Source organism: Marinomonas gallaica, from assembly GCF_001639745.1.
In the GTDB taxonomy this organism is placed as follows: Bacteria; Pseudomonadota; Gammaproteobacteria; order Pseudomonadales; family Marinomonadaceae; genus Marinomonas; species Marinomonas gallaica.
In genome coordinates, this window is the sequence record NZ_LTAX01000018.1 from 1 (window position 1) to 57,671 (window position 57,671).

A 57,671-nucleotide genomic window follows, 5' to 3' on the forward strand; every position below is an offset into this window, starting at 1 on the left:
GTTTTGCCATTGGACACCTCTTTTAATATGGCTATGTTACCACCTAAAATGGTGTCCGGTTTCATTAGACCACTACACCATGTAGTTTTCTCTAGTCATGACATCTGGACGTTTATCAAAGACTTCGAAGACGATCTTGACCTCTTCGAGAGATAGGATACGAGTTCGAGACGATTCGGTTCCTCCAGCGTCCTTATCTTTAAAGGGGGTCGCGGGGTTGCTTACTATCAGGTCGAGCTTAAGGGCGTGATTAAATAGCTGCTTACAGTAGCTCAGCGCATCGTTAGCGATCGATGGGCGACCACTTCCATTAATAGCTCTGATGATTTGCAAAATATCTCTTGAATTAACCTTATCTACAGCTAGTTCGCCAATGTAAGGAGATATGTCTTTGTGATAGACGCGGTGTGGAATTTGAGGGTTTTTCAAATGACGCTCGCATTCCTTTAGCCAGTCCTGAGCAACATCATTCACTGTGTTGAATTGAGGTAGTTGGTTACGCTTTCTTTCAGCTAGAGGATCCGTTCCTTGTTTAATTTGTGCTCTTGTCTCAAGAGCTTTTAGTCTTGCTTCTGAAAGTGTAAGGCCTGTAGGAGGCTTACCATAACGCCCTAGAGTAATTTCCCTTCGTTTAGCGTTGATGCTGTATCGTAGAACCCAGAATGCGCTCTGTTGTTCCGTGATTCGAAAATAAAGACCAGTGTCGACTTTGTACTTGCCGACCTTGCCTGATTTTAGTGTTGCTTTTAGTTGTGCGTCATTCATAAGTGAAAAATAAAATGGTGACAGATAAGGTGCATCCTAGATTAGGTTGGATTTTTTGTCACCTTTTATGTCACCATTAAAATTAAATCTTATGCATATTTTTGAAAGCTTATGAAACGATAGTTTTTGTATATGTAATTGATTTTAATAGGTTTTGCAATAATTTGACTGCTTGTGAGATATTATTCTATATTCTGAATCTGAATAAGCATTAAAAATTGAAAATCATTAAAAATCAATTGCTTACATTGTCATTTAAACATTTTAATTTGAGTTACTTACAAATGTACTCACCCTTCAGATTTGCCTAAGATTAACGGAAATAATGTTAAAAATCCTTATTTCAAGGCTGGGATAGTTGGGATATTGGGAACTCTACAGGTATTCTATATCGTATTTCAATCAAGACCTATTGTATGAGGGAACGTATGTCAGGCTATATCAAAAGAATTCTCATGAAAGTCCCATGTACTAACAAGATGGTGGATATTAAAGTTTGCGGCAAAACGTTGATATTAACTGGTGGGAATGGGAGTGGTAAGACTCAATTATTACAAAGAATTCATGATAAATTAAAAGAATCTATTGTAGATCGTAACAATTTAGTATTGACCCAAATCGAGAGAGATCTGGAATCTAATAAGCGCATGCTTGAAAAAACAAGCCCAGCTCATCCTCATTACCCTATTTATCAAAAGCAGGTGGAGGATTTTACTAGTAGATTAAAAAATCTCCAAAATCCTTCATTAGAAATTAGCAACATTGAGAAATATGTTGTTGATTATCATGATCTAAAAGCTATTTTATGTAGTTTTGAGGCAATGAGAAAATCGGAAATTCTTAAACCGACGTCTGTTTCAAGTATGAGTAGTTTAAGATATCAAGAAAAGCAGACTTTTGAACAGAAAAAAACGCAATCTAATAGCTCGACATTGTTCGAACAATTTTTAGTTACTAGTAAAGCCAATCAAGCTTTCTCTGAATCAAAAAGAATTAATGATGATCCTGCTGAAGCTCATCGTATAGATAAATGGTTTACTAAATTAGAGTCTGATCTGAGAAGCCTATTTGAAGATCAGAAACTACAGTTAGTCTTTAAATCTGATTCCTTCACTTTTGAAATACAACAAGAACACAAAACCCCCTATACTTTCCAGACATTATCTTCTGGCTTTTCATCTATCATGGCGATTTACGCTGATTTGATTACTAAACTATCTTTACGGTCAATAGATCCTGAGGATTTAACTGGAGTAGTATTGATAGATGAAATAGATGCCCACCTGCATGTGTCATTACAGAAAAAAGTACTGCATTTTTTTACCCAGGCTTTTCCAAAGGTTCAATTCATTGTTACTACTCATTCTCCTTTCGTTGTCTCTTCTGTCAACGATGCAGTGATTTATGACTTGTCGAAGCTGGAACAAGTCGACGATCTATCTATGTACTCTTATGAAGCTGTTCTTGAAGGGTTGTTTGGTGTGTTGCCTATTTCTAGCTTACTTCAAAAAAATATTGAAACTTTAGCCAAGCTTTTAGAAAGGCCTAAATCTAACTTTCCAGAGATTGAGAGACTTTTAAACCAGTTACCATCTGATGAAGACTCTTTAGATCCTGAATCACTTTACTTTGTGAACTCAGCAAAATTAGCACTTAGCAAAGCGAAGAGGTAAAGCAATGTTCAATGTTGTAAGAAGTGAACCTGCTCCTGCTTCTTTAGCCGAGCAACGAAAGTATGATTCAGAAGACGTATGGATTGCTTTAAATAAGGTTTTTCATAAAAAATGTTATATCTGTGAAACTGTCAATCCTCTAGATATCAATGTGGAGCATTTCATACCTCATGAAGGTAGTGGCGAACTGAAATATAAGTGGAGTAACCTGTACTTTTCATGTGGTCGATGTAATAACATTAAGCTGGCCAAATATGACGATCTCTTAGATTGTTGTGATCCTGAATTGGACGTTGTTCGAGCAATTAAGCATTCACCTCCATTAACTCCATATGCAAAAAAACTCCAAATTGAGGCTTGTAGGGAAGATGAGAAGACTCAACTAACCGCAGAACTCTTAGATAGAGTATTCAATAGCGAGCATACCCCTAATAAAGCAGTTACAGCAGCTTTTTTAAGGCAAAAAGTCTTTAACCAATACAATCTGCTATTTACTCAACTTACGAAGTACTACGATCCTGTGGCTTTAGATGAGGAAAAAGCTTTAGCTGTTGAACGAATTAAACTTCTCTTGAAGCCATCTTCTCCATATAGCGCCTTCATAAGTTGGTGCGTTATTGAAGATGACGAACTTGGACCAATACTGCGTGACTTTATAGGGTTGGTCGAAGATGCTTAGTTGTAGCTTGTTCACGGTAGATATTGAGGTTAACTCGATGCTATAAAGTCGTACCTACTCGCAAGAGGTAGGGACGACTGAGCTAGCCCACGCAACAACTATGGCTCTATACAAATATCAGCGAGGGATAGCTTGGGGACTGACGTCCCCTATGGAAAATGAGGAGGAGTATCCCCCTCATTTTTCAGCTTTCTACAGTGCCACGCAACAACCCAAAGTGAGCGAATGTAACGGTTGCAGTAAAGAGGGCTAAGCAAGAAAAAAGAATGTGTTCTGATGGCCATTGGTACAAATATTCAACTACAGACATTTGCTTCTCCTGAGTGATGTGATCTTTTTAAGACTAGCAGAATAAGCTGATAAATGACCTGTAGAATTCTGCGTCATTAGACAGTATATTAAGACTACAAACTTCAAAATGGCTCTTAAGCCAGCAATATGAGTAACGCAATTCAAGAAGCTTTTCTTGATAGACAATCGACCGATGTTTGTTGGTTGTCCTCATGTCTTCAGCATGGCATTTCAAAACTATGCTACCCACTAGGGTCACAGTAGCTCGATATGCAGTTAACAAACTCTTTCGACTCGGCTTGATTCGCCTTGAACCTTAAGGCCTTTTGTCTCTGACAACTTGCTAAGCTGCGGCTTATTGAGTGGCTTTAAAACTTACCTGATTTGTTTCGGTTCTTGATCCTGGTGGCTTTCCAATTCTTACAAATCTGGAGATGTCATGAGTCAGTTAGGATTTCGTCTAAACGAAATGATTTATAAAACACACAGAGAGGGCAGTCACTCGACTAGGGCTTCTAGAAAACGCCTATTAAACCAAATGGCTGAGTCGCTCATCGAAGCAGGTTATAAGGTAAAAGACCCTTCTGGTCTAAAAGGTAAACATGTTGAGCATTTGATTAACGCATGGAAGGCCCAAGGCCTTGCCGAAAAGACGATTAAGAATAGATTGTCAGCCTTGCGTTGGTGGTCAACCAAAATCAATAAGCAAAATATCGTAGCGACAACAAACGATGCTTATGGCATCGCCAGAGTTCAAAGCTCCCCGCTAGGTAAATCTAGAGAGCTTGATCTTAACAAGCTCAATCAAGTGACCTGTCCTTTATTACGTTTTTCTCTTCGGCTTCAAAGTGAGTTTGGGCTTAGACGAGAAGAGGCGATTAAGTTTGCGTTGTCTTATGCTGATCAAGAAGACCGTATTCGTATCAAAGGCTCTTGGGCAAAAGGTGGCAAGCCAAGAGAAATACTAATTACAAAGGTATCCCAGAGAGCTCTCCTTAACGAAATTCGAGTGGTCACAACGAACAGCCTTATAAAGCCCACTGAAAGGTATGTTGATCAATTGAAACGATACGAACGACAGACTGCAAAAGTTGGGCTGAGCAAGAATCATGGCTTGAGACACCATTATGCTAGAGAGCGTTACCTAGAAATGACTGGGTGGAAATGCCCAGCTGATGGAGGGCCTTCAAGAAAATCCCTATCAGCTGAGCAACGTAGTGTAGATGAGAACGTTCGTATGATTGTGTCCAAAGAATTGGGGCATGAACGCCTGCAAATTACTTATACTTATCTAGGTTCTTAACGATTCGGCATGCCGAATCGGTTTGTTTTAGTCTGAGAGATACCCACCTATGAATTCGGCATGCCGAATTGAGCTAGTTTAAAAAGATTCGTATTTACCGAAATAATCATTATCTAGGCTGATGTTTTTACTGAAATCCCCCTTTATGGGGGATAAATCGCCAAAAATTAAATCGACGGAAATTCACCCCCCTTTAAATGCGACAAGCGCTTTAATTATTTAATATCCTATGAGTACCAGTGCGTTTCATGAGGTTTATATGTCTTTATTTTTAAAAGAAGATGGTGGTTATATCCACGATAAAAAAGAAGGGGAGTTACGGATTTGTGGCCCTATAAAAGTTATTGCGATAGTAAGTGACTCTGCTAGAGATCGAGGCTTTGGCCGTGTGATCGAGTGGGTAAACTTATATGGGAAAGTGTACCGCACAGTTTTGTTAATGGGGGAAACTGATGAACAAACATCCCAACGATTTAAAACCGAGTTAAAAGAAACTGGGTTTTATCTATTGCACCGAAAATGGGTATGGAATCATGTCATTGACTTCATTAACGAGAGCATTCCAAAGAAGCATGTTGTTGGAGCGAACTCAACGGGGTGGTTGGCTGGTCAGTTCGTGACAAATGAATGGTCAGCAGGGCATTCAAACGGTAGTGAAGCTATCTACATAGGTCGAAATGTAGCTTCGCTTTTAAAGCAAAAAGGATCAATGATCGACTGGCAGAAAGGTATAGGTTCTGCTTGTGTTGGAAATCCAATATTGGCCTTAAGTGTCTGCTCTGCTCTGGCTGCACCTCTAATCGGACACTCAGGATTAGAAAGCTTTGCAATTCATATTGTAGGGGAGTCTAAGACAGGCAAAACCACAGCAATGAACATTGCTACTAGCGTCTACTCCAATGAAGCGTATGCGGAAACTTGGAGCTCAACAGCGAATGGCTTAGAAGCTGTGGCAAGCAACCGAAACGATATGCTGCTATGTCTGGATGAATTCAAGCAGGCGCCCGCTCAGGATATGGATAGAGTGATCTATCACATTGCCAATGGAGCTTCTAAGTTACGCAGTAATAAAGATGGGTCTCTCGCAACTAGGGCTCGATGGAATACCGTTTTGTTGAGTACAGGAGAGCTTTCTTTAGAAGAAATGTTTAAAGAGGTTGGTAAAGAGGTCTCAGCAGGGCAAAAGGTTCGCTTTATTGAAATTCCAATTTTTGGGCAGTTTGGCGCCTTTGATAACCTTGGTGATTTTAAATCAGCAAAAGAGTTTGCTGAATATCTGAGAGAACAGTCTAGCAATCACTATGGGACGCTATTTAAAGCTTGGATTGACTACTTAGTGTCCGTGGATGGGCTTTCACTGATGATACGTGAAGAGATTAAAGCAATCCGTAAGCAGTGGGCGCCGCTAGCTAAAACAGATGAAAGCCAAGTGAATAATGTCATGGATAAGCTGGCATTACTTGCAGCTGCTGGTGAAATAGCTGCGAATGTAGGTCTTCTACCATGGTCTTTAGGTGATGCTCAACGGGCTATAGGTCAAGTCACTGAGATTTGGTTGGATGATCGAGATAGCTATGAGAATTCCGAGAACGCAGAATTAGTACAAAATATTTATCGGGCTATCCAAGAGATCGGCTCCAAGTTATGCGGGAATACGTCTAAAAATGGATTGCGCTTTGATATCGAGAGTGAGGAGCTGGTTTGGTTTGTACCACATCAAGAATTCAAGGCGCTAGTGACCCGCTCCTATAGTCGACAGCTACGGCAGGTTATAAACCTTATGCTCAAGCGTCATTGGGCTCATTCTAATGAGGCTCGAGGTACTTTCAAAATCAGAAATGATCGCTTTTATAAGATATATCCCCAGCGGTTTTGCCACGATACCGGCCAAAGCTATAACTTCACTAGGTTTTTCCAAAATTCTAAGCTGTTGAAAATAAATGAAAATCCCAGTATCCCACTTTCCCAAGTTAAAAATCAGTAATTTGAGGTTTTAGTATGTTGAGCGAAACACAGATGCAGGAGCTTAAACAATTGATCGTTGATCATGTATCTAAAGCTTCTCTCTGCCACAAAGAGTTTCTAACACTTGATGAGTGTTGTGAGTACACAGGCCTAAGTGCCAACTTTATACGTCAACAGGTAAAAGAAGGACTGCCTCGAAGAAAGCTTGGTCCTCATCGGGTGTTCTTTAAAAGAGCGGATGTTGATGCTTGGATTCTTAAGCAAGGGGAAGGTGACAAATGAGCGATATGACATTACAAGAGCGCAGGGCTCAAATCTTAAAAGTATATGGTGAAACTGAGCGATTTATCTGCGAAGCTGAACGTAAGAAGATTACGCAGATCAGTCGAACGACCTGGTGGCGATGGTCAAAAGTTGGTGCGGCTCCAGTGGCTTCAAAACTGTCTAGTGGAAAGTCTATGTGGCTTCTCTCTGATTTGCTCTTATGGATGAACTCAAACTAATTTAAAGGTAACACTTTGATAAAATACAGGATTAACCCTAACTTCCATGGAATGCATCGTTTTCTAAGCACAAAGGCTTATTATTTAGAGAAAAGTGAAATTGTAGGTGGAAGATTCTTAGAGTTCATGCAGAGTGAGTTTGGCTTAGATAGGAAAATTTTTAAAAAAAATAGTACTAGCTTAATTGATCTGGTGAGAGGTAGGCCTAGCTCTGCTTCATATTTTTTCAAAATAGAAAATGATGTTTTCGATGATTGGAAATTTCCAGACTCACCTCCTGTTTCAATAAATGATAGAAAATTCTTAGGGTTTTATGATGAGTCTGTTTATCTTAATGAAATAGTTCATCCGTTCTTGAATGAAGACTTAAAAAATAAAGATTGGATTTCAATGACTAATAAGGCTACACCAACACAAAGAATTTATTTTGATACGGAAATTTATTTAGAGTACTGGAGAGGCTTTATATTTTATGAATATCTTTCCGCAATTAGTGAAGTGTCGCTATTTAAGGAACAAGAAGTTTCTGTTTATAAAGAAATAGAAAGTAAATACCTATCGGATATAAACCTTATCGAAGCCTTCGATTTTCTTGGTAGGGTTTTAGATTTCTATGGGATTGATGATCATAGAAATTTTGATAGATTTAGTGAGGCAAAAGAAGCTTCTTTAAAAAGTTTAAAGAAGCTTCTTGAATTTTATAAAAGAAAGAAAGCAGATAAGGTAAATTGTCTTCGACATTATAATGGTTACTTTATGTTTCTTGGGAAAGGAATATATATTCTACATTCTTTAGCTTATTTTCTTGGAGCTGAAGAAATTGATTTAAAGGAATCGAATGCTTTATTGTATCCATATGGTCCTGACTTAGATACTGGTTTTTTTATTGAAAGAGCTAAGCATTATTCTGAATCATTATGGTATCCTCGTGATCTATCATATCTTGATGAAGTAGAAGGCTTTTGGACTTGGGTTAGATCATTCAGAAGATTGCATGAAGCGAAAGATCATAATGAAAACTTTAGTGTTTTAGATATAGATTTATTAGACTCTGTTATTGTTTATCTAGCTAGATTTGAGACAGTTTTTGTATCTTTTATTAAAAAATCTCTGGTCGATGATGGTTCTTTTAGAGTGAGTGGCGATGAATATAAAAGCCACAAGTATTATCTTAATGATTTCTGCAGGCCAACTCACAGAAAGTTTGATGATTTCTATAGAATAGTTGTAAGAGAATCTGATGATTCTAGTCTTGCTAGTTTCAGGGCATCTATTTTTAAAAATGTAGAGCAGCATAAAAAAAGTTTATGCGACTCTGATGATGAGGTTTTTATTGGCTCATACATATTCATTATGGAGTGTCGCAATAGAGTAGTACACTATACATCTTTAGATGGTTACCTAAGGAATGAAGAGGAGCTATCTTTTATAATAAAGGATAGCTTAGTTGTGCTTAACAAATTGTTGGAGAAATCTTGTCATAAAGGGTTTCTGAAAGACGAGTAAGTGCTCGTTTTCTCTCTTCAAAATATCTATTCCTATTATAGGTTTTGATTAGTTTACCTGGAGCGTGATTTAAACACGCTTCGGCCACTTCTTCTGTAACCCCAAGCTCTGAAAGCAGCGTCCTAAATGTGCGCCTTAAGTCGTGAACCGTGAAATGCTCCATTGCACCTAATTGGTTTTTGGGTTGGACTTTCTTTCCTTGAGCGATGCCAAACATAGAGTCGATTGCACGGTTAATTGTGTCCTTGCCCATGTGAGGCATTTTGCTCGCTCGACGGTTGGGAAACACATATTCGGAGCCGACTGCTCGGAATTTCAGCTCTGTTAACATTTCAATCGATATTGGTGGTAGAGCTATAGAAATAGCTCTTTTAAACTTTGCTCTCTCGGCTGGTAGTTTCCAAAGCGCATTCTCTAAATCAAACTCGGCCCACTTAGACTCCGTGAGTTCACTTTTACGCACCCCTAATAGCAGTAGAAGGCAGCAGGCCAAGTAATTGTCTCGCGAGAATCTAGGTGCATTGCTACGAAATACCCTAAAAGCATGCTCAATCTCATCAAGCGTTAAATATCGTTCTCTTGGAATTTCATGGCCACCTGCATCACTACTGGAGAATGCCGCCGCAGGATTCATCATGACGAGTCCAAGCTGTATCGCGTGGCGAAAAATCTGATTGGCAAGGTGTAATGACTTGTTGGTAATAGAAGGCCTATCTGTCTCCTTGATAGTTTGAATCATATCTCGTATGTGAACTGGAGTGATTCGATCAATTGGAATATGCCCCAATAGTGGAGCGATATTTTGTCTGTATATACGCTCAGGAATATGAGGATGCTTAAGGCTTTGCTTAAGTTTAGAGTCGTATAAATCCTGAAAGATCGTATTAAAAGAAGATGAGGGGGTAAGGGCTCCTGATACACCACTTGGAGTAGAGAGAGGATCTATCCCTTTCCTTACAACTCCGCGTAGGTTTTCAGCTTGCGCTCTTGCTTCAGCTAAGCTCAATTCACTGTCTTTGCCGAGTGTTAGCTCACGGCGTTTACCATAGAAGCTGTAGCGTAGTGACCAATAGGGCTCGCCACGCTTCGGGATTACAAAGCTTAACCCGCGACCATCAGATGTTTTGCTTGGCCCCAAGGCTTTTAATTCTTTAATTTTCTTAAGTGTTAACTGTGTCATAACCTGTCCAAATATACTCACCAGATTGGAGAGTATCAGGATGAATATGCTCACCACAATACTCACCAAAATGATGAGACGATTTGAAACGGATTGAATTAAATAAAAACAAAAGTTCTTATTTAACAGTTAGTTATATTCTATCTGGAGCGTGATTGAGTATGGTTTAACTCTACTCAATATTCTGAATCTGCTCGCGCATCTGCTCAATCAAGACCTTCAACTCAACAGCGCTATTTGTTGTTTCCACAACAATCGATTTAGACGATAGGGTGTTGGCTTCGCGATTAAGTTCTTGCATTAGGAAGTCTAGACGGCGGCCGATGGGGCCTTTTTCTTTGAGTTGACGGCGGACTTCTTTGGTGTGTGTGGCTAGGCGATCGACTTCTTCGGCGACGTCGGCTTTTTGTGCCAGCATGACGATTTCTGCTTCGACGCGCATTGGGTCGAGTTCCACTTTGGCGGCTTCCAGTTTGTCCAGTAAGTTCTGTTTCTGCGCGGCGATGATGATCGGTAGTTTGTCTTTGACGTCAGCGACGATGGCATCGATGGCGTCTAAGCGCTCAATAATGATGGCGTCTAGTTGTTCGCCTTCACGTTGACGTACTTGGATCATTTCGTCGACGGCTTTGTTGAATAGAGCGATGACGGCCTTTTTCATGTCGTCGGCATCAACACTGTCATCGCTTAAAATGCCTGGCCATTGCAGAATCTGCAAAGGTGATGGTGTTTTAATGCCATCGAACCAAGTACCTAGCTCGCTTACGGCATTGGCAAGGGCTTGAGCGTTTTCAGCATTGATCTTTAGACCTGTCGCGGCGGTATCTACGGCATGTAGGCGTAGTTGGCATTCCACTTTACCGCGGTTCAGTTTTTTACGTAGCACGTCGCGAAAGCTGAATTCCAATTCACGAAATTGTTCAGGAAGACGAAAGTGTGGCTCAAGGTAGCGTTGGTTTACCGAGCGTATTTCCCAGCTAATGGTGCCCCAATCGTATACGGCTTCTTGGCGCGAAAAGGCGGTCATGCTTGCAGTCATATCAATCCCTAGCAGCTAAATAAAAGTGGTTTGTAGTGTAACCCATGTGTGACTTTCACGTCAGGATAGGCAGGCATTTTGTTCAAGGTTCGTTATAATCACCCTTTTGAAACGAATGACAGAGAGACAACTATGCGTCCAAGTGGTAGAGCAGCCGATCAATTACGTCCTATGAAGTTTACGCGTAACTTTACCAAGCATGCGGAAGGCTCCGTGTTAGTTGAATGCGGCGATACCAAAGTGATTTGTACTGCGACGGTCGTAAAAGGCGTGCCACGTTTTCTCAAGGGCAAAGGCCAAGGTTGGATCACGGCCGAATACGGCATGTTGCCACGCTCCACGCACAATCGTGTCGATCGTGAAGCGGCACGTGGTAAGCAAAGTGGCCGTACGGTTGAGATTCAGCGTTTGATTGGTCGCTCGTTGCGTGCTGCGCTTGATCTTAAAAAATTAGGTGAGCACACCATTACCATCGACTGTGATGTGATTCAAGCGGACGGCGGCACACGTACGGCGTCCATTTCGGGTGGTTTTGTTGCATTGGCTGATGCCGTTAAGACTTTAGTCGACGCGAAGAAGGTCAAGGAAAACCCCATCGTGTCGCAGATTGGCGCGATCTCTGTGGGGGTTTATCAAGGCACGCCTGTGTTGGATTTGGATTACCCAGAAGATTCGAGTGCCGAAACCGATATGAACGTGATCATGAACGATAAGGGCGGCTTTATCGAGATTCAGGGCACGGCAGAAGGCGAAGCCTTTAGTGATGAGCACATGGTGGGCATGCTGGCTGTGGCTCGCAAAGGCATTACTGAAATCCTAGAAATGCAGCGTCAGGTATTGGCTGACGCCGCTGAGTAAACAGTGATGTGATCTGTAAAGGGGAGCCAATTGGCTCCCCTTTTTCATGCCGGACGTTTATTAGATGACGGAATTTGTTACTGCAATCGACGGCTTCTGGTTGTTATTTGAACAAATGGCTGTGTCATGATGCGAGCTGTTTAAAAAGGAGAATGCGGTATGAATAACAATAAAATCGTCGCGCTGCTATTGGCTACGGGCTTATCGAGTGCGGTTTATGCTGAATCAGTGGTGTCTGGAACATGGCAATTAGAAAACCCAGCTTCTGCTCAAGGGGTGATTGACGACGCGATCAATGACGTTGTGAAAGAGATGAATTTCTTTGTCCGCAGCATTGCCCGTTCACGCTTGGAAGACGAAGCGACAGTATGTCAGCAGTGGACATTAACAGAAAGCGCTGAGACGTTTGCTTTTCAATGTGCGCAGCAGCCGTCGTGGCAAGTGGCCGTGAGTGCCAGCCCTACGAACCTTAAAGGGGAAGATGGTCGCGATATTATCGCGCAATACAAAGCGACGGATACTAGCCGTCAAGCCACGCTGATCTCGGAACGAGGGGAGCGCCGTTATCGATGGGAGCGACAAGACGAACGCTTAATCTACCGTGCGACGATCGTGTCAGAGAAACTGCCTAAACCGTTACAGTGGACATTGGTGTACGAGAAAGTAGCCCCCTAAAAAAGCGAGCACGTAGCTCGCTTTGTCTTGGTGATCAGACGGTTACTTTTTTAACTTACAGGTGTTGATACCGAGTAAGGTATACAGTGGACAGAAGTTAAATACGCCGGTTGCTAGGGGAATCACACCAATGTAGCCCCACGCCCCGATGACACCTGTGAGCGCTAAAGCGATCAACAGAACCCCTACAACAATGCGTAAGATTTTATCTAGTCCGCCTACATTTGCTTTCATGATGATTCTCTCTTAAATGTCTCAATGAATAACATCAGTATAGAAAGCCATTTAATATTAGTAAAACCTAAAGTTAATAGGGTTGGACTTAGATCAAGAAACGCCCAAGATACTGTGTACCTTGGACGTTATTTTTCGCATCGCTTGCTATGCAGCGATTAACGGATGACGGCACCTGTTGGTGCGTAATCGGTGATCATGATAGGCGAGTAATCTTTGATGTAGCCCATGAGTACATCCGCGTCCACATAGCCTGAGTTCACGTAGTTCGCATGATCTGTGACTTTTGGATAGCCATCGCCACCTGTTGCCGTATAACTGTTCATGGCAATACGGTAGCTTTCGCCTTGTTCAAGTGGCTTGCCAGCGACTTTAATATCCGTTGCCTTACCGTCAACCAGTACCAGAGAGACGCCTTGGAATTGAGCAAACGCGCCAGATCCGGCTTCTTTGCTGGCCACAGCCGATAGGTAGTCGGTCAGCTCATCAGCGTTTAAATCTACGTACGATAATGCGTTGCCAAAAGGCTGCACTTGCAGAACCGATTTGTACGTAATGGTGCCCGCAGGAATGCTGTCACGAATACCGCCAGCGTTCATGACGGCAACATCGGCGTTTACTTTCTTCATCATGGCAGCGGCAATTAAATTGCCGAGGTTGGTTTCTTCTGAGCGAACGGTATTGCGATCCCCCATCAGCTTGCCATCGGTAAAGCCGATCTCTACGTTTAGCTTGTCTTGACCAATGTCTTGGTACGGTTGCAGCATCGCCAGCATGGTTGGATCTTGTTCGATCTCTTTGTCGATAAAGACGCGTTCACTGGTGCCGTCGTCTTTCTTCACTTTTTTCTTCAGGTTGACTGGGATTAACTCGTAGTCCGAGTACTTAATTTCGCCGTCCACGATGGTCATATCCAAACGACCTACGTATTTGCCCCATTCATGCGCCTGTAGAATCAGCGTGCCACTCTGTTCATCTGGCTCAAACAATGGGTTTTGTGAATGGCCGCCAACGATGACATCAATACCCGGTACGGTTCGGGCTAGAGTGACGTCGCCAGGTGCATTTCCACCGTGGTTGCCATTGTCGTAATGGCCCATGTGGGTGACAGCAACAATGAGATCGGCTTTGTCTTCCAATGCTGGAATGAGATCTTGTGCGACTTCGATAGGCGATTTGATGGTTAAGCCACCAAGGTATTCTGGATTACCAATTTTGATGGTGTCATCGGTGGTAAAGCCGACGACCGCCACGCGTAGGTCATCGACGGTGAAAATTTTGTAGGCATCAAACAGCGGTTTGCCGGTTTTATTGTCTATGATGTTGGCAGACAAGAACGGAAACCCCGCCCAATCATGTTGTTTTCTTAACACCTCAACAGGGTTGTCGAACTCATGGTTGCCCAGCGCCATCGCATCGTACTGCAGCATGTTCATGCCTTTGAAATCAGGCTCGGCATCTTGTAGGTCCGATTCAGGTACACCGGTATTGATGTCACCGCCAGACAACAGCAAGGTGTTGCCATCGTTGAGCATGACTTCTTCACGAATGTTATCGATCAGCGTCTTGCGAGCGGCCATACCGTACTCGCCATTGCTGTTTTCCCAGAAGCGGCCATGATGGTCATTGGTATGCAGTATGGTTAAGTGATATTCCTGACCGGCTTGCCACATCGGGGCTGTTGATGCAGGCTCGTTGTTCATCGTTGAACAGCCCGCTAGGGCAATAACAACGCCCGAAAGCGCAAATTGCGCGGCATAGCGTTTTGCGTTCATTTTGTTGTCCTTTCTTGTAATACCAGAGTTCATTCAGCGAAGCTAAGCTTCAAGGTTCCATGGTGAGACTAGCGCTCACTTATAAAATAATGTAACCCAACAAGATGACAACTGCGAGACGAAAGTGGATCTAATGGACAGGTTTTAACTAGCTAGTGTTTAACTAAGCTTGAGCTAATAAGTCAATTGACTATGGTCACATTGCTTAAGAAAATGAGCCCAGGTACAGTGATGATAAAAGTAAGTATACCGATCAGGCACCATAAAAAGATGAGCAATTTATACCACTTAGGCATTAATTTATGACAGTCTCTAATGCCCCTTTTAGTATCAAGTGAGGGAATCAGTGTTACCCAGCCAAAAATTCCTGTTCTAAGCAGTGATATAGGAAAACTACTCATAAGATCTATTTCATTGCTTTGAAAATAGGGTTCCTTGAAGTAGTTTTCTAATACTTTCTTAGGTGTTAAAAACGTTAATATTAGCCATAGGGGGGCAACCGTTAAAAAACCAAAAAATGCTGTAATAAATACACATGAAGCGAGAAAGTCGAATGTTTCCTGGGATAGCTCCATTTTTATAAAGCTCTTAACGAGTCAAAGCTTTTCAAGTTATCTGTAGATTTTGCTTTGAACCCGAGATTACAGACTGCTTCAGCTTTGGTAAGTGAGACAAAGTCTATAGGGTCACTAGAAAGGCTGTATATTTTTCTTGCGCTCTTTCCGGCGGCATAACTTCCGACAGCCGCTATGGTTCCTAAAATCAGCACACCACCCCAAAATAACGGATTAGCAATTAATACACCAGTCAACACTAGTCCGGAAACAACTCCGATAGAACTACCTACAGCTGTCTCGACAAATATTTCATTTTTTTCTTTCAGCGTTTCTGCCTGACACATATCATGCGCGCCTTTTACAACCCCGAAGCCAGTCAAAATTAAGCCACCTTTTGATGCTAGTTTAGCAAGCTCGTTTAGACGGCCAGCATATTTTAATATATCGGCATTTGCAGGTAAGGCTTTTGTTCGGTTAATGCGTATTGCTTGTTGAGTGGTTTGACCATTGAATACAGCCTTTTCGAAAACAGGGCCCACTTTTTGAGAGTAGCTTTTTAACACTTGTCTTCTTTTATAATCGTACTGGGATTTAGTTAGTTTTTTGTTCTGGTACTGAGTATAAAGTTTATCTACTTCCTTGATTAAGCCACTGTTTTGCTCTCCCGCGAGTCCTCCTAGTACATTGGCTGTTGCTGCTGCGCCAGTGGATAAAATGTCATAGTTTGACTGTAGCCAAGCTAATGTCCAAAACATGTCTCGTTCTTGAGGGTCGCTTGGAATGCTGCTAAGAAATTGCTGGGTTGCTGAATCGTTCGGTCGAAATGCCATCACTGAGCTGTTATTCATTGCTTTGCTTCTGAGCACCTCAAAATCTTGCTGCGCCGCATCTTCTTCTAGACACATGGATACTCCATAGCGCGGTGTCATAGGAAGTAAGCTGATAACTTGTCGAGGCTGGATCGAGTTAGGGTTGGTGATGTGTTTATTATTGAATAGAACTTGCAAAAGCGCATAGTCGTATTCTTTCGTGCCGTAGCGAATATCGTAGTAGCTGGTAATAATCTGACTGAGTGTGTCACCCGGTTTTACGTAATAAAAAACAGGCTCATAAGAGTTTTGATAAGCGGTCTTCTGGTAAAAGCGGCGTTCGAATTCTGCAGAATAGTCTTTGCTGTTATTGACGAGTGATTGCATCAATCAGATATCCTTATCTTGATAAACTTTATAATGCTCGAAACTCTAAGTGATCATTCCTTCAACAGAAAGCCTGTTTACGTAAAATTTTCGATGTCTGTACATTTATCTCGCTTTCCAGCGCGCAAAAAAAAGCCGGCCCTAGGGCCGGCAAACTTCCTCTTAAACAACGGTTAAAAGCTATCGATCGATACGTTCGCCAGTGTCTTTATCAAACGCGACGGCTTTGGAGGTATCAAGCATCATGGCGATGGTTTCACCGGCTTTAGTCGGGTAAACAGGATTACAGCGGCAGTTGACTTCGGCTTCTGAAATACGGGTTAACACCATGGTGTCGGCGCCCATTGGTTCGGTGACTTCGACATCAATGTCCGCGGTGACGACAAATTCAGCGCCTTCTTTGTGTGGCTGCGGCTCGGTAATCATTTCAGGGCGCAGTCCCAATAGAATCTCCTTGCCTAAGTAGGGTTTCAGGCTTTCTTGATCTGGGAAGGGGACAACGGTTGGCTTGCTGGCTTGCAGTTCCAATGCGAATGCACCGTTCTGCTCAACCACTTTCGCTGGGACGAAGTTCATTGCCGGAGAACCCATAAAACCTGCTACGAACAAGTTGGTTGGGTTGTCGTAGATTTCCTGTGGTGTGCCCAGTTGCTGTACTTCACCGTCTTTCATAACGGCGATGCGGTCGGCCAGTGTCATGGCTTCGATTTGGTCGTGGGTCACGTAGACGATGGTGGTGCCCAGTTTTTGGTGTAGCTTTTTGATTTCCGTACGCATTTCAACACGCAGCTTGGCATCAAGATTCGACAATGGCTCGTCGAAAAGGTACATCTTAGGGCGGCGAGCTAAGGCGCGACCCATGGCGACACGTTGACGCTGACCACCAGACAGCTGAGCGGGCTTACGTTTCAACAAGTGACCAATTTGCAACATATCTGCAACACGCTGTACTTCGGCTTCGCGCTCGTCTTTTGGCACTTTACGCATTTCTAAACCGAATGATATGTTTTGCGCGACGGTCATATTTGGATACAGTGCGTAAGACTGGAACACCATCGCGATGTCGCGGTCTTTCGGGCTTGAGTAAGTGACGTCGTTATTGTCGATTAAGATGCGTCCTTCAGACACGTCTTCAAGACCCGCAATCGAGTTCATTAACGTGGATTTACCACAACCTGATGGACCCACTAGGATCAGAAACTCACCGGCTTCGATGGAAATATTGATGCCTTTTAGAATTTCCGTTTGGCCGTAGCGTTTTTTAACATTTTCAATGACGAGATTTGCCATGTTGTTTCTCCAAATTCTGTAACGGGCCGGCGGATGTTGTCGCCGGCGCACGGTTCAACCTTACAAACTTAACCTTTAACCGCACCGGCTGTGAGGCCGCGTACGAAATACTTACCTGCTAACACGTAAACCAATAGGGTCGGTAGGGCGGCGATGATGGCGGCGGCCATGTCGACGTTGTATTCCTTACCACCGAAGCTGGTGTTAACGAGGTTGTTAAGGGCTACCGTCACAGGTTGTGTGTCGAAGCCAGAGAACGCCACGCCAAATAGGAAGTCGTTCCAAATTTGCGTGAACTGCCAAATAACCGTAACGACGATGATCGGCGTCGAAACCGGCAAGATAATACGGTAGAAGATGGTAAAGAAACCGGCACCGTCTAAGCGCGCCGCTTTGATCAATTCTCCCGGAATGGATTGATAGAAGTTACGGAAAAACAAAGTCGTAAACGCCACACCGTACACCACGTGTACCAGCACCAAGCCCGTTGTGGTGTTAGCAATGCCTAGCCAACCCAAAGTACGCGCCATTGGCAACAGGATCACTTGGAACGGAATAAAACACCCCACCAACAGTGCGGCAAAGAAAAAGTCACTGCCACGGAATTTCCAGTGGGAAATGACGTAACCATTGATCGCGCCCAGCAGTGTCGAAATCGCCACAGCAGGAATAACGATCTTGAACGAGTTCATAAAGTACGGTGCCATGCCTTCACACTGGCTACCCGTACACGCCCCGCTCCATGCTTTTGACCACGCGCTGAAGTCTATGGAACCTGGTAGTGACAACAAGGTGCCGCTGCGAATCTCTTCTACGTCTTTTAGGGACGTAAGCAGCATGACGATGAACGGTGCTAAGTACACGGCTGCCATCGCCAGTAGGCAAACATACAGCGCCACACGTAATACTTTGTCTAACCCAGAAGTCTGGCGTTTTGCTACATTACTCATGGCGCTCACCTCGTAGTTCTGAGTACAAGTAAGGGATCAGGATCGCCAAAACACAGCCCAACATGACCATTGCTGATGCCGCACCTAAACCGATCTGGCTACGGGTAAAGGCGTGGGCATACATGAAGTTTGCCGGTAGATCAGACGAGTAGCCTGGACCACCATTGGTCAACGCGGCGACTAAGTCGAAACTCTTGATGGCAATGTGTGACAGGATCACTAACGCACTGAAAAAGACGGGTTTTAGCGATGGTAAAATAATGCGTCGGTAAGTGGTAATAATGCCCGCGCCATCGAGTTGAGCGGCTTTGATCATTTCACCGTCCACACCACGCAGACCTGCTAAGAAAAGCGCCATGACGAAGCCAGATGCTTGCCATACGGCCGCAATGACCAAACAGTAAACGACCATGTCTGGGTCAGATAGCCAGTTGAAGCGGAAGTCTTCAAAGCCCAGTTCGATCATCATTTTCTCAATACCGTTGGTCGGGTTAAGCAACCACTTCCACGCGGTACCCGTTACGATGAATGAGATCGCCATTGGGTAAAGGTAAATGGTACGAATCGCGCCTTCTGCTCGAATCTTCTGATCTAGGAAGATCGCCAGCATGACGCCAAGAAACAAACAAATCAGGATAAACAAACCACCAAATACCCCAAGGTTAGTCAGAGCAACGATCCAGCGGTCATTCATAAATAAACGCTCGTATTGTTCTAGGCCAACGAATTTGTACGAAGGCAGCATACGAGAGTTTGTGAAAGAGAGTACGGCAGTCCATATCATGTAGCCATAGATACACACGACGGCTGCTACGACAGTCGGTGCCATGACTATTTTGGGCATCCAATCGGCCAAACTCAGGCGCGCAGGACGACCAGCTTGAGTCGCTCCAGACCCAGCATTGGCGGCGTTTTTGTTCATAATCGGGGCTTCTACTTTAGAGGAGAGAAGAGAGGCCAACCCTTGGGTTGGCCTCAGATTGTAACGCGTGTTACATGCTTGCCTTAATGGTACGAGCAAGGCGATCTACTGCTTCTTCAGCGGTCATAGATTCGCTGTTGTAGAAGTTAGTGACCACATCAAATACCGCACCTTGCACCATTGAGTTCACAGCCATGCCGTGTGCCATACTTGGTACGAGATCGCCCGTTGTTGAGCTGGCTAGGAAAGCATCCATTGAAGAGTGTGCACAGGTATCGAACTTGTCACGAGGCATGTTCAAACGTGCAGGGATAGAGCCTTTGTTTAGGTTAAAGGTTTCTTGGAACGTTGGCTCAAGCATTAGCTTAGCAAGATCTTGTTGAGCGCTTTGCGCCCCTTCATCATCCACTTGGAACATCGCTAGAGAGTCGATGTTAAACGTAAATTGGCCACTTGTGCCTGGCGCTGCATAACAGACGTAATCAATGCCAGCTTTTTTGCCTGCCGCTGTAAATTCGCCTTTGGCCCAGTCTCCCATGATTTGCATCGCTGCTTCACCGTTGATCACCATCGAGGTGGCAATGTTCCAGTCTCGGCCTGAGAAACCTTGGTCTACGTAGTCACGGGTCTTCTTGAACTTTTTGAACACATCAACCATTTCATCGCCACGCAATGTTGCATCGTCTAGACCGATAAAGGCTGCGCTGTAGAACTGTGAACCTTTGGACAGTGCAATGGCTTCGAATAGCGTCGCGTCTTGCCAAGCTTGACCACCGTGAGCAAGTGGCGTGAAGCCGGCTGCTTTGATTTTGTCTGCTGCTTCGAAGAACTGATCCCAAGTGGTTGGAATGCTAGCGCCCGCTTTTTTGAAGATCTCAGGGTTCGCCCACATCCAGTTTACACGGTGCACGTTAACCGGCGCTGCCACATAGTGACCGTCGTATTTCATCACATCGCTGACAACTTGAGGTAGGACAACATCCCATTGACCTTGTTCGGCAACAGCGTCAAGGTTTGTTAGGAAGCCAAGATCGCCCCATTCTTGAATAGTAGGGCCTTTGATTTGTGCCGCCGCAGGCGGATTGCCAGCGATCGCGCGAGATTTTAGAACGGTCATTGCAGATTCACCGCCGCCACCCGCAACAGCGAAGTCTTTCCAAGTGTGGCCTTCTTCAGTCATCAAGTCTTTTAGAACGTTGATCGAAGCGGCTTCACCACCGGATGTCCACCAATGCAGTACTTCTACTTCACCTGCGTGCGCTGTCGCTGCAGCAACAGAAATGGCAAGACTCGATAAACCTAATGCAATCTTTTTCATGGTCAGTAACCCTTGTTATTGTTATGGGACTTTGTAACTAACGTTTTTATCAATCTAGATCATCAGCATAAAAAATGCTCACTTAGACATAACAAATGTAGCAAACCTTATGCACGTAAGTAGTAAAGTAGAGCAACCAAATGTATCAAAGTCTTGCAAAGTGCTGTTTTGACAAGAGGGAAGTATTTGGTATGCAATAAATTTCTCTAATGCATGTCATGTTACTGTGCGCTAATAATCTTCAGCTATACTGAAATTTGATTTAGGTTTTACCTAATAGGGCAAGGAGGCAGTGTGAACACGCAAACCTATTTAGCGGTCGATGTTTTTTTTCTCGCCCTTTACGCATTAATGCTTGTTTTAATTTGGAAAATTTCCCGCAATAAAGCAGATCAAGAGAGGCCAAGCAGCCTATTTTGGTTATCGATTATGCTGATCATTTTGTCTGTCACGGATCTGGTGTTTGACCATTCACATTACCATCCTGAGTCCTTCTCTGGCATGGTGACCATGATTCTAAATGCTGCCTATGGCATCGGTGCGACGCTAGCGTTGTTGTATCTTTTATTTAATTGGCGCGAGCGTAATCGATCGAAATCCCTGCATTTAAACAATCAACGGCTGCAAGAAGAGATTGATCGTCGACGCAGTGTCGAAGCGGAATTACGTCGTTTGTCGGACTCTTTAGAGCATGAAGTCGCGCTGCGTACCAGTGAGCTGCAAGAAATTAAAGACAAGTTAGAGCTGGAAGTGCAGGCTACAGAACAAGCCAACAAACGCATGATGAGCATTTTTGAGTCGGCCCCCAATGGTATGTTGGTAGTGAATCGTGATGGCATCATTACTCAAGCGAACAGCATGGTCGCTTCCATTTTCCGTTGTCAGGTGCAAGAGTTAGTCGGACGGTCTGTCGATAGTTTAGTACCGAGTGAATTACGAGAGCGCCATGAAGTGGATCGCGATGGTTTTCAGGCTAAGCCCTCGAAACGCAAAATGGGTGCACGGCGTGATTTGTATGGCGCACGGTTAGATGGCTCGTATGTGCCGCTGGAAGTAGGCTTGCATCCTGTTGAACTGGATGGCAATACTGAAATTGTGGCGGCCATTGTTGATATTAGTGAGCGTAAAGCTTACGAAAAGCGCATACATGAACGTAATGAAGCATTGGAAGTATCGAACCGAGAGTTACAGGAGTTTGCTTTCATTGCGTCCCACGACTTGCGAGAACCACTGCGTAAAATTATTTCCTTTTCGATCCTGTTACAAGAAGGTGAGTATGGGAAATTCAACGAAGAAGGCCAAGTGTTCTCAGGTTATATTGTCAATGCGGCCCAACGCATGCGAGATTTATTAACGGATTTATTGGCGTACAGCCGTGTGACATCAAAGGCTAATCCGTTTAAGAGTGTTAGGCTGAACCCTTTATTAGAGGAAGTGCTGGAAGACTTGCAGCTGATCATCGAAGAAACTCAAGCCCAGATAAACATCGAATCGCTGCCCAGTGCCGAGGTGGATCAAGTACAAATGCGGCAATTGTTTCAGAACCTAATCAGTAACAGCTTGAAGTATCATCACCCGGATCGTGTGCCTGAAGTGTTTATTTCCGGACAGGAAAAAGAAGACAGCATTTATCTTGAATTGCGTGATAATGGGATTGGCTTTGATCCACAATTTTCGGAACAAGTATTTGATATTTTTAAGCGATTACATGATCGTCAGGACTATTCTGGTACAGGTATGGGGCTCGCCATTTGCCGCAAGATAGTGTTACGACACGGTGGAACAATTGTTGCCCAGTCGCAAGAGGGAGAAGGTACAACGATGTTGATTGAATTACCCAAACAGCAGGTGGATCAGCATGTCTCAAATTAACGCAAATCCGGTGCGCATCGTGATGCTCGATGATGACCCTGAAGATGCACTGCTGGTTTCAACGGCGATTAAGCGTCTTGAGTATGATGTGCCGTTTCAGCACATACAGACGAGCCAAGCGTTTACGTCTTACCTTTCTGAAGACTATATAACGCAGTCTTTGGAATCTGTTGTTATCTTATTATTAGATCTAAATATGCCGTGTAAGACCGGCTTAGAATGGCTGAAAGAGTTACGCTCCGAAGCGCAATATAAAGACCTTATTATTGTTGTTTTTTCCACATCGGGAATGACAGAAGAGCGAGTGAGAAGTTTGTCTTTAGGGGCTGATGAGCATCTTGGTAAACCAGACCGAGTACAAGATCTGACCCGTAAACTTGATATTTTGTGCCGACGCTATGTGTAGCAATCAACCTAGAAGGAGAAATCGTGGATAAGAAAAGCTTATCAGTTCTGGTAATCGAAGACGATCACGAAGATTTTATTCTCCTGCGTACCTATCTTGCGCGTGCTCATCGCTCTCACTTTGACTTGCATCACGTGGCAAGCTTTGCAGAGGCTGTGAAGACATTAGTCGAGCAGGAATTCGATGCCATATTGGCAGACTATTTTTTGGATGGTCATACGGCCATGGATTTGTTTAAACACGCTAAATTAATTGGTCTTGAGACGCCCATCATTGTGCTGACTGGAGGCGATGCTTCGGAGTTAGACGATGTACTGATGCAACTTGGGGCGTCGGATTTTATTCCCAAAGATGAACTGACAACGGCACTTCTAGAGCGCAGTGTGCGGCACTCAATTGAGCGTAAGAAAGCCGAGCAGCAAATCTCAATGCTGATTAAACGCGACCCTTTGACCGGTCTAGGGAACCGCTTGATATTTGAAGAGCATGCGGAGCTGGCCATAGCACGTGCGCGGCGCAATAAAACCCGATTAGCCGTGGCGTTTCTTGATCTGGACCGTTTTAAAAACGTAAATGATACATTGGGTCATCATGTGGGCGATATGTTGCTGACATTAGTGGGTAAACGTATTCAAGAATCGATTCGCGCCAGTGACTTTGTTGCGCGCATTGGCGGTGACGAATTTACCTTACTATTAGACAATGTGCAGGATGTCTCGAGCTTAAATAGAATTGCTAATAAAGTGCTGGCGGAAGTTTCTCGTTATGCGGTACTCGACTGTAAGCATCTAGAAGTCTCGGCCAGTATGGGCATTGCGCTGTACCCAGACCAAGGTGAGACAGTCTCTGAGCTCATGCGAAAAGCTGATATGGCATTGTATGAGTGTAAAAAACTTGAAAGCAATCAACATCATATGGTGTTTAGTGACAGCTTGCAGGCTCGTTTGCACAAGGAAACTCGCGTTGAAAATGGCCTACAGCGAGCCTTAGCCAATAACGAATTTGAATTGCAGTACCAGCCTATTGTGTCACTCGATAGTCACCAAATTCATGGTGTAGAAGCGCTGATTCGTTGGCGATTGCCCGATGGTAATTTACTGATGCCAGGGGAGTTTATCGATGAAGCAAATCGTGTTGGGCTGATTGGTGCATTAGGCGAATGGGTATTAGAAACCGCGTGTCAGCAGCTAAGATGCTGGCTGGATGAAGGCTTTGTTATAAGCATGTCGGTCAATATATCGCCACGCCATTTGCGTCAGGCTGGTTTTGAAGAAATGGTTCAGAAAATGGTAAAAACCTACCGACTTCCAGCAGGGAGCTTGATGCTAGAGCTAACAGAAGAGGTGTTTGTCGACAGCGGCCTTACGAGTCTTTATGTATTGAATGAAATTCGCAAAGTAGGGGTGGGCATCGCAATTGATGACTTTGGCACTGGCTATTCCTCCATGCGTTATTTAAAAACTTTGCCGATAGATCGTATCAAGATCGACCGTTGTTTTGTGTCCGGTAGCGGCAGTGAAGACTTGTCTGATCCCATGATCACTCAAGCCATTGTGTTTTTAGCGGAAGGCCTAGGGTTCGATTTGGTTGCAGAAGGAGTTGAAACCGAGCAGCAGTCATTGGCCTTAGCCAGCCAAGGTTGTCACAAAGGGCAAGGGTATTTGTTTGCCAAAGCCCAACCAAGCGATGTCGTAACAAGGTTATTGCGTGATCAGCCCTTAATGGCGCGGGAGCCATAGACGTACTTCTAAACCACCCTGTTCACGGTTTTGCAGGGAGACCTCACCACCGTGGGCGCGGGCAATGTTACGTGCAATGCTTAAGCCAAGACCAACACTGCCAGTGCGTCCGCCTTGAGAGCTTGATAGCTGAGTGTAAGGTTGGAACACATGGTCCAGCTTCGTATCAGGAATCCCTGGGCCTTGATCGCAAATACGGATACACAGTTCATCCACCCCGTCTTCTATGTGGATTTCAGCATGATGACCGTAGTACAACGCGTTGTCGATCAGGTTTCCTAAGCAGCGGCGAATAGCCAAAGGCTTGCCGATGTAGGGGGTCTGTAAGGTGCCAATAATGGTCATCGCTTGCGTCATTTGGTTGGCGCTGTGTTGGATGTCTTTAAGATAGCGCATGATGTCGATTTCGACGCGGTTTTCGTGAATATCAGTTTCTTTTACACTCTGAATCGCCCCTTTTACCAACAAATCAAGATCTTCAAGGTCGCGCACCATGGCTTCGCGAGTATCCTCGTCGTCTAACATTTCAGCGCGTAAACGAAGCCGTGTAATGGGGGTTTTCAGGTCATGTGAAATGGCGGCAAATAGCTTCTCTCGATCATTCAGGTAACGCTGAATCCTTGCCTGCATGTCGTTAAAAGCATGGGCCGTATGCTTTACTTCCAGTGCACCGACTTCTCGTAATGGTTTAAAGTCACCTTGACCGAAACGTTCCGCCGCTCTGGCCAGTACTGCCAGTGGTCGTGTCGTGCGGCGCAGAATGAGTAGGGTGAGCAGCAGTACTGTGGTCACGGACACGATTAATGAGAAGACCCGGTCACGGCTTAGAGGTGACGTCGTTTCTTCAAGAAAATAGGGATCTGGCATAAGGCTGGCCAAATACAACCAATCTGAGTCGTTGATTGGGATTTGAATCACGATAATGGGCGGTGTGAGCGGTTTGACGAGTAAACTGTGGTGTCCCCAGCGTTCCGGCAAATCAACCAATCGCGTGTGATTGTTGATAACGTGTAAGTCTTCGGGGCTAGAGAAGGCAATCTTGGCATTGTTGATGCCGAGCTGTTTGCTCAGCGTGCTTTGAACTTCGGCTTTGACAATGTCTTTAAGGGGCGAGTCTTCAATAGGGTTGATTAAAATCTCTTCTCGGTTCAAGGTCACAAAAAACCGTGTTCCGCCCATATCTTGCAGTTGATCAATGACAATATGGCGGTAATTCTGCGGTAATGACGTGAAATAACTGACAGTCGCGGCGATTCGAAACGCCATGTGCTTGGACACTTCACGAACGTTTTCACGGGTATCAGCTTCGACTTGATGCAACCAAATGCTTGAGCCGATCAGCTGTACGGCCGCGACACCAACGGTCATGATGATAACGATTTGGCCTGTTAAAGATTGGAACCAACGTTTAACTCGATGCAGAGTGGTCATCATCAGTCGCTGTGATGTGTGCAGTGAGGATGTAGCCTTGTCCACGTACCGTTTTGATCAATTGTGGTTGGCGTGCGTCTTCTCTTAAGCGTTGGCGCAAACGGCTGACGTGCACATCGATAAACCGATCCAGAGGGGTGGTATCACGGCCACGCGTGTTTTCCGCAATGTAGTCTCGTGTCAGCACTGTGCCTGGGTTGGTGACGAATAACATCAGTAAGTTGTAATCCGCACCACTTAACGATTCTTTAACGCCTCCAACGGAGAGCTCGCGAGTTAAAGTGTCCAACACAAATTGGGCAAAGCGATAAAAACGGTGAGCATCCGGCACACTGTCTTCTACTGGTTCGGGCACATCATTGATGTGTTCCATGCGACGGTGGATGGCTTTGATGCGAGCCAATAATTCGCGCGGATTGAACGGTTTAGCTAAGTAGTCATCCGCGCCAATTTCAAGGCCGATAATACGGTCCATTTCATCGGAGTTAGCGGTCAACATGATGACAGGTACATTGGATTGAGTGCGCAAGGTTCGGCACACGGAAAAACCATCGGCACCGGGTAAGCGGACGTCAAGAATAACCAAATCTACATCATCTGTCGGGTTAAATGCAGCCAAAAAGGATTCGCCCGAATCGGCCGTTCGAACCTGATACTGATTCTTTTCTAGGTACGATTTGAGCAAAGAACGAATCTCATCGTCGTCATCCACAACGTAGACGCATTTAGTTTTTGTCATATAAGTATCATTGGATAATAAATAATCAGATAAGGAAAAGAGTCTAGCAAGAAACCGTTTGTTAACCAACGGCCTAGATAATAGAGTCAGTAATTGTCTGTGGCGGCTATAGTAACATGTATTCAGCCGCGACGTTTCAGACATATTCGCCAGTTGCTGTAAGGCACACGGCTTATATTAACAATAAGAGAGAGACAACACGATGACGACGAAAGTAATGGCTTTTGGTGAAGCCTTAATCGACTTCCTTTCGAATGGCGATACGGCTTTAGATGGGCTTGAGTCATTTACCAAATACCCAGGTGGCGCACCCGCTAACGTGGCGGTGGCGGTTGCTCGTTTAGGGGGGAACAGCCATTTTGCCGGACAAGTGGGTGACGATGCTTTTGGACACTATTTAAAAGCATCATTGAATCGCTATGGTGTGAACACAAGTAGTATGCTGATGACCAAAGAAGCGAAGACCGCACTGGCGTTTGTGAGTCTCGATCAAACAGGCGAGCGTAGTTTTGAATTTTATCGCAATCCATCGGCCGACATGTTATTTCGTGGCGAAGACTTTAAAGCGGAATGGTTTGCTGACGAAGCGGGCGTTTTTCATACCTGTTCGAATACGTTAACCGAAGCGGACATTACGACTGCTACTATGGCGGGCATTGAACTAGCCAAAGCCGCGAACTGGATTGTCAGTATTGATGTGAATCTGCGTATTAATTTATGGCCTGATCATCAAGTTGAAGTTCAGCGTGTGGTCGATTGGATGCGCCAAGGAGACGTTATTAAAGCCAGCTTGGAAGAGCTAGAAGTGTTGTCGAACGAGCCATTGGTATTGATCAACGAGTTACTAAGCGACGGTGTGTCACTGTTTGTCTTAACCGATGGTGGCAATCCTGTACGTTACTTTGCAGGTGAGCAAGGTTCTGGAGAAGTGATTGCTCCTAAAGTGGATGTAAAAGATACCACGGCGGCAGGGGATGCGTTTGTCGGAGGCTTGCTGTATCAATTAGCAGAACGTGGCGGTGATCGTGCCTCGTTGCAAAGCTTTACACAGACCGAGCTAGAAGCGTGCATTCGATTTGCTGTGGCGTGTGGTGCAGAAGCCGTGACCAAAACCGGTGCCTATCCATCTTTGCCGTCGTTAGAACAAGCACAGCTTCAACTCGACACAATTTAACCGCAGATCGCACGTAGGGTGCGCTGGTGAATCAAATACAGGAGTAGGGTGATGGCGTTGAACTGGTGGCAGGGGGGAATCATTTATCAAATTTACCCACGTAGCTTTATGGATGCCAATGGCGATGGTATTGGCGACTTAAAGGGCATTACAGGCAAGCTGGATTACGTGGCTTCTTTGGGAGTGAATGCCATTTGGCTATCTCCCATTTTTACTTCTCCGATGAAAGATTTCGGCTACGATGTCAGTGATTATCGTGACATTGACCCTATGTTTGGTTCGCTAGCGGATTTCCAGCGCTTAATTGAGCGAGCCCATGAGCTCGGCTTGAAAGTGATGATCGACCAGGTGATCAGTCATTCTTCGGATCAACACCCTTGGTTTGAAGAAAGCCGTCAAGATCGTACTAACCCGAAGGCGGATTGGTACGTTTGGGCAGATCCAAAACCCGATGGCACGCCGCCCAATAATTGGTTGGCAATCTTCGGTGGCAGTGCTTGGAAGTGGGACAGTCGCCGTTTACAGTATTATTTGCACAACTTTTTAGAGTCTCAACCGGATTTTAATTTCCATCATCCTGAGGTGCGTAACGTTCATTTGGACAGCATGCGTTTTTGGTTAGAAATGGGAGTGGATGGCTTTCGCTTGGATACGGTGAACTTTTATTTTCACAGCCAAGGGTTAGAAGACAATCCGCCAGTGCCGCCGGGCGAACCGAAAACCAAAGGCGCGCCAGAGGACAATCCCTATACCTATCAGCGTCATGTGTATGACCTAAGCCGCCCAGAAAACCTGATATTTTTACAAGAGCTACGGGCCTTGATGGATGAATTTCCAGGCACTACTACGGTGGGTGAAATCGGCGATGATTTCCCGCTTAAACGGATGGCGCAATACACGGACGGTGGTGACAAGCTGCATATGGCGTATACCTTTGAGTTACTCAATAAACCTCGTTCTCCAGAATTTCTGCGCGATGTTATTCGTACCACTAATGACAGTGTGCGTGATGGCTGGCCGTGCTGGGCGGTGTCAAACCATGACGTGGTGCGCATGCGGACGCGTTGGGGCGCTGATGAAGATCCGATTCAGTATCCATTGGTGATTTTAGCGCTAACGCTGTCTTTGCGTGGCAGTGTCTGTTTGTACCAAGGAGAAGAGCTCGGTCTGCCGGAAGCGGGTGTGCCGTTTGAGCGTATTCAAGATCCTTATGGTATTCCGCTGTGGCCAGTGTTTAAAGGCCGTGATGGCTGCCGAACACCGATGGTGTGGGAGGAGGCTTCACATGGTGGTTTCTCGACCACTGAACCGTGGTTACCAGTAGATGCTCGGCACTTGCCATTGAGTGTGGCCACTCAAGAAACCAACCCAGACTCGTTTTTGCATCAGGTTCGTCAATTGATTCACTGGCGACAGTCGCAGCCTGCGTTGGTGCGTGGTGAATTAACGTTTGTCGACGTTGGCAATGAGGACTTATTGGCGTTTACGCGGTGTTATGAAGAGGACACGGTGTTGGTTGTCATCAACGTCACAGGGCAATCTCAGCAAGCGACACTCACAGAAACGGTCGGTGAAGTGTTAACAGGGCATGGTTTTGAAAGTCAAATGTTGGGGCAAACACTGACGCTGCCAGCGTATCAAGCTTATTACGCGACTCTTGCGTAATAAGCTTAACTGATTAGACGTCGTATTCTGAGGTAAGGTGCTCTTTGTTTAAGTGATGAGACACTTGAGCTTGGAGCAACTCGGCACAGGACACAGCATCCATCAAGGCTTGATGAGCGCGATAACGTGGTAGGTTATAGCGCTGACGACAAGCATCTAAACGCAGTGATGGCTGTCGTCCAAAGCGCTGCCACCAAGGCTTATGAATCGCATTGGCTTCAATGGCCATGGTATCGAGCATCGGAAACAGCAGTGGTTCACCATAATGTTTCATGGCCGCTTCGTATAGAAACGGTCGTTCTATGGCCGCACAATGAATCACGACAATCTTACCGGCTATGGCATCCAATACTTCGTCCAAGAAGCTTGATAAACGTGGCGCATCTTGGATTTCCGAATGGGTAATCTCATGAATCGCAACCGATTCGTGAGTCAGTGGGCCATGGGGTTTTGCTAACCAGTAACATGCACTGTTTAGGCGAATGCCCTCAAGGTTAAAGTCCACCAGCCCAATGCTGACAATGTCGTCTTTATTAGGGTCCAATCCCGTTGTTTCGATATCAAGAGACACCAAGGGTGTCTCCTCTAATGGCTTATCTAAACCTGGCACGCCCGCGCCATAAAAACGCTTTAAAGCAGGAGATTGGCACTCCTCTGCTAATTTTGCGAACGCTTCTTGCCAGTTGTCCGGTAGCTGTTTCGGGTTCATTGGCAGTGCTTAGCCTTTTCCAGGGTAACGGTATTTTAAGAACTCTTGCTGACGTGAAACGATGTTGAATGCATCACGTAAATGACGGCGCTCAAATTCGGATAAGGTTTCTGGGTCAACGTTGTTATTAGGGAACTCATCTTCTTCGATTTGGTTCTTCTGGTTTTTGATACGTACCATGCCGATCATTTCCAGCGCAAGAATCAAATCGCGAGCTCGACCATCCGGCATAATGCCGGCTTCCTCAATATCTTCTAAACGCTCAAAAGTGTTCAGTTTATTCGAGCCTAATGCCAACGCATGCACGCGTACCAAATCTGCAATCGGTGCAATACCGCGAGATTTTAAGTTAAAAGTACGTGACTGTTTCCCCTCGCCATCCAGTACAAACTGTCGGAAGAACCCCAATGGCGGTGTACGCTGGTTTGCATTACGCGCCAGCGCAGATAAGAAACCTTTATTTTCTTTGGCTAACTCACGGATATAGCTGTTTAGCTGACGAGCAAGGGTCTTATCTCCGTAGATGCCGCGTAGATCGAAGAAGATCGACACATGAAGCAAGGCTTCGGCTTTCGGTTTTTCGATCCACTCCGCAAAGGTTTTCTTCCACTCAGATAAGGGGATGCGCCAGCGTGGATTCATCGCCATGATGTCCCCTGTACAAAGAGGGTAACCACAGCGGTCTAGATTTTTACAGACGTAATCGCTCAGCTCGCGGAAATAGTCACCATGCAATGCTTTGTCATAACGGTCGTGCAAAATCAGCGCATTATCTTGGTCAGTACTGATGGTTTGTTCTTCCCGTGCCTGAGACCCAAGCGCTAGGAAACAGTAAGGAATAGGCGGCGGCCCTAATTCACGTTCGGCAAGCTGCAACAATCGCTTCACAAAGGCTACGCCAATGTGCGACATCGCATTGCCAATCATTTGTGTGTTGGCATCGGCGTTGACCAGCTGCGTAAAAATGTGGTCCATTTTCTGGCTAATGGCAACTAATCCGTCGACATCTTCTTGTTTGAAAATATCGCTGATGACATAGACCGAACCGTGGCTTTCACGTTGCACCAAATCGCCAGTGCTGATTACGCCGAAAGGACGACCGTTTTTTACCACCGGTAAATGGTGAATATTGGTCGCCATCATTTTTAGCACCGCTTCGGAGGCAAAGTCACCCGCGTCGACCGTCACTGGGTTTTGCGTCATGATCATATCGACACGCACATCCAGCGGTAAACCTTTTGCTACAACACGATTACGTAAGTCGCGGTCGGTTAAAATACCGACCAGACTGTTATTTTCGGTAATCAACAAAGAAGAAACACGCTCGTTCGACATGATATTGGCCGCCGTTTTGATGTCAACATCATGGTTGGCCGTAATCGGTGGGCGACGAAGAAGCGAATGCACGGGACAGGTCATCAACGATAAATCGGATGATTGGTTGTCCATAGCTGTCTTCAAACGGACTTCACGAGAAAGCTCAAAGAAGTCGGAGAAAGAGTCGAACTCGCTGTAAAACTGAATAAACCAGCGAGCAGGGATACGGTAAAGTAACGAATCTTCTAACGCCATCATGGTATGTGATGAACGCCCCCCACGTAGCAAGGAGGACGAGCCAAACACATCGCCTTCATGCATACGACGTAGTAGCTTGCCGTTCTTGTTCTTAGCTTCAATCGCACCTGAACGAATAAAGAAAAGTGTTTGGTTACGTGCTTCAGGCGCAATCGCCCATTCGCCCGCCCGCAGGTAGGTGATTTCAATGTCTTTCACCATGTCCTGCAAAATCGGCTCATCTTTTAAATCAATAAAAGGGGCGTATTCACACAGTGTATCCAATATTTCCGAGAGTTCGACGTCCATAAATGTCCTCGCTTATACGGCAGGGTATAAAATGGCAGCGATCCCCATTAAGACAAACAAAACACATGCCGCGATACGTGTTTTCTTGGGATCAATTCGTTGCATTAGCCATTGACCGGCGTATACAACGGGCACATTTGCGATCAGCATACCAATCGTTGAACCAACGGTTACCCATAGTACCGAATGATAGTTAGCACCTAATAATACGGTAGCAATCTGTGTCTTGTCGCCCACTTCTGCAATGAAAAACAAGATAAAAGTGGCGAAAAAGGCTCCAGACTTTAGGAATTTGCTTTCTTCGCTGTCATCTTTATCTGGAATCAGTATCCACAGGCCGACGACTATAAAGCTAGCACCGATTACCCAGTTTACCCAAGTACCCGGAATCCAGTGAGTAATTTGAACGCCAATCCACGCAGAGATTAAATGGTTAATGATGGTCGCAGCAACGATGCCAAGCACTATTTGGAACTTTGACGAGAATCGAGCAGCGAGAAACAGCGCGAGCAATTGGGTTTTATCACCCATTTCGGCTAGAGCAACGGTAGAGATTGAGGTAAGGACGGCTTCCATTAAGTGTATCCAACGGTGGGCGATTAAACATAAGACGAATAGCTTGTGCCCACCTGGAACAAGCGATCGTCTTAAGTCTCATCAATCCAGCGCGTGATGCGTATGGACTCCATTGCCATGAGCGTGAGGCTCAATTATGTTGACAGTGGATCTTCGTGAACGAAGAAGATTACTCCCTTAAGAGGACGGGCAGTATAAACGAAGCGGCCCTATAAAAACAATAAAGGCGGGTTGCCCCGCCTTTATAATTATTAAACGTTATGACTAACGCACAAATTTAAGGTCTGACTGTAAGCCTTTAAACAAGCTGACACACATGACCAGTAGCAACACGGTAAATGGCAAACCAATGGTAATTGCTGCCGCTTGAATTGCGGTTAAGGCTTCAGAGCCACCCCCCACAAGCAGTGCGACCGCGATAATACCTTCAAGAATAGCCCAGAACACACGTTGTGACATTGGGGCATCAGTTTTACCACCTGCAGTAATGCCGTCAATTACCAGAGAGCCGGAGTCTGAAGACGTCACAAAGAAAACCAGTACTAAGACAATCGCAATGAATGAAATGATCGAAGTAAGTGGTAAGTGCTCAAACATTTGGAACATGGCCAATGACGCATCGGTAATGCCGTTTTCTGCGAGTGAGCCAACACCTTGCTGGACTTGCTCAATCGCTGAGCCACCAAAGATTGCCATCCATACCATAGACACCAGTGTAGGTACTAGCAATACAGCTGTAATAAACTCACGAATAGTACGGCCACGTGAAACACGTGCGATAAACATGCCGACAAATGGAGACCAACTGATCCACCAAGCCCAGTAGAAGACAGTCCAGCCATGGTAGAAGGTTTGGTCTTCACGGCCGACCATGTTACTGAGCGGGATAATATTCTCTAGGTAGCCGACGAAGATGGTTCCCATCGCTCCAAAAATGGCACCTGTGTGGCCGACAACAAGAACAAAAACCGCTAACAATGCCGCAATGATCATGTTGATGTTAGACAGCAACTTCACACCGCCATCTAAACCACGAGCAACGGAAATAATAGCCACCCCTGTTACCACAGCAATGACGATAATCTGCGTTGTCAGAGTGTTTGGGATATCAAATAAGAAGTTCAAACCACTGGTCGCTTGTTGTGCACCAAAGCCAAGCGACGTTGCAAGACCAAATATGGTGGCAATAACGGCCAGAATGTCGACAAAGTGACCTAGTACACCCCATACGCGTTCGCCAAATAAGGGATAGAATGCTGAACGAATGGTAAGCGGTAAGCCTTTGTTGTAGGCAAAGAAGGCAAGCGACAGAGCAACGATCGCGTAAATGGCCCAAGGATGAAGACCCCAGTGAAACATGGTAGCCCCCATGGCAAGTGATTCTGCCTCGGGCGTATTAGCCACAACATTGAGCGGAGTGCCGTACCAGCCGGTATAGTACGCCACAGGTTCTGCCACACTCCAGAACATTAGGCCGATACCCATACCTGCTGCGAAGAGCATACAGAACCATGTAAGAGTGGAGTGTTCCGGCTTAGCTTCTGTACCGCCGAGACGAATCTTACCCATAGGCAAGACAATCAGCGCTAAACAGAATAGGACGAAGATGTTACCAGCGACCATGAAAAACCAGTCGAATTGATTGATCGACCAGCCACGTGCGGCCATTAAGACATCTTTAGCGTTGTCAGGAAAGGCGATGGAGCCGATGACGAAAGCGAAGATAATAAATGCCGAGATGCCAAACACAGGGTTATGCACATCTAATCCGAGGAATTGTACGTTGTCCTGACCCGCTTTATAGGACGTATCGTATTCTTCCCGGCCTTTCTCCGAGGAACCTTTGCTCATATTGTTTCTCCAAATCGTATTTGGTGGTAACAATTGGAATGAAGGCCGTGCATAAACTGAACATAAAACACAACTTCTAAGCAGCCATTCCAATTGTCGCTCTGCGAGGCAATACCGGTAAGTTGGATTACGTTCGCGTTGATAACGATCAGCTCATAACCCTGAGCTGGCAGCTTTTGAATACGCAACGCCATAAGCGTCAAATAGCGTCTATGGCTTGCAAAACCGAGAATGGCAGTAAGTTATTTAGATGTCAAATGATTGTAAGGGGATTTTTTATTCGTTAATAAACAGCTCAAGCAGCTCATTAAGGAACAGTTTTCCCTTCTCTGTGGTGCAGATAATTCCTGCATCAAAGCGCTCTTTATCCAGCAATTCTAACGAGACCGCTCGCTGGCAAGCCTCGAAAAGCTGTGTTGGCACAGTACGATAGGCGTAGATTTCATAGTCCTTTAGCGAAAATGCTTCAAACAGACGTAAGCGGTTCATCATGAACTCTAAGGGTAAATCCTCTACATTAATAGCTTCTTTAATAGACAGTGCTTCAGGCAGGTTATTGAGGTAGTGATTCGGATGTCGGGTCTTTCGTGTACGAAATATTTCCCCATTTGCCAGTGTGATCTTTCCATGCGCACCTGCTCCAATGCCGATGTAATCACCAAAACGCCAATAGTTTAAATTGTGTTGAGCTTGACAGTTTTGTTTGGCATTGGCAGAAATTTCATACTGCTGGTAGCCATTTTTCTCAAGCAACTCAAGCCCGGCATCTTGAATATTCCAGAGGGTGTTGTCCTCTGGCAGAGTGGGCGGGCGGCGGTAAAATTCCGTATTTGGCTCAATGGTTAGCTGGTACCAAGAGAGGTGTTCTGGGTTGAGATCAATAGCAAGTTGTAAGTCTGCTAAGGCCATTTCGAGGCTTTGATCAGGTAAACCATGCATCAAATCTAAGTTGATATTATCGAAACCGGCTAAGCGAGACTTATCCACAGCTTGGATGGCTTCTTCGCGGTTGTGGATTCTTCCTAGGGTTTTCAACAGGTTTGGCTGGAAACTTTGGATGCCAATGGATAGTCGATTGATGCCTGCTTTGCGAAAGTGGGCGAATTTCTCTTGTTCAAACGTACCAGGATTGGCTTCCATGGTGATCTCAGCGCCATCCACCCAATCGAGCTTCTCACGCAGCGCATCAAACAGCTGATAGTAGAAATCCGCACTCATTAAGCTTGGTGTGCCACCGCCAATGAACGCTGTTTGAATAGGACGTCCGGCGACATACGCCAAGTCCACGTCGAGATCCGCCAGCAATTGGTCTAAGTAGGCTTGCTCCGGCAGTTGACCATTTTCTTCAAAGCGATCGGCTTGATGTGAATTGAAGTCACAATACGGACATTTTCGTACGCACCAAGGGACATGAATATAAAGGCTTAGAGGCGGTAAATGGCTCATAGCATTTGACGGGCTTTAAACGCCTCGACCAGATCTTTTAAGGCTTTGGCGCGATGACTTAGCTGGTTTTTGACTTCTTTTGGCAAGCTAGCCGAGCTACAGCCTTTTTCAGGCACATAAAAGATGGGGTCATAGCCAAACCCTTCGACACCTTCAGCGGATTCCAAAATACGACCTTCCCATGTGCCATGGGCAATAATAGGCGTTGGATCGTCTTTATGACGCATAAAAGCGAGCACACAATGGAAACGTGCGCTGCGCTGTTCGGCAGGCACACCATCAAGTTTTTCAAGCAGCAGTGCGTTGTTAGCTTCATTGTTGCCGTGGTCGCCTGCGAAACGCGCTGAGTAAATCCCCGGCGCACCCTTTAAGAAATCCACTTCGATACCGGAGTCATCGGCTAATGCAGGTAACCCTGTTGCGGCACAGGCGTGACGCGCTTTAAGAATGGCGTTTTCGACGAACGTTAAACCGGTTTCGTCAGCATCCTCAACGTGAAAGTCTCTTTGAGGTTTTACTTCAAAGTTAAATTGACTTAATAGGGCATTAAATTCTTTGATCTTGCCAGTATTGTTGCTGGCGAGCACGATGGTTTGGCTCATCTGATTACCTTTAGTCCACGTAAACGTGGCGTTGGAATGTGACCGTCATGGGTTGGCTGTCTGCACTGAGTTTCGCCTGGACGGTAAATTTTAAAATTTCGTCATCGGTTTTAGTGAAAGGCGCTAGATAGTAAATCGAGTCGCCTTCTTCAATGGTAATAAACTCTAATGACACGATCTGCCCCAACAGGTTAGTTACCTTAGCGGACACGATTGCGCGTTGAGATTGTGGCAGTGCCCCCGGATCTTGAGTGGTCACGGCCACATTTAACAAGCCTCGACCTTTGCTGCGAATGAGACCGTATTGATTAGCAATCTGAGGCGTTAAAAAAGTGGATTCGAAGGTGTTGTAATGCAGCTGATAGGGTCCGAAGTCCGTCACTTGATCTGCGTGGGCAAACGATACCAATAGGGTGGTAAAAACACCTAGAAACCATTTCATAATCTCTCTCCGACGTTAGCGGCTTACTTTGAAAATAGCAGTCTCGCTAAATAAATTGGGCATTAAACGAGTCCACCAATGATCATGCAATTGTCCATCAACAGCGGCCCAGCGTTGTACTTTTAGGCCTTTGTCCTGACATAAGTCGCGAAAATCGTTAAAAGTACAGAAGTGGATGTTGGGAGTGTCGTACCAATTGTAAGGCAAGAACTCGGACACAGGCATGTGACCTTTAATGCCTAAGTGTACGCGGTTGCGCCAGTGACCGAAGTTAGGGAAGGTGATGATCGCTTCTTTGCCAATGCGTAACATTTCATCGAGCAACAAATCTGGTCGACGGAACTGCTGAAGCGCATGCGCCATCACAACCACTTCAAACCCTTGTTCTTCAAAGTTCTGAAGTCCTTGGTCAATGTCCTGCTCTAGAACAGGGATGCCTCTTTCGATACACATATTAATGTTTTCAGCGTCGATCTCTAAACCATAACCTGCGACATTTTTGTGCTCGCTTAAGTGGGCAAGCAACGCGCCGTCGCCACAGCCTAAATCTAATACGCGAGAGTTGGACGGGATCCAATCACTGATGAGCTGTAAGTCTGCACGCATTAGGCATTCTCCTTAGGTAAACATTTAGCAACACGACTTAAAAAACCGCGCAGGGCATTCATGTAGCGTGGAATCGGGAATAAGAATGCATCGTGGCCTTCAATGGCTTCGATTTTGGTGTAGCTCACATGTTTGCCTGAGCGAATCAAAGCATCAACGATCTCTTCGCTGCGAGCAGGGGAAAAACGCCAGTCTGTTGTGAACGAGACCAAGAGGAATTCACATTGTGCTTTGCTGAGTACTTTTGCCAAGTCACCGCCTTCGCGCGCCGCCGGGTCAAAGTAATCCAAAGCTTTGGTCATCAGCATATAGGTATTGGCATCAAAGCGCTTGGTAAAGGCTTCGCCTTGGTAACGTAGGTAGCTTTCCACCTCAAACTCAACTTCGTAGTTGTATTGGTAGGTATCGTGGCGCATTTGGCGGCCAAATTTATTGCCCATCGAATCATCGGACAAATAGGTAATGTGTCCTAACATGCGGGCTAAGCCTAAACCATTGGTCGGTATGGTGTCTTGTTCGATGTATTGACCGTCATGGAATTGTGGATCACGGCGAATAGATTGGCGTGCGACTTCATTAAAGGCGATGTTCTGTGTCGATAGCTTAGGTGCTGAGGCGATAATGGCCGCGGCTTGAAGACGGTCAGGGTAACGTACGCTCCAGTCTAAGACCTGCATGCCGCCTAGACTGCCACCGACGATGGCCGCAAAGGTTTGAATACCAAAACGATCCGCAAAGCGCGCTTGGGTTTCGACCCAGTCCTCCACGGTCACCATGGGGAACTCAGCACCCCAGACTTTACCCGTAGCGGGATTGACCGTTGTTGGGCCAGTGCTACCTGAGCAGCCACCGAGGTTATTCAAACTGATGACGAAGAAGTGGTTGGTATCAATCGGCTTACCTGGGCCGATCGCAGAATCCCACCAGCCTGGTTTACGATCTTCCATGGAATGATACCCTGCCGCATGGTGATCGCCGCTCAACGCATGGCAAATCAAGATAGCGTTGCTGGCGTCAGCGTTAAGTTCTCCATACGTTTCATAAACAAGCTGATAATTAGGCAGAGTCTGACCACAAGCCAGCACTAACGGTGTATCGAAGTGTGCTACCTGTGGTGTGATAAGCCCCACAGAATCGACAGGAATGGTATCCGGCATAGGTTGTGCGTTTCCTGATGAAAGTAAGCGAAATGCCGCGCTGTGAGCGACCGATAGAATTCTTTTAATGGAGGCACAGTCTAGCGTTTGCGCTACAGGGCATCAAGAGAGGGACGTAAAACCCGACCAGTAATCGTACTGGTCGGGCGCTTTTAGAACGATTAGCGCAGGGTGAAGACGCGGGTTTTGTCCGCCAAGCTACTTGCCATGTCGTGAATCTGATGAGCGCTGTTAACAATCAGTTCTATGGAGTGACTGTCTTCGCTCAGTTGTTGAGCGATTTGATCCATTTCAGTGCTCATTTGTACGGCGGTGCTGGCAACGTCTTGAATAGAGGTCGCCATTTCATCAGAGGCCTGTGAGCTGGTCTGCGCGTTATTTTCGATGGTGCGAATGGCACTTTCTGCTTCACCACCATTTTGCTCGATAACACGTAGACGTTCTTGGCCTTGTTCCATCGTCTCTATTGCTGTTTTGGTGGACGTCTGTATGGTGCTGACAATGTCTGTGATTTTTGAGGTGGCGTCGACGGTTTTCTCGGCGAGCGAACGGACCTCATCGGCGACTACCGAGAAACCACGGCCTGCTTCTCCTGCACGGGCCGCTTCAATCGCGGCGTTCAATGCAAGCAAGTTGGTTTGGTTCGCTAGATCATTGATCATGCCGATCACGTTATCAATGTCGGAAGACAAACGACCCAGTTCATCGAGTTGTTTACCCGTTAGGTTAACTGCATCCACGGTGCCTTTCAGGTTATCCAATACCACACGAATGGTTTTGGCACCGGCTTTCGCAGATTCATAGGTTTCGCTTGAATGCTCGCGAAGCTCAGCGGTGGTTGAAGATAGGTTGGTGATACGGCCGGATATATCATCCGTTGCAACCGCAAGAGAGCTGGTACGTTCGGTGACGGAGCGATTATTGTCCGCAATATTGGTAATGGCGCCATTTAAATCATTGACCATTGAGCTCACGCTAGAGGTGGTCATGACAACGTCACTCAACACATTGCCTAAACCGCCGGTCATTTCATTAAGTGATTTGCTGAGCGCATCAAACTCGTCATTACGTTTGTTGTTAATAGCGGCTTTGGCGGTCATGTCGCCTTCTTTAACCTTGGTTAAATCTGCGATGACTTGCATGAGTGTATTACGCGCACTACGACCAATGCTCATCATCAATAATAATGAAACAAGAGAGACCGCAATTGAGACGGCTATTAATGTGTAAAGCGATTGATTACTTTGTCGGTCTGAGGCGACTTCCGCTTGTTGGACATAATTGCTAATCAACTCAGCGAGAGCCATTTGACCTTCGGCAAATTGGTTCTTTTCTTGATCGAAGCGTTGTTCTGCTTGTCGCAGTGAGTCGAAGGCTGGCCCGTAAGCTAATAGTGCCTCGTAATATTCTGCGGCCACCGGACCGATGCTGTCTTTGAAGCCAAAGTCATTTACCTTGGAAATAAAACGGTCATAGCTTTTTTGTAGATCGGCGAGTACTTCAGCGTCTGGATGGCTAAGATAAGTGGCTTCAAATTTGCGGACGTTGACAAACTCACGACGCAATAGACTTAGGCGCTCGACATTCGTAGCAATTTGCTCACCTAGCGTAGACACTTTGCCTTTCAAGCCAGATGTATTACTGAAACCGATGACACTGCGCTGTTTCGCTAACGCCAATAAAGCATTCGCGTAATTTCCTAGTGTGGTTTGAGAGGATTTTAAGGCACTGGCCAACTGTGTTTGATCGGCCTTTTCTATGTCTTTTTGAAAAATTTCAATGTCTTTTTGTTTTCGAGCTTCCAGTGTGGTGATGTACGCCGTGTAGTTAGCATCATTAAGGTTACGTAGCTGATCGGCGGCTTCCAGAATGCCAAGACTGACCTTATCGACTCCGGAGCCGATGTCCCCATAAATACGCAGTTTTTGATTGGCCTCTTGTTGGGCATTCATTCCATTGATAGCGACCAGTGTAACAAGCGTAAAACCAACGACAGCACAAACTAGCAAACACAGCAGTTTGGCCCTAAAGGACAGGTTGTTCAACATACATCACCTTCAACCATTAAATTACGATATCGTTCAAAAATAGAGCATTAGGTGTTCAGTATGCAAGCATCGTGCAATTTTAAATAGTAATTTTAAGTTATTACTTTGTATAAGGCGTAAGTGAGCTGTCCAGCGCGCTTTTCTTTTTCGAGCTGCCAGTTGTTTGGTAGGCAGCTCAGGGCGTTTTCACTCTCTTTTTCGATGTAAATATAACCATTGGGTTTGAGCCATCCTTCAGAAATCATAGGAATGATTTTTTCGAGCAGCCCTTTTCTAAATGGAGGGTCTAAGAAAATGACATCGAAGGCTGTTGGTGGGGTGTTAAGGTAAGCCATTGCATCTCTGTTAATCACACTTCCATTGCTGGCTTTTAACGTTGTTAGGTTATGGGTGATCTGCTGTGCAACGGCTCGGTTAAGTTCTACAAACGTGCATTCTTTTGCACCACGAGAGAGCGCCTCCAATCCCAGTGCACCAGACCCAGCAAACAGATCCAAACAGCTCGCCCCAGGAATATCGAAGTTTAACCAGTTAAAAACCGTTTCGCGCACGCGGTCAGTGGTGGGACGTAATCCGTCTAAATCTAAAATGGGTAACTGGCGAGAACGCCAATCACCACCAATGATGCGCAGTTTTGATTGGCCTTTAGTGTTATTGGCCTTAGTAGGTTTTCTCATAGCTTTATTAGAACTTCTTGACGAGATGATGGAATCAACAGCTGTTCGAGGTGCTGTCGGTATTGCTCTATTGTAAAAGAGTTCGCGGCTTCACTGTAGTGCTGAGCAAAATCATTCAGCGATAAGGGGGATTTCGGCATCGCGACACTGGTCGCAATTGCACGCCACCAATCTGGATTTTGGCTAAGAGCGGGTAATTGCTGTAGAAGCTGATCTTTCAGCGCGTTAAACGCCGCTTGCTCTTGATAGCTCGGTAACTGGTCAGGTGCAATCCAGCTTGTATGCGATTGAGACGATGCTGGGTCGGCTAACAATACAGACTGAGGTGTTTCTATTTGCCAATTCACGAAGGCTTGTGGCGACTCTAAGTGCAGCTGCCATTGTCCTGCTTGGCTGTTAAAACGTTTCTTCTGTGCTTGTAAGCTGTCTTTTGCCCAGACTTGAAGCGTGAGCCAATCCGTAACAGAGGTGATTGGGGCAATTCCTAGTGCGCCATACACGGCACTGAGTGATTGATCACCAATCTCAGACGATGACGGTGCTGTAGCAAGCTGCCTATCACTGTTTGCAGAACCTTGTTGCATGGATTGTGTGAGAGCATTGAGCCCTTGCTGTAAGGGTTCAATGGTATTGTCGTTCAGCGCTCCAGTGATGACGATGTGAGATACCTGCTGTTTGATTAAACCAAAGTGTTGCGTTAGTTGCTTTACGGTGATTTGTTGTACAGACGAGGGCGTCGCTAGTGCGGAGTTAGGAAAAAGTTGCAGCATCAATTGCTGCTGACCAATATCGTTACGCTGGTGCCGTTGCCAACTTTGTAATGCGGCCTCTTTAAATTGCGTTTTGTTTAGCCATGCGCTGAGCACATTTAAGGTCGCTGTAAGAAACTGCGGTCGATTGCTGAGTGAGACGCTAATCTGCTGTTGGCTTACGGAATATCGTGTTTCTGCCGCGGCTGCAATGGGGGTTAAGCGCTGATTAATCGTCGCCGTGCTCAGTGGCAGTGTTGGGCCTGTGAGCAAAGACAGGGTGGCGGCCGTGAGCTGAGGTGATTGCGCATTACTATTAAACACAATGGCAAGTGATAGCTTATCACTGCCTTCCCAGTCATCTTGCGTAAGCCAATACACAGGAATACCGGATGCGGTTTGCCACGTTTCGATGTTAGGTGTCGCAAGGTTAACACGCGTACTGGTTAAATTTAGCAGCCAAACAGCAAGAGTGGTGACTACTATAATGACGGCTAATACGGGACGACTAAATAACGGCTTATCGCGTTTAAACATAGAATTGTCGCTTGAAGAATGAGATAGAGTACATTTTTCCACGAAAGTGGGGCTTTTTGCTAATAGGAATGATGCTAAAATCACCGTTTTTAACGCTACTACGCCTTGGTTTGCTCGGCGTCGCGATTCAATTACCCATCCATTGGGATCAATCTAGAGAGATGTGAATGGAATTTGTAGATCAGATAATCGCTTATTTAACACCATATTTTGGTGAATACGCTCGCTTCGCGCCGATTGCTATCGGTGTGGTATTGGCCATCTTTGCTTTCATCATTAAACGTTCTGTTATGAAAAGCATGGATGCCGACATTAAAGCGGCGAAACAAAAGCCGCTAGACACGTCTGCCGAGCCACAACCTGAGTCGTCCGAACCTGAAGGCATTAGTGAGCCAATTGTCGAGGCCGAGACAAAAGCGGCTACGGAAACAAAAGATGAGAAGCCTGCGGTTGTTGTGGCTGCGCCGGAAGAGTCTGCTCCTGATGCCGTTGCTCAACCCGAACCGGCTCCGACTCCAGCACCGGCGCTTTCTTGGTCCCAGCGAATTAAAGCTGGGTTGGCGCGTACTCGTGGTGGCTTTGGCTTGTCTTCTCTTCTCATGGGCAGTAAAAAAGTCGATGACGATTTAATCGAAGAGCTGGAAACGCAATTATTAATGGCGGATGTCGGGGTGGCGGCTACACAGTCATTAATTGACTCCTTAAATGCCAAGCTGAGCCGTAAAGAGCTGAAAGACACCGATGCTCTCATGCGCACCTTAAAAGGTGAGTTGCAGGACATCTTAGTGAACTCCGAAAAACCGTTAGTACCCGAACACAAAGACGGCCCATTTGTTATCTTAATGGTAGGCGTTAATGGCGTGGGTAAAACGACGACCATTGGTAAGTTGGCGAAGAAGTATCAAGCCGAAGGCAAGAGTGTGATGTTGGCCGCGGGTGATACCTTCCGCGCGGCCGCCGTTGAGCAACTTCAAGTATGGGGCGATCGCAATAATGTCCCTGTGGTCGCACAGCATACGGGCGCGGATTCAGCCTCTGTGATTTACGACGCCATCGAATCTGCCAAATCCCGCGGTGTCGATATTGTTATTGCAGATACAGCAGGCCGATTGCAGAACAAAGCGAACTTGATGAGCGAGCTTGAAAAAGTGGTTCGTGTCATGAAGAAGCTCGATGTGGCGGCGCCACATGAAGTGATGTTGGTACTCGACGCGGGGACCGGTCAAAATGCGTTAAGCCAAGCAAAGTTGTTTACCGAAGCCGTCGGTGTGTCCGGTATTACGTTGACAAAATTAGATGGTACCGCGAAAGGCGGCATCATCTTCGCGATTGCAAAGCAGTTCAGTTTGCCTATTCGATACATTGGTGTGGGCGAGCAAGCAGACGATTTACGTCCGTTTAAGTCTCAAGAATTTGTTGACGCTTTATTTGAGAGTGAGTAACAGTTAGATTAAACCAGTCAACAACAGGGGATGTCTGCGTGGAAATTGAGTTTCAGCGAGTAGGGAAAAAATATGAGAGCGGTCATGATGCTTTGTCGCAGGTGAGTTTTCACCTACGACAAGGGGAGATGGCCTTTCTCACAGGCCATTCAGGGGCCGGTAAAAGTACCTTGATGAAACTCATTATGATGATTGAACGTCAAACTACTGGAACTATTTTAGTCGATGGCGTCGATCTTCGTACGTTAGGTAAACATGCGATTCCTTACCACCGCCGCCGTGTCGGTGTGGTATTCCAAAATCACCAACTTTTGTTTGATCGTAGCGTGTTTCACAATGTGGCTTTACCGTTGCAAGTGAGCGGAGCGGATGACGGTCAAACAGGCAAGCGCGTACGCGCGGCATTGGATAAAGTGGGGCTGTTGGGCAAAGAAAAACTCAACCCGATGGCGTTGTCTGGTGGTGAGCAGCAGCGTATCGGCATTGCGCGTGCGGTGGTTAACAAACCTCAATTGCTGCTGGCCGACGAACCAACAGGTAATCTAGACCCCCGGTTGTCTGCTGAAATTATGAACTTATTCCAAGAGTTTAATCGAGTTGGTGTGACGGTTATGGTGGCGAGCCATGACTTGGCGCTGGTGGCGCGCATGCGTCATCGTGTATTGACGTTAAATCAAGGCCGAATGGTCAATGATGGAGGGTTTGCTTAAATGGCAAGACCTCCTCAACAGCGCTCTGCTGCACAGCGTGGCGCGACTCGTCAGGCACATTCAGCAAAGCAAAAGCCTGCTTGGCGTGCCCAAGGGTTTGATTTCAAATTGTACCTACGTCAGCATCAAGCCTTCCTTATTGAAAGTTTGACTCGGCTGCTAGGTCATCCTCTTGCCAGCGCTATGACAATTATGGTCATTGCGATCTCGCTATCTTTGCCAGGCGGGTTATTTGTTTTATTGAAAAACGTGCAATCGGTGACTGACCGTTGGGAGCAGCAGTCGGTTATTTCGCTGTATTTGTTTTCTCAGTTAGAGGACACCGAAGCGCTTTCGTTGTCTCATCAATTGTCGAGCCGAGCCGATGTATTGTCAGTCGAGTACATTTCTAAAGAAGAAGGCCTACGCTACTTCGAGCAGTCCAGCGGTTATGAGCAGATCATGTCTACGTTGCCTGAAAACCCGTTGCCGATCGTTTTAAAAGTCATCCCCAAAGCGATTGTTGATCTCAATACCCTACCGGACTTACAAGCACTACGAGACCATTTACAAAGTCTGCCGCAAGTTGAATATGCGCAGTTAGATGCAGAGTGGTTGCAGCGTCTTGCGACGATGATCAGTTTTGGTGAGCGCTTTGTATACGCCATTTCTGCTTTGCTGGTGATTGCAGTGTTGTTGATTGTTGGTAACACGATTCGTATGGCGGTTGAAAGTCGTCGTGATGAAGTGCTTGTCATGAAACTTGTAGGGGCAACGAACAGTTATATTCGTCGACCTTTCTTATACATGGGGTTCTGGTTTGGCGTGCTAGGCGGTTTATTCGCCTCAATCTGCATACTTATGTTGTCGTGGTGGGTGAGTTCGCCTGCTGAGCAATTGATTGAGCTTTATCACGCAGGTTTCGAGCTACAAAGTTTTAATGCAGTTGAAATTATAATGTGTTTAACTATCAGCGCAGTGATTGGCGTGTTCGGCTCTTGGGTCGCAGTAAGTCGCCATATCCGCGATATTGAGTTGCAGTAATTGAGGAAGAATCCCTCTCGTAATATTGACAAATTGAGGTCAATTCTCCACATTTACCGCACACACAGTGTGAATTTTGTTGCTAGTATTTGCTCATACTCAGTATGAACACGAAGAGGTAAAATAGAAATGGGTCAAGCTCTCCAGCCAATCGACATGATGACTCCAGGTCAAAATCTTGAGTCGTATGTTCAGGCCGTTAGTACCATTCCAATTTTGTCAGCGGATGAGGAACGCGAGTTAGCAGAACGTCTTTATTACCAAAGCGATTTAGAGGCTGCACGCTCGTTGGTTATGTCTCACCTGCGTTTTGTCGTACATATTGCTAAAAGTTACTCTGGATATGGCCTGAACCAAGGCGATTTAATCCAAGAAGGTAACGTTGGCTTAATGAAAGCGGTTAAGCGTTTCAATCCAGAAGTGGGCGTGCGCTTGGTATCTTTCGCCGTGCATTGGATTAAAGCCGAAATTCATGAATTCATTCTGAAGAACTGGCGTATTGTGAAAGTCGCGACGACTAAAGCACAACGCAAAATGTTCTTTAACTTACGCAGTGCTAAGAAAACACTCACGTGGTTAAGTAATTCTGAAGTTGAGTCGGTTGCCAGCGATCTGGGTGTAACGCCAGAAGTTGTACGTCAAATGGAAGGGCGCATGAGCTCTTCTGATATGGCATTTGATGCCAGTGGTGATGACGATGATGACAGCTCATACCAAGCACCTGCTAACTATTTAGAAGATTCGAGCTACGATCCAGCGATGGTGCTTGAACATGGCAACTGGGAAGCCGACTCTAACCGTCGTCTTGAAAGTGCGATGCTAGAGCTTGATGACCGCAGTCGAGATATATTGATTAAGCGTTGGTTGAGTGAAAATAAATCTACCTTGCATGATCTTGCCGATGAATATTCGGTATCGGCTGAACGTATCCGTCAGCTTGAAAAGAATGCGATGAAAAAGATTCGATTAGCCATGGGCGAAGCACAGTTTCACTAAGCTTCTATCCCTAACTAACAACTAAAAAGCCCTTCATGTGAGGGCTTTTTAGTGTCTTGGAAAACTTAGCTCACTGCTAGCACTTTATATCCACTTGGCTAATTCTATTGTGTGGAAAGCGTCTTATGTATCAGTTTGGCTTGCGCTATGTCTCATGCTTCGACGCGTCAGCGCCTCCCTGATACATAAGACGCTTTCTATCTAGGAAGGTTAATGGTTTTAGCTAATGGCGTTGTTGAGAGATTACTGACTGCGTAATCGATTACCTGGTACAAACTGCCAGGTGCGGATGATTTCGAGTTGGTCCACTTCTTTTTTGAGTTCCGTAGGGAAGCTATCAAAGGGTTCTGCTAAGCGGACGGTTCGCATGGCGGCATCATCCAGCACGCGTATACCAGAGGACTGCAGTACCTCAATACTTTCGACATAACCATTCGGCATAATGGCGACTGCTAGGCGCAGCTGGCCATAAAGATGGTTTTGTTTGGCTTCGGAGGGGTAGTGGATATTACCGATTCGCTCGATTTTTCGGCGCCAGTCATCGAGGTATTTGGCATCAATGGCGGATTTTGCGGACACTGAGGTGAGGCGTCGAATACGTGGGCGTTTGGCATAGGATTGACGTTGTTGATCAAGTAGCGCTTCGAGTGTTGCGATATCGCTCGACAGTCTACTCGGCACTTGAGTCTTGCCCAGAAACTGCTCTTCCAGGGTTTTGTTCTGTTGTTCTGGGTCGTCCAGTACCCGAAAGACATCACTCTGATTGCGACTGGCGATGAGTTGCGGGTCTTTGACGGGTTCTGCTGACGCCAATTCGGGTTGGACGGGAGGGGTGATGTCTTGAATCTCGTCTGACCGGAACTGAGCGGTTTCTGTAGTGGTTAGCTTCTGTTTGCGTAGCTCTGTGCCACTTGCCTGTTGATTGGCTTGGGCAATGAAATCGGCTTCCTTAGGCGCATCAGATTTGTGCTGAACCAGTGTTACTTCGAGCGCTTTCCTAGGAGCAGCTTGTCCCATGGAGAAATCAAAGTTCACCAGTGTAATTGCCATCAAGTGTAGGCTGATGGCAATAAACAGGGTGATTGAAAAGCGATCTGCGCTGCGCATAGCGAATTATCGAGCGTTTAAGCGCGCCTCAATGGCGTCCATAAGGGTCATGCCAATGTTCAATCCATATTGGTCGTCTAATTGGCGGACACAGGTTGGGCTGGTGACATTGATTTCCGTTAGATAGTCGCCGATGACGTCTAAACCGACGAACATTAGGTCTTTTTCTTTTAGCGTAGGAATGACTTGATCGCAGATCCAACGGTCTCGTTCACTGAGTTCACGCCCCTCACCACGACCGCCAACAGCTAGGTTTCCCCGTGTTTCACCCGCAGCTGGAATGCGAGCCAAAGCATAAGGAATAGGCTTGCCGTCGACGATAAGAATACGCTTGTCGCCTTGTTTTATTTCTGGAATGTATTTTTGGGCCATGATCTGTTCAGTCCCCAGACTCGTCAAGGTCTCGATGATCACTCCCACATTGGAGTCGTCTTCTTTAAGGCGGAAAATGGAGCTACCGCCCATGCCATCCAATGGTTTGAAAATCACGTCTTTATGCTTTTTATGGAACGCTTTGAGTAGATCACCACGGCGAGTAACGAGCACTTCAGGACAGCACTGCGGGAACTGTGTCGCGAACAGCTTTTCATTGCACTCTAAAAGAGATTTTGGGTTGTTGACCACTAGTGTACCGTCGCGCTGGGCTTGATCTAGAATCATGGTGCTGTGCATGAATGCACTGTCAAATGGCGGATCTTTGCGCATTAAAATAACATCCAGATCACCCAAAGCCATCATGCTCTCTTCACCGAGTTCATAGAAGTGATCAGGGTCTTTGAAAACGCTCAGCGGCTTAGTCATAGCAAAGGCACGACCATTGTCGAGAAAGAGGTCAGACTGCTCCATGTAATACAAAGACCAACCTTTATCGGCGGCTGCCCATAGCATGGCGAGAGAGGTATCTTTTTTGTAATTAATGGCTTGGATAGGATCCATTACGATGCCGAGTTTAATGGTCATGATGTACTTTTCCTGTTACAGCGCACAGGCCTATTGGGTCTATGGCAAAAGTTTTATATAGGGAAGAGTATAAGGACTCGGGACAGGAAAGATAAGGGTTGAGTGAGAAAATATCGGACAAGAAAAAGCGGCACAGCGAGGTGCTGTGCCGCTCAGTTTGTTTACCAACCGCCAGTGTTGTCGGTTGCATCGATAAAGATAACACCGTCATCGTTAACAGAGGTGTTGCCTTGTGGGAAATTGCTGCTATTTGGCGCGGCCGTATTATAACTCGGCTGGGCTGTTTGCGGCACTGGCACTACAGGTTGAGCTGTTCTAACAGGGGGTTGATAGCTGCTTTGAGTGGGAGCGTTGTATTGTGGTTGTACCGGTGCCTGATACTGCGGCTGAGTTGCTTGTGGCACTGGCGCTACAGGTTGAGGTGTCGGAGTCACAGGCTGAGCCATTTCAGCAGAGGCAGTTGTACGTTTTCTTGGTAGCGTCTCTTGTTCAAAACCAAGCTCTTTAGGTTGGTAAATACGTAAGGCGCGCATTAAATCCCCTTTCGCATTAAACAAACGGAAGACTGCATACAGTTCGTCATAGTCTGCATTCACATAATCTTGGCGTGCTTCAAATAGCTCGTTTTCACTGTCTAATACATCGAGTAGGGTGCGTCGACCAAGGTTAAACTGCTGTGCATAGGCCATTTGAGATTCTTTAGTGGCCGTGACATATTGCTGTAAGTATGACTTTGAACCTAACGTTGCTTCATAGGATGCCCAAGCGAGTCGGGCAGACAGTTCAGCTTCACGAACGGTATTACGTTGAATCTCAGAGGCTTGGGTATTCTGTTGGATAGCCGCTTTACGTGTGTGTTTATCAGCACCACCGTTGTAAAGGTTGTATGACAGCTGCAGCATGGCAGTCAGGTCTTCGTCGGCCCCTTTTCTGCCATCAATGTTGTCGTCAAAAGAGCGCTCAACGACAAGATTTAACTCAGGGTAGTAATTAGATTTAGTTGAGCTTAGGTAATGCTCGGTTGCAGCGACATCCCATTGCGCTGAGTCAATTGCTGGATTGTTCTTTAGCGCTTGATCCACGGCATCGGCTAAATTCGTCGGCAGCATTGAACGATCAGGTTCAGGATAGATCAGTTCTGCTGGCGGCATATCGCCCACGATGTTCTTATAATTTGCCTCAGAGGCACGAAGGTTGTCTAAAGCAGATAAGCGGTTTGCTTCGGCTTTGGCAAGACGAGCAGAGATTTGGCTAAAATCTGATTGACGGCCTACACCCGACTCACTTGCTGTACGAATTTGCTGATAAATTCGATTATGAGTATTTAAGTTGGTTTCAGCCAACTGGTACAGCTCACGGTTTCTTAAGACATCTGTGTAGGCTTGCGTGACTTCAAGCGCTTTATTTTCGACCTGAATAAGAGCGTTCCAACGATTAGCCTCGGCTTCTGCCTTCAATCGTTTTACATCATAGGTAGAATTGAACCCATTAAAAATAGGTTGGGTCAGCGTTAGCGCAAGCTCACGGCGCGTTAACGATACATCTTCCCCTGTTCCTTGGTAGTCGTAAGTCGTTTCATGACCAATGCCAGCATTCAAGTCAATAGAGGGTAAAAAGCCATTTCCCTTTGAAATTTCCGTTTCCTCTAAGCTCTCTCTGAATAGAGCGATGGCTTGGCGAACTTTTGGATTATTTTCAACTGCTGTGTAAGTAGCTTCTTCAAGAGTGATGCCCATTACAGGTAGGGCACAAAAAGAAGTAGCCAGTGCAATACCACTGACAATTAACTTTTTTCGAAACATGGGCGTCACCTAAAGTGTAAGACGTTAAAAATAGAAAACAATGTGTACATAATTTATCCAAATTCTAGATGGTTTTTGTACATCATTGGAGGCATATTTGTGTTACAGGTCGAATTCTAATGTTATGAAATGTAACCGCTATAGATCGCCCCAGAGTAAATTTAACGCCGTAAGGGCCACAATGGGCGCTGTTTCTGTGCGTAATACTCTAGGTCCTAAAGCGATAGCAGAAAAGCCTTGTTGTTCTGCAAGATCAACCTCAGCCTTTGAAAGGCCACCTTCTGGGCCGATTAGCAGGGCAATTTTCTGGTTGTCTGGTCGAGTGAGCTGATTCAAAGGGCGTGCACTATGGTGATGTAATGTCAGTTTTAACATTTCGTTACAATTGCTAACCCAATCTTGCAAATCAATAGGGAAACACACTTCTGGTACAATCCCTCGGCCTGATTGTTCTGCGGCACTGATGGCAACTTGCTGCCAATGCTGTACACGCTTTTCGAGTCGGGCATCGTTTAAGCGTACCTCGCAACGTTCACTGAATAACGGCTGTATTTTATAAACACCTGACTCAACGGCTTTCTGAATCGCATAGTCCATGCGTTCCCCGCGTGAGATGGATTGCCCTATAGTGACCAAGAGAGGGGATTCGTTGCTCAGAGCTTCAAATGTATCCACTGCCACTTGAGCGCTACGCTTTTGCACATTGAGCAGCTTAGCTTGGTATTGTCCGCCTTGACCATTAAATAAAACGATTGGGTGATTTTCCTTTAATCGCAGTACTTTGCAACAGTGCTGAAAAGCGCTATCAGGGAAGTCAAATGTGCTGTGTTCAGCCAGTGGTAGGTCGACGAAGATACGTGGAATTCGCATAAAATAAAAAGCCCTCTATTGAGAGGGCTTTTATAACGGAAATTGCGGTAATTATAAACCAGCAGCGTTACGTAATGTGTCAGCTTTGTCCGTGCGTTCCCATGTGAAGTTTTCTTCTTCACGACCAAAGTGGCCGTAAGCCGCTGTTGGTAGGTAGATCGGACGTTTAAGATCGAGCATCTTGATTAGGCCTGCTGGGCGCAGATCGAATTGTTCGCGTACTAGCTGAGAAATCAACTCGTCACTGACTTTGCCTGTACCAAAGGTGTTGATACTGATTGACGTGGGCTCGGCCACGCCAATAGCGTAAGACACTTGGATTTCGCACTTGTCAGCAAGACCTGCGGCAACAATGTTTTTCGCGACGTAACGACCTGCATAAGCGGCAGAACGGTCTACTTTCGAGGGATCCTTACCTGAGAATGCACCACCGCCGTGGCGCGCCATACCGCCGTAAGTATCAACGATGATCTTACGACCTGTTAGGCCACAGTCACCCACAGGGCCACCAATGATGAATTGGCCTGTTGGGTTAATAAAGAATTTAGTCTCTTTCGATAGCCATTCTTCAGGCAGAACAGGCTTGATGATTTCTTCCATCACTGCTTCACGTAAATCGGCTTGTTTTACATCGGCACTGTGCTGTGTAGAGAGTACCACCGCATCGATCGCGCATGGTTTGCCGTTTTCATCGTAGCGGAAGGTAACTTGGCTTTTGGCATCGGGGCGTAGGAATTCTAGCGTGCCGTTTTTGCGTACTTCGGCTTGGCGTTGAACCAAACGATGGGCGTATGTGATCGGAGCAGGCATTAAAACGTCAGTTTCATTGGTTGCGAAACCAAACATTAGACCTTGGTCTCCGGCGCCTAGTTCTTTCTCGTTGGCTTCGTCTACACCGACAGCGATATCAGCCGATTGTTTACCAATTGCGTTAAGGACTGCGCAGGATTCCCAGTCAAAGCCCATATCAGAGCTGTTGTAACCAATGTTACGGATAACGCCGCGGGCGATGTCTTCGATATCAACCCAAGCATTGGTGCGTACTTCACCAGCAACCAAGACCATGCCTGTTTTAACAAGCGTCTCACATGCAACACGTGCTTCTGGGTCTTCTTTGATGATGGCATCCAAGATCGCATCGGATACTTGGTCTGCAATTTTATCTGGATGACCTTCCGAAACAGATTCTGAGGTAAATAGAGAATATTCTGACATGTTTGTGCCTCTATAGATGTAAATTCTAGAGCGCCAAACAGGCATAAAAAAACCCGCTTAGCTGAAATGGTTTGCTAAACAGGCGTATCATGCTTCTGTTTAGCTGAATTTATATAGCGTCCGCAAGCCGAAACAAATCGACGCTGTGCTGCGGATAATGAACTAATGGCGACTAAAATTCAAGCAATTGTGCATTAAGGGTAGGGTGCTTTCGGTGCTTTTTTGCTATGCTATTGTCCATCTTTGTGCAATTTCATTTTCTTTGCTTAATTAGTAAGCAGATGCCGCCTGATGCCGTTGCAAGGCTTGGGCTTAGCGTGGAGAATGAAGCCGACATTTCGTACATTAACCAGGAGTGGATGATCAATGCCGTCTCGTAAACAACTTGCTAATGCTATACGCGTACTGAGTATGGACGCGGTTCAAAAAGCAAAATCTGGACACCCAGGCGCGCCAATGGGCATGGCTGATATTGCAGAAGTGCTTTGGAATGACTTTCTGAAACACAACCCAAGCAATTCTAGCTGGGTCGATCGTGACCGTTTTATTTTGTCAAACGGCCATGGTTCAATGTTGATCTATTCTCTGTTGCATCTTTCTGGCTATAACTTGCCAATGGAAGAGCTAAAGCAATTCCGTCAGCTACACTCGAAAACTCCTGGTCACCCTGAGTATGGCTACACTGATGGCGTTGAAACAACGACTGGCCCTTTGGGTGCAGGTATTAGTAATGCTGTGGGTATGGCCATCGCTGAGAAGACATTGGCAGCACAGTTTAACCGTGAAGGCCACACAGTAGTTGACCACAACACATACTGCTTCCTTGGTGACGGTTGTATGATGGAAGGTATTTCCCACGAAGCTTGTTCACTAGCGGGTACGCTTGGTCTAGGCAAATTGGTTGCATTCTGGGATGACAACGGTATCTCTATCGATGGTCATGTAGAAGGTTGGTTCACTGACGACACACCTAAGCGTTTCGAATCTTACGGTTGGCATGTGATTGCTGACGTAGACGGTCATGACCCTGAAGCGATTAAAGCCGCCATTGAAGCTGCGCAAGCAGAAACTTCTAAACCAACACTGATCTGCTGTAAAACCATCATTGGTTTTGGCTCACCAAATAAATCAGGTTCACATGACTGCCACGGTGCACCACTAGGTGATGACGAAATCGCTGCAGCCCGTGAGTTCCTAGGTTGGTCAGAAGCACCATTCGAGATTCCAGCAGACGTTTACGAAGGTTGGGATGCAAAATCAAAAGGTGCGGCAGCGCAATCTGAGTGGGAAGCGAAATTTGAAGCTTACCAAGCGGCTTACCCAGAACTAGCAGCTGAGTTTGACCGCCGTGTTGTTAAAGGTGAATTGCCAGCTGACTTCACAGAAAAAGCCGCGGCTTACATCAAAGAGTGCCAAAACAAGGGCGAGAACATTGCCAGCCGTAAAGCATCACAAAATGCGATCGGCACATTTGGAGCAATGCTTCCTGAATTGCTAGGCGGTTCTGCCGATTTGGCAGGCTCCAACCTAACGTTGTGGTCTGGTTCGAAAGGCATTCAAGAAGACCCAGCGGGTAACTACATTTACTACGGTGTACGCGAATTCGGTATGAGCGGCATTATGAATGGCGTATCGCTACACGGTGGCTTCATCAACTACGGCGCGACCTTCATGATGTTTATGGAATACGCACGTAACGCAGTACGTATGTCTGCACTGATGGGCATTCAAAACATCTTTGTTTACACCCATGACTCGATTGGTCAAGGGGAAGATGGTCCTACGCACCAGCCGGTTGAGCAACTTGCTAACCTACGTATGACACCAAATATGTCCGTATGGCGTCCTGCTGATGCGACGGAAACAGCGGTGGCATGGTCAGCGGGTATCCAACGTCGTACAGGCCCTACGGCACTTGTGTTCAGTCGCCAAGGTTTACCTGCGTTGTCTCGTACCGATGCGCAAGTGGCAGATATCGCGAAAGGTGGTTACGTGCTTTCTGACTGTGAAGGCACACCAGAGTTGATTTTGATTGCAACGGGTTCTGAAGTATCTCTAGCCATGGATTCTGCGCAAGCGCTGACTGAAAAAGGCACTAAGGTGCGCGTTGTCTCTATGCCGTCTACCGATGCGTTTGATGCGCAAGATAAAGCGTACCAAGAGTCTGTCCTACCAAGCAGTGTCACTAAGCGTGTAGCAATTGAAGCAGCACATGTTGACTACTGGTACAAATACGTTGGCTTTGGTGGTGCGATGGTTGGCATGCGTTCATTCGGCGAATCTGCACCGGGTGGCGATCTGTTGAAGTACTTCGGTTTCACTGTTGAAAATGTTGTTGAAACAGCAGAGAAACTGCTGAACGCCTAACGGCTTCGCAACGAAAGAGGAGCTTAGCGCTCCTCTTTTTTGTTGGATCAATGTGATAAGAGAACTATGTTGCGAATAGCAATTAATGGCTATGGCCGTATTGGTCGATCTGTTTTACGTGCGATTTATGAAAATGGTTACCAAGACCGTTTACACGTTGTCGCAATTAACGAGTTGTCAGATATTGAAACGATCAGTTATTTGACTCGTTACGATACGACTCATGGTCGCTTTCCGAAACCTGTTTCCGTTGAAGGTCAGAGTCTATTGATCGGTGAGGACGCGATTCGGTGTTTTAGTGCTATGTCTCCGGAAGAGCTGGATTGGGCGACTTTAAAAGTAGACCTAGTCTTGGAGTGTTCGGGTACGTTTACCGAACGAGATGAGATACAGCGCTTTATCGACGCGGGTGTGCCAAGAGTACTGTTATCTCAGCCGGCATCTGCCGATGTGGATGCGACGATTGTATTTGGGTTTAACCATGAAAGCAGTATGTCTGCGGATCAGACGATCGTCTCTGCGGCATCTTGTACGACAAACTGTGTTATCCCTGTGTTAGATACGTTACAAGAGTTGGCAGGTGTAGAGCATGGTGCAACGCAAACCATTCATTCCGCTATGAATGACCAACCTATTATAGACGCTTATCACACCAAAGATTTGCGACTAACGCGCTCAGCCATGAGCTCGATTATTCCTGTGAACACGGGGCTGGATCGCGGTATTGCGCGTTTGATGCCCGAATTAGAAGGTAAAATCAGCTCCAATGCGGTACGTGTACCGACGATTAATGTCTCGTTGATCGATATGGTGGTACGTACCAAGCAAGATGTGACAGCAGAACAAGTAAATACCGCCCTTCAAACCGCTGCTTCGTCTAAGTACGCGGGATTATTAGGTTACACTCAGGAAGCCCATGCGTCGGTAGACTTTAATCATGATCCGCGCTCCGTCATCATCGATGGTACACAAACCCAAGTGGTAGACGGTCGGCTGGTGAAGCTTCTGTGTTGGTTTGATAACGAATGGGGTTATGCGAATCGCATGCTGGATGTGGCGTGCTATTGGCAACAACAATTGGAAAACAGTGCTCAGCACTGATGATTTTAAAAACGACGAGGAATCGTGCATGACCGTAATTAAAATGACCGATTTGGATCTAGCGAACAAACGCGTATTGATTCGTGAAGACCTTAATGTGCCTGTGAAAGAAGGCAAAGTAACCAGTGATGCCCGTATTCGAGCTGCATTGCCAACATTAAAGTTGGCATTAGAGGCGGGTGCGAAAGTGATTGTGATGTCTCACCTTGGTCGTCCAACAGAAGGGGAGTACGAAGAGCAATACTCACTACAACCCGTTGCCGATCACCTTGCGGGTCTTTTGGGTCAAGATGTCCCTCTGGTAAAAGATTGGTTAGATGGCGTTGAGGTTGCCGCGGGTCAACTTGTGTTGGTTGAAAACGTGCGCTTTAACAAAGGCGAGAAAAAAGACGATGAGGCGCTTTCTAAGAAGATGGCTGCTTTATGTGATGTTTATGTCATGGATGCCTTTGGTACAGCTCACCGTGCTCAGGCATCAACACACGGCGTGGGTAAATTTGCTCCGATCGCTTGTGCTGGTCCATTATTGGCGGCCGAGCTTGAAGCCTTAGAGAAGGCGCTGGCGAAACCTGCTCGTCCAATGGCAGCGATTGTTGGCGGTTCAAAAGTATCGACTAAGCTAACGGTGCTCGAGTCATTGTCTGATAAAGTGGATCAGTTGATCGTCGGTGGCGGTATTGCTAATACGTTCTTGGCAGCAGCTGGTTTTCCTGTTGGCAAATCACTTTATGAAAAAGATTTGATTCCGCAAGCCAAAGCATTGATGGAAAAAGTGAACATTCCTTTGCCGGAAGACGTTATTGTCGCGACAGAGTTCTCCGCAGAGGCGACCGCGACGGTTAAAGACGCGAAGGATGTAGCTGAAGACGATATGATTTTAGATATCGGTCCGAAAGCTGCTTCTAAATTAGCGGGACTGCTAGAGAGTTCAAAAACGATCATCTGGAATGGGCCAGTTGGTGTATTTGAGTTTGATCAGTTTGGCGAAGGTACTAAAGCGTTATCGCTAGCCATTGCCAACAGTGATGGTTTCTCCATTGCAGGTGGCGGTGACACGCTAGCGGCAGTAGACAAGTATGAGATTGCAGACAAAGTGTCTTACATTTCAAC

The 57,671-nt window shown here is 46.0% G+C and carries 51 protein-coding genes (1 of these 51 running past the window's edge); 21 read left to right on the plus strand and 30 right to left on the minus strand.

What is annotated here, in order from left to right; all coding sequences use genetic code 11:
- Positions 1-72: 72 nt before the first annotated feature.
- Complete coding sequence (locus AYW76_RS14450; protein ID WP_082866245.1) at positions 73-765, minus strand: tyrosine-type recombinase/integrase; 693 nt, start codon at positions 763-765, stop codon at positions 73-75.
- 428 nt (positions 766-1,193) lie between these two features.
- On the opposite strand from AYW76_RS14450, the gene AYW76_RS14455 reads away from it, so the two are divergent.
- Both AYW76_RS14455 and AYW76_RS14460 read left to right on the plus strand, forming a co-directional pair.
- Positions 1,194-2,438, plus strand: a complete 1,245-nt coding sequence (locus tag AYW76_RS14455) for an AAA family ATPase (protein WP_067221620.1) — start codon at positions 1,194-1,196, stop codon at positions 2,436-2,438.
- 4 nt (positions 2,439-2,442) lie between these two features.
- Entirely contained in the window at positions 2,443-3,117 is a 675-nt protein-coding gene (locus tag AYW76_RS14460) for an HNH endonuclease family protein (protein WP_067221622.1), read from the plus strand.
- Positions 3,118-3,301: 184 nt separating this feature from the next.
- On the opposite strand, the gene AYW76_RS19550 is transcribed toward AYW76_RS14460, so the two are convergent.
- On the minus strand, positions 3,302-3,427 hold the full coding sequence (locus AYW76_RS19550) for a hypothetical protein (protein ID WP_269448109.1): 126 nt from the start codon (positions 3,425-3,427) through the stop codon (positions 3,302-3,304).
- Between the two features lie 420 nt (positions 3,428-3,847).
- Here AYW76_RS19550 and AYW76_RS14465 point away from each other — a divergent pair, with 420 nt between their 5' ends.
- The 5 genes from AYW76_RS14465 (at position 3,848) to AYW76_RS14485 (ending at position 8,685) form a co-directional block, all read left to right on the plus strand.
- A complete protein-coding gene (locus tag AYW76_RS14465) occupies positions 3,848-4,711 on the plus strand; it encodes a phage integrase N-terminal domain-containing protein (protein ID WP_067221624.1) in 864 nt (287 codons plus the stop codon).
- Between the two features lie 259 nt (positions 4,712-4,970).
- Positions 4,971-6,695: a DUF927 domain-containing protein gene (locus AYW76_RS14470; protein ID WP_067221626.1), complete on the plus strand. Its 1,725-nt coding sequence runs from the start codon at positions 4,971-4,973 to the stop codon at positions 6,693-6,695.
- 14 nt (positions 6,696-6,709) lie between these two features.
- Positions 6,710-6,958: a helix-turn-helix transcriptional regulator gene (locus AYW76_RS14475; RefSeq protein WP_067221629.1), complete on the plus strand. Its 249-nt coding sequence runs from the start codon at positions 6,710-6,712 to the stop codon at positions 6,956-6,958.
- The gene (locus tag AYW76_RS14480; protein WP_067221633.1) at positions 6,955-7,179 is read left to right on the plus strand and encodes a helix-turn-helix transcriptional regulator; all 225 of its coding nucleotides are present in this window, start codon (positions 6,955-6,957) and stop codon (positions 7,177-7,179) included. Before AYW76_RS14475 ends, AYW76_RS14480 begins: the two co-directional genes overlap by 4 nt.
- Positions 7,180-7,194: 15 nt before the next feature.
- Positions 7,195-8,685 (plus strand): hypothetical protein, encoded by a 1,491-nt coding sequence (locus tag AYW76_RS14485; RefSeq protein WP_197467835.1) that lies wholly within the window; start codon positions 7,195-7,197, stop codon positions 8,683-8,685.
- Here the strand turns inward: AYW76_RS14485 and AYW76_RS14490 are convergent.
- On the minus strand, positions 8,633-9,865 hold the full coding sequence (locus AYW76_RS14490) for a tyrosine-type recombinase/integrase (protein WP_067222355.1): 1,233 nt from the start codon (positions 9,863-9,865) through the stop codon (positions 8,633-8,635). The genes AYW76_RS14485 and AYW76_RS14490 overlap by 53 nt on opposite strands.
- 172 nt (positions 9,866-10,037) lie before the next feature.
- Positions 10,038-10,904 (minus strand): YicC/YloC family endoribonuclease, encoded by an 867-nt coding sequence (locus AYW76_RS14495; protein WP_067222253.1) that lies wholly within the window; start codon positions 10,902-10,904, stop codon positions 10,038-10,040.
- Between the two features lie 132 nt (positions 10,905-11,036).
- Between AYW76_RS14495 and rph the strand changes: the two genes are divergently transcribed.
- Positions 11,037-11,762 carry a ribonuclease PH gene (gene rph, locus AYW76_RS14500; RefSeq protein WP_067222254.1) on the plus strand — a complete coding sequence of 242 codons (726 nt, stop codon included), beginning with the start codon at positions 11,037-11,039 and terminating at the stop codon, positions 11,760-11,762.
- A 159-nt stretch (positions 11,763-11,921) separates the two neighbouring features.
- Positions 11,922-12,437, plus strand: a complete 516-nt coding sequence (locus tag AYW76_RS14505; protein WP_067222255.1) for a hypothetical protein — start codon at positions 11,922-11,924, stop codon at positions 12,435-12,437.
- Positions 12,438-12,479: 42 nt separating this feature from the next.
- On the opposite strand, the gene AYW76_RS14510 is transcribed toward AYW76_RS14505, so the two are convergent.
- The 7 genes from AYW76_RS14510 to AYW76_RS14545 form a co-directional block, all read right to left on the minus strand.
- Positions 12,480-12,671, minus strand: a complete 192-nt coding sequence (locus tag AYW76_RS14510; RefSeq protein WP_067222256.1) for a YgaP family membrane protein — start codon at positions 12,669-12,671, stop codon at positions 12,480-12,482.
- Positions 12,672-12,829: 158 nt separating this feature from the next.
- Positions 12,830-14,446 (minus strand): bifunctional UDP-sugar hydrolase/5'-nucleotidase UshA, encoded by a 1,617-nt coding sequence (gene ushA, locus AYW76_RS14515; RefSeq protein WP_067222257.1) that lies wholly within the window; start codon positions 14,444-14,446, stop codon positions 12,830-12,832.
- 577 nt (positions 14,447-15,023) lie between these two features.
- Positions 15,024-16,199 carry a LysM peptidoglycan-binding domain-containing protein gene (locus tag AYW76_RS14525; protein WP_067222259.1) on the minus strand — a complete coding sequence of 392 codons (1,176 nt, stop codon included), beginning with the start codon at positions 16,197-16,199 and terminating at the stop codon, positions 15,024-15,026.
- A 180-nt stretch (positions 16,200-16,379) separates the two neighbouring features.
- Entirely contained in the window at positions 16,380-17,489 is a 1,110-nt protein-coding gene (locus AYW76_RS14530; RefSeq protein ID WP_067222260.1) for an ABC transporter ATP-binding protein, read from the minus strand.
- A 68-nt stretch (positions 17,490-17,557) separates the two neighbouring features.
- Complete coding sequence (locus AYW76_RS14535; RefSeq protein WP_067222261.1) at positions 17,558-18,439, minus strand: carbohydrate ABC transporter permease; 882 nt, start codon at positions 18,437-18,439, stop codon at positions 17,558-17,560.
- A complete protein-coding gene (locus AYW76_RS14540) occupies positions 18,432-19,361 on the minus strand; it encodes a carbohydrate ABC transporter permease (protein ID WP_067034018.1) in 930 nt (309 codons plus the stop codon). The genes AYW76_RS14535 and AYW76_RS14540 overlap by 8 nt, the downstream gene beginning before the upstream one ends.
- Before the next feature lie 70 nt (positions 19,362-19,431).
- A complete protein-coding gene (locus AYW76_RS14545; RefSeq protein ID WP_067034014.1) occupies positions 19,432-20,679 on the minus strand; it encodes an ABC transporter substrate-binding protein in 1,248 nt (415 codons plus the stop codon).
- Between the two features lie 294 nt (positions 20,680-20,973).
- Between AYW76_RS14545 and AYW76_RS14550 the strand changes: the two genes are divergently transcribed.
- Genes AYW76_RS14550 through AYW76_RS14560 form a run of 3 tightly spaced genes read left to right on the plus strand, consistent with a single transcriptional unit; the run spans position 20,974 to position 24,696 of the window.
- Positions 20,974-22,551 carry a sensor histidine kinase gene (locus tag AYW76_RS14550; protein WP_082866247.1) on the plus strand — a complete coding sequence of 526 codons (1,578 nt, stop codon included), beginning with the start codon at positions 20,974-20,976 and terminating at the stop codon, positions 22,549-22,551.
- Entirely contained in the window at positions 22,538-22,957 is a 420-nt protein-coding gene (locus AYW76_RS14555) for a response regulator (RefSeq protein ID WP_067222262.1), read from the plus strand. The genes AYW76_RS14550 and AYW76_RS14555 overlap by 14 nt, the downstream gene beginning before the upstream one ends.
- A gap of 23 nt (positions 22,958-22,980) precedes the next feature.
- Entirely contained in the window at positions 22,981-24,696 is a 1,716-nt protein-coding gene (locus AYW76_RS14560; RefSeq protein ID WP_231872623.1) for a putative bifunctional diguanylate cyclase/phosphodiesterase, read from the plus strand.
- On the opposite strand, the gene AYW76_RS14565 is transcribed toward AYW76_RS14560, so the two are convergent.
- On the minus strand, positions 24,676-26,127 hold the full coding sequence (locus AYW76_RS14565) for an ATP-binding protein (protein ID WP_082866248.1): 1,452 nt from the start codon (positions 26,125-26,127) through the stop codon (positions 24,676-24,678). The two genes, AYW76_RS14560 and AYW76_RS14565, sit on opposite strands and share 21 nt — an antisense overlap.
- Complete coding sequence (locus AYW76_RS14570) at positions 26,105-26,866, minus strand: response regulator (protein ID WP_067222264.1); 762 nt, start codon at positions 26,864-26,866, stop codon at positions 26,105-26,107. Before AYW76_RS14570 ends, AYW76_RS14565 begins: the two co-directional genes overlap by 23 nt.
- Positions 26,867-27,068: 202 nt before the next feature.
- On the opposite strand from AYW76_RS14570, the gene AYW76_RS14575 reads away from it, so the two are divergent.
- Together AYW76_RS14575 and AYW76_RS14580 are read left to right on the plus strand one after the other, a co-directional pair.
- The gene (locus AYW76_RS14575) at positions 27,069-28,040 is read left to right on the plus strand and encodes a carbohydrate kinase family protein (protein WP_067222265.1); all 972 of its coding nucleotides are present in this window, start codon (positions 27,069-27,071) and stop codon (positions 28,038-28,040) included.
- A gap of 51 nt (positions 28,041-28,091) precedes the next feature.
- On the plus strand, positions 28,092-29,705 hold the full coding sequence (locus AYW76_RS14580; RefSeq protein ID WP_067222266.1) for an alpha-glucosidase family protein: 1,614 nt from the start codon (positions 28,092-28,094) through the stop codon (positions 29,703-29,705).
- 13 nt (positions 29,706-29,718) lie between these two features.
- Here AYW76_RS14580 and AYW76_RS14585 read toward each other — a convergent pair whose 3' ends face one another.
- The 12 genes from AYW76_RS14585 to AYW76_RS14645 all read right to left on the minus strand — a co-directional run bounded on the left by AYW76_RS14585 (position 29,719) and on the right by AYW76_RS14645 (position 42,968).
- Positions 29,719-30,414 carry a 3'-5' exonuclease gene (locus tag AYW76_RS14585; protein ID WP_067033996.1) on the minus strand — a complete coding sequence of 232 codons (696 nt, stop codon included), beginning with the start codon at positions 30,412-30,414 and terminating at the stop codon, positions 29,719-29,721.
- Positions 30,415-30,423: 9 nt separating this feature from the next.
- Complete coding sequence (locus AYW76_RS14590; RefSeq protein WP_067222267.1) at positions 30,424-32,277, minus strand: DUF294 nucleotidyltransferase-like domain-containing protein; 1,854 nt, start codon at positions 32,275-32,277, stop codon at positions 30,424-30,426.
- A 12-nt stretch (positions 32,278-32,289) separates the two neighbouring features.
- On the minus strand, positions 32,290-32,853 hold the full coding sequence (locus AYW76_RS14595; protein ID WP_067033992.1) for a TMEM165/GDT1 family protein: 564 nt from the start codon (positions 32,851-32,853) through the stop codon (positions 32,290-32,292).
- A 264-nt stretch (positions 32,854-33,117) separates the two neighbouring features.
- Positions 33,118-34,704, minus strand: a complete 1,587-nt coding sequence (locus tag AYW76_RS14600) for a BCCT family transporter (RefSeq protein WP_067222271.1) — start codon at positions 34,702-34,704, stop codon at positions 33,118-33,120.
- A 276-nt stretch (positions 34,705-34,980) separates the two neighbouring features.
- The gene (hemW, locus tag AYW76_RS14610; protein WP_067222274.1) at positions 34,981-36,150 is read right to left on the minus strand and encodes a radical SAM family heme chaperone HemW; all 1,170 of its coding nucleotides are present in this window, start codon (positions 36,148-36,150) and stop codon (positions 34,981-34,983) included.
- A complete protein-coding gene (gene rdgB, locus AYW76_RS14615; protein WP_067222278.1) occupies positions 36,147-36,752 on the minus strand; it encodes an RdgB/HAM1 family non-canonical purine NTP pyrophosphatase in 606 nt (201 codons plus the stop codon). Before rdgB ends, hemW begins: the two co-directional genes overlap by 4 nt.
- A 10-nt stretch (positions 36,753-36,762) precedes the next feature.
- A complete protein-coding gene (locus tag AYW76_RS14620) occupies positions 36,763-37,194 on the minus strand; it encodes a DUF4426 domain-containing protein (RefSeq protein ID WP_067222281.1) in 432 nt (143 codons plus the stop codon).
- A 15-nt stretch (positions 37,195-37,209) separates the two neighbouring features.
- On the minus strand, positions 37,210-37,800 hold the full coding sequence (gene metW, locus AYW76_RS14625) for a methionine biosynthesis protein MetW (protein ID WP_067033976.1): 591 nt from the start codon (positions 37,798-37,800) through the stop codon (positions 37,210-37,212).
- Entirely contained in the window at positions 37,800-38,957 is a 1,158-nt protein-coding gene (metX, locus tag AYW76_RS14630) for a homoserine O-succinyltransferase MetX (RefSeq protein ID WP_067222283.1), read from the minus strand. The genes metW and metX overlap by 1 nt, the downstream gene beginning before the upstream one ends.
- Before the next feature lie 161 nt (positions 38,958-39,118).
- On the minus strand, positions 39,119-41,005 hold the full coding sequence (locus tag AYW76_RS14635; RefSeq protein ID WP_067222286.1) for a methyl-accepting chemotaxis protein: 1,887 nt from the start codon (positions 41,003-41,005) through the stop codon (positions 39,119-39,121).
- Positions 41,006-41,097: 92 nt separating this feature from the next.
- The gene (gene rsmD, locus AYW76_RS14640) at positions 41,098-41,682 is read right to left on the minus strand and encodes a 16S rRNA (guanine(966)-N(2))-methyltransferase RsmD (RefSeq protein ID WP_067222292.1); all 585 of its coding nucleotides are present in this window, start codon (positions 41,680-41,682) and stop codon (positions 41,098-41,100) included.
- Positions 41,679-42,968: a peptidase M16 family protein gene (locus AYW76_RS14645; protein ID WP_067222294.1), complete on the minus strand. Its 1,290-nt coding sequence runs from the start codon at positions 42,966-42,968 to the stop codon at positions 41,679-41,681. The genes rsmD and AYW76_RS14645 overlap by 4 nt, the downstream gene beginning before the upstream one ends.
- Positions 42,969-43,135: 167 nt before the next feature.
- Here AYW76_RS14645 and ftsY point away from each other — a divergent pair, with 167 nt between their 5' ends.
- The 4 genes from ftsY (at position 43,136) to rpoH (ending at position 47,139) form a co-directional block, all read left to right on the plus strand.
- A complete protein-coding gene (gene ftsY, locus AYW76_RS14650; RefSeq protein WP_067222296.1) occupies positions 43,136-44,410 on the plus strand; it encodes a signal recognition particle-docking protein FtsY in 1,275 nt (424 codons plus the stop codon).
- Between the two features lie 38 nt (positions 44,411-44,448).
- Entirely contained in the window at positions 44,449-45,120 is a 672-nt protein-coding gene (gene ftsE / locus AYW76_RS14655; RefSeq protein WP_067222299.1) for a cell division ATP-binding protein FtsE, read from the plus strand.
- Entirely contained in the window at positions 45,121-46,143 is a 1,023-nt protein-coding gene (gene ftsX, locus AYW76_RS14660) for a permease-like cell division protein FtsX (protein ID WP_067033916.1), read from the plus strand.
- Between the two features lie 129 nt (positions 46,144-46,272).
- Positions 46,273-47,139: an RNA polymerase sigma factor RpoH gene (rpoH, locus tag AYW76_RS14665; RefSeq protein WP_067222301.1), complete on the plus strand. Its 867-nt coding sequence runs from the start codon at positions 46,273-46,275 to the stop codon at positions 47,137-47,139.
- 243 nt (positions 47,140-47,382) lie between these two features.
- Here rpoH and AYW76_RS14670 read toward each other — a convergent pair whose 3' ends face one another.
- From AYW76_RS14670 to metK, 5 genes are all read right to left on the minus strand, one after another.
- On the minus strand, positions 47,383-48,246 hold the full coding sequence (locus AYW76_RS14670) for an energy transducer TonB (protein ID WP_067222304.1): 864 nt from the start codon (positions 48,244-48,246) through the stop codon (positions 47,383-47,385).
- Positions 48,247-48,252: 6 nt separating this feature from the next.
- Positions 48,253-49,206 carry a glutathione synthase gene (gene gshB / locus AYW76_RS14675; RefSeq protein WP_067222306.1) on the minus strand — a complete coding sequence of 318 codons (954 nt, stop codon included), beginning with the start codon at positions 49,204-49,206 and terminating at the stop codon, positions 48,253-48,255.
- A gap of 161 nt (positions 49,207-49,367) precedes the next feature.
- Positions 49,368-51,008 carry a TolC family outer membrane protein gene (locus AYW76_RS14680; protein WP_067222309.1) on the minus strand — a complete coding sequence of 547 codons (1,641 nt, stop codon included), beginning with the start codon at positions 51,006-51,008 and terminating at the stop codon, positions 49,368-49,370.
- Positions 51,009-51,146: 138 nt separating this feature from the next.
- Positions 51,147-51,878 (minus strand): 16S rRNA (uracil(1498)-N(3))-methyltransferase, encoded by a 732-nt coding sequence (locus AYW76_RS14685; RefSeq protein ID WP_067222311.1) that lies wholly within the window; start codon positions 51,876-51,878, stop codon positions 51,147-51,149.
- Positions 51,879-51,929: 51 nt separating this feature from the next.
- Positions 51,930-53,093: a methionine adenosyltransferase gene (gene metK / locus AYW76_RS14690; RefSeq protein WP_067033894.1), complete on the minus strand. Its 1,164-nt coding sequence runs from the start codon at positions 53,091-53,093 to the stop codon at positions 51,930-51,932.
- A 366-nt stretch (positions 53,094-53,459) separates the two neighbouring features.
- Here metK and tkt point away from each other — a divergent pair, with 366 nt between their 5' ends.
- From tkt to AYW76_RS14705, 3 genes are all read left to right on the plus strand, one after another.
- Positions 53,460-55,460, plus strand: a complete 2,001-nt coding sequence (tkt, locus tag AYW76_RS14695; protein ID WP_067222314.1) for a transketolase — start codon at positions 53,460-53,462, stop codon at positions 55,458-55,460.
- Between the two features lie 66 nt (positions 55,461-55,526).
- Positions 55,527-56,561 carry a type I glyceraldehyde-3-phosphate dehydrogenase gene (locus tag AYW76_RS14700; RefSeq protein ID WP_067033888.1) on the plus strand — a complete coding sequence of 345 codons (1,035 nt, stop codon included), beginning with the start codon at positions 55,527-55,529 and terminating at the stop codon, positions 56,559-56,561.
- A gap of 28 nt (positions 56,562-56,589) precedes the next feature.
- Positions 56,590-57,671 carry the 5' portion of a phosphoglycerate kinase gene (locus AYW76_RS14705; protein WP_067222316.1) on the plus strand. The gene runs 82 nt beyond the window's last position, so the window shows 1,082 of its 1,164 coding nt (coding positions 1-1,082); it begins with the start codon at positions 56,590-56,592; its stop codon lies beyond the right edge, outside the window.

What these genes read in the sequence shown, in the direction of transcription:
- AYW76_RS14450 (WP_082866245.1), bottom strand. Translation starts at nt 765, where the DNA reads ATGAATGACGCACAACTAAAAGCAACACTAAAATCAGGCAAGGTCGGC.
- AYW76_RS14455 (WP_067221620.1), top strand. Translation starts at nt 1,194, where the DNA reads ATGTCAGGCTATATCAAAAGAATTCTCATGAAAGTCCCATGTACTAAC.
- AYW76_RS14460 (WP_067221622.1), top strand. Translation starts at nt 2,443, where the DNA reads ATGTTCAATGTTGTAAGAAGTGAACCTGCTCCTGCTTCTTTAGCCGAG.
- AYW76_RS19550 (WP_269448109.1), bottom strand. Translation starts at nt 3,427, where the DNA reads ATGTCTGTAGTTGAATATTTGTACCAATGGCCATCAGAACACATTCTT.
- AYW76_RS14465 (WP_067221624.1), top strand. Translation starts at nt 3,848, where the DNA reads ATGAGTCAGTTAGGATTTCGTCTAAACGAAATGATTTATAAAACACAC.
- AYW76_RS14470 (WP_067221626.1), top strand. Translation starts at nt 4,971, where the DNA reads ATGTCTTTATTTTTAAAAGAAGATGGTGGTTATATCCACGATAAAAAA.
- AYW76_RS14475 (WP_067221629.1), top strand. Translation starts at nt 6,710, where the DNA reads ATGTTGAGCGAAACACAGATGCAGGAGCTTAAACAATTGATCGTTGAT.
- AYW76_RS14480 (WP_067221633.1), top strand. Translation starts at nt 6,955, where the DNA reads ATGAGCGATATGACATTACAAGAGCGCAGGGCTCAAATCTTAAAAGTA.
- AYW76_RS14490 (WP_067222355.1), bottom strand. Translation starts at nt 9,865, where the DNA reads ATGACACAGTTAACACTTAAGAAAATTAAAGAATTAAAAGCCTTGGGG.
- AYW76_RS14495 (WP_067222253.1), bottom strand. Translation starts at nt 10,904, where the DNA reads ATGACTGCAAGCATGACCGCCTTTTCGCGCCAAGAAGCCGTATACGAT.
- rph (WP_067222254.1), top strand. Translation starts at nt 11,037, where the DNA reads ATGCGTCCAAGTGGTAGAGCAGCCGATCAATTACGTCCTATGAAGTTT.
- AYW76_RS14505 (WP_067222255.1), top strand. Translation starts at nt 11,922, where the DNA reads ATGAATAACAATAAAATCGTCGCGCTGCTATTGGCTACGGGCTTATCG.
- AYW76_RS14510 (WP_067222256.1), bottom strand. Translation starts at nt 12,671, where the DNA reads ATGAAAGCAAATGTAGGCGGACTAGATAAAATCTTACGCATTGTTGTA.
- ushA (WP_067222257.1), bottom strand. Translation starts at nt 14,446, where the DNA reads ATGAACGCAAAACGCTATGCCGCGCAATTTGCGCTTTCGGGCGTTGTT.
- AYW76_RS14525 (WP_067222259.1), bottom strand. Translation starts at nt 16,199, where the DNA reads ATGCAATCACTCGTCAATAACAGCAAAGACTATTCTGCAGAATTCGAA.
- AYW76_RS14530 (WP_067222260.1), bottom strand. Translation starts at nt 17,489, where the DNA reads ATGGCAAATCTCGTCATTGAAAATGTTAAAAAACGCTACGGCCAAACG.
- AYW76_RS14535 (WP_067222261.1), bottom strand. Translation starts at nt 18,439, where the DNA reads ATGAGTAATGTAGCAAAACGCCAGACTTCTGGGTTAGACAAAGTATTA.
- AYW76_RS14540 (WP_067034018.1), bottom strand. Translation starts at nt 19,361, where the DNA reads ATGAACAAAAACGCCGCCAATGCTGGGTCTGGAGCGACTCAAGCTGGT.
- AYW76_RS14545 (WP_067034014.1), bottom strand. Translation starts at nt 20,679, where the DNA reads ATGAAAAAGATTGCATTAGGTTTATCGAGTCTTGCCATTTCTGTTGCT.
- AYW76_RS14555 (WP_067222262.1), top strand. Translation starts at nt 22,538, where the DNA reads ATGTCTCAAATTAACGCAAATCCGGTGCGCATCGTGATGCTCGATGAT.
- AYW76_RS14565 (WP_082866248.1), bottom strand. Translation starts at nt 26,127, where the DNA reads ATGACCACTCTGCATCGAGTTAAACGTTGGTTCCAATCTTTAACAGGC.
- AYW76_RS14570 (WP_067222264.1), bottom strand. Translation starts at nt 26,866, where the DNA reads ATGACAAAAACTAAATGCGTCTACGTTGTGGATGACGACGATGAGATT.
- AYW76_RS14575 (WP_067222265.1), top strand. Translation starts at nt 27,069, where the DNA reads ATGACGACGAAAGTAATGGCTTTTGGTGAAGCCTTAATCGACTTCCTT.
- AYW76_RS14580 (WP_067222266.1), top strand. Translation starts at nt 28,092, where the DNA reads ATGGCGTTGAACTGGTGGCAGGGGGGAATCATTTATCAAATTTACCCA.
- AYW76_RS14585 (WP_067033996.1), bottom strand. Translation starts at nt 30,414, where the DNA reads ATGAACCCGAAACAGCTACCGGACAACTGGCAAGAAGCGTTCGCAAAA.
- AYW76_RS14590 (WP_067222267.1), bottom strand. Translation starts at nt 32,277, where the DNA reads ATGGACGTCGAACTCTCGGAAATATTGGATACACTGTGTGAATACGCC.
- AYW76_RS14595 (WP_067033992.1), bottom strand. Translation starts at nt 32,853, where the DNA reads ATGGAAGCCGTCCTTACCTCAATCTCTACCGTTGCTCTAGCCGAAATG.
- AYW76_RS14600 (WP_067222271.1), bottom strand. Translation starts at nt 34,704, where the DNA reads ATGAGCAAAGGTTCCTCGGAGAAAGGCCGGGAAGAATACGATACGTCC.
- hemW (WP_067222274.1), bottom strand. Translation starts at nt 36,150, where the DNA reads ATGAGCCATTTACCGCCTCTAAGCCTTTATATTCATGTCCCTTGGTGC.
- rdgB (WP_067222278.1), bottom strand. Translation starts at nt 36,752, where the DNA reads ATGAGCCAAACCATCGTGCTCGCCAGCAACAATACTGGCAAGATCAAA.
- AYW76_RS14620 (WP_067222281.1), bottom strand. Translation starts at nt 37,194, where the DNA reads ATGAAATGGTTTCTAGGTGTTTTTACCACCCTATTGGTATCGTTTGCC.
- metW (WP_067033976.1), bottom strand. Translation starts at nt 37,800, where the DNA reads ATGCGTGCAGACTTACAGCTCATCAGTGATTGGATCCCGTCCAACTCT.
- metX (WP_067222283.1), bottom strand. Translation starts at nt 38,957, where the DNA reads ATGCCGGATACCATTCCTGTCGATTCTGTGGGGCTTATCACACCACAG.
- AYW76_RS14635 (WP_067222286.1), bottom strand. Translation starts at nt 41,005, where the DNA reads ATGTTGAACAACCTGTCCTTTAGGGCCAAACTGCTGTGTTTGCTAGTT.
- rsmD (WP_067222292.1), bottom strand. Translation starts at nt 41,682, where the DNA reads ATGAGAAAACCTACTAAGGCCAATAACACTAAAGGCCAATCAAAACTG.
- AYW76_RS14645 (WP_067222294.1), bottom strand. Translation starts at nt 42,968, where the DNA reads ATGTTTAAACGCGATAAGCCGTTATTTAGTCGTCCCGTATTAGCCGTC.
- ftsY (WP_067222296.1), top strand. Translation starts at nt 43,136, where the DNA reads ATGGAATTTGTAGATCAGATAATCGCTTATTTAACACCATATTTTGGT.
- ftsX (WP_067033916.1), top strand. Translation starts at nt 45,121, where the DNA reads ATGGCAAGACCTCCTCAACAGCGCTCTGCTGCACAGCGTGGCGCGACT.
- rpoH (WP_067222301.1), top strand. Translation starts at nt 46,273, where the DNA reads ATGGGTCAAGCTCTCCAGCCAATCGACATGATGACTCCAGGTCAAAAT.
- AYW76_RS14670 (WP_067222304.1), bottom strand. Translation starts at nt 48,246, where the DNA reads ATGCGCAGCGCAGATCGCTTTTCAATCACCCTGTTTATTGCCATCAGC.
- gshB (WP_067222306.1), bottom strand. Translation starts at nt 49,206, where the DNA reads ATGACCATTAAACTCGGCATCGTAATGGATCCTATCCAAGCCATTAAT.
- AYW76_RS14680 (WP_067222309.1), bottom strand. Translation starts at nt 51,008, where the DNA reads ATGTTTCGAAAAAAGTTAATTGTCAGTGGTATTGCACTGGCTACTTCT.
- AYW76_RS14685 (WP_067222311.1), bottom strand. Translation starts at nt 51,878, where the DNA reads ATGCGAATTCCACGTATCTTCGTCGACCTACCACTGGCTGAACACAGC.
- metK (WP_067033894.1), bottom strand. Translation starts at nt 53,093, where the DNA reads ATGTCAGAATATTCTCTATTTACCTCAGAATCTGTTTCGGAAGGTCAT.
- tkt (WP_067222314.1), top strand. Translation starts at nt 53,460, where the DNA reads ATGCCGTCTCGTAAACAACTTGCTAATGCTATACGCGTACTGAGTATG.
- AYW76_RS14700 (WP_067033888.1), top strand. Translation starts at nt 55,527, where the DNA reads ATGTTGCGAATAGCAATTAATGGCTATGGCCGTATTGGTCGATCTGTT.